The organism is Rhodococcus sp. ACPA1 (assembly GCF_002300195.1).
GTDB lineage: Bacteria > Actinomycetota > Actinomycetes > Mycobacteriales > Mycobacteriaceae > Rhodococcus_F > Rhodococcus_F opacus.
The window spans coordinates 1-57,671 of record NZ_NSDX01000011.1; the positions used below are offsets into that span (position 1 = coordinate 1).

General features: G+C 67.7%; 53 protein-coding genes (1 of these 53 running past the window's edge). 20 read left to right on the forward strand and 33 right to left on the reverse strand.

The features are described 5' to 3' along the window. Positions 1–415 precede the first annotated feature (415 nt). Positions 416–1,693 carry a tyrosine--tRNA ligase gene (gene tyrS / locus CJ177_RS36350; protein ID WP_095870225.1) on the reverse strand — a complete coding sequence of 426 codons (1,278 nt, stop codon included), beginning with the start codon at positions 1,691–1,693 and terminating at the stop codon, positions 416–418. Positions 1,694–1,701: 8 nt separating this feature from the next. Then, entirely contained in the window at positions 1,702–2,373 is a 672-nt protein-coding gene (locus tag CJ177_RS36355) for a DNA-3-methyladenine glycosylase (RefSeq protein ID WP_095870105.1), read from the reverse strand. 39 nt (positions 2,374–2,412) lie between these two features. Between CJ177_RS36355 and CJ177_RS36360 the strand changes: the two genes are divergently transcribed. From CJ177_RS36360 to CJ177_RS36370, 3 genes are read left to right on the forward strand one after another with little or no spacing between them, the layout of a single operon-like run. After that, the gene (locus CJ177_RS36360) at positions 2,413–3,144 is read left to right on the forward strand and encodes an ABC transporter ATP-binding protein (protein ID WP_025432838.1); all 732 of its coding nucleotides are present in this window, start codon (positions 2,413–2,415) and stop codon (positions 3,142–3,144) included. After that, positions 3,144–3,899 carry an ABC transporter permease gene (locus CJ177_RS36365; RefSeq protein ID WP_025432839.1) on the forward strand — a complete coding sequence of 252 codons (756 nt, stop codon included), beginning with the start codon at positions 3,144–3,146 and terminating at the stop codon, positions 3,897–3,899. Before CJ177_RS36360 ends, CJ177_RS36365 begins: the two co-directional genes overlap by 1 nt. Continuing rightward, positions 3,896–4,522: a TetR/AcrR family transcriptional regulator gene (locus CJ177_RS36370; RefSeq protein WP_005247352.1), complete on the forward strand. Its 627-nt coding sequence runs from the start codon at positions 3,896–3,898 to the stop codon at positions 4,520–4,522. The genes CJ177_RS36365 and CJ177_RS36370 overlap by 4 nt, the downstream gene beginning before the upstream one ends. Before the next feature lie 25 nt (positions 4,523–4,547). Here CJ177_RS36370 and CJ177_RS36375 read toward each other — a convergent pair whose 3' ends face one another. The 17 genes from CJ177_RS36375 to infC all read right to left on the reverse strand — a co-directional run bounded on the left by CJ177_RS36375 (position 4,548) and on the right by infC (position 22,913). After that, on the reverse strand, positions 4,548–4,760 hold the full coding sequence (locus CJ177_RS36375; protein WP_005247353.1) for a Trm112 family protein: 213 nt from the start codon (positions 4,758–4,760) through the stop codon (positions 4,548–4,550). A 38-nt stretch (positions 4,761–4,798) separates the two neighbouring features. Further along, positions 4,799–7,789, reverse strand: a complete 2,991-nt coding sequence (locus tag CJ177_RS36380) for an acyl-CoA synthetase (protein ID WP_095870106.1) — start codon at positions 7,787–7,789, stop codon at positions 4,799–4,801. 106 nt (positions 7,790–7,895) lie between these two features. Beyond that, positions 7,896–9,314, reverse strand: coding sequence for an argininosuccinate lyase (gene argH / locus CJ177_RS36385; RefSeq protein WP_005247355.1), 1,419 nt, complete (start codon positions 9,312–9,314; stop codon positions 7,896–7,898). 2 nt (positions 9,315–9,316) lie between these two features. Then, on the reverse strand, positions 9,317–10,516 hold the full coding sequence (locus tag CJ177_RS36390; RefSeq protein ID WP_005247359.1) for an argininosuccinate synthase: 1,200 nt from the start codon (positions 10,514–10,516) through the stop codon (positions 9,317–9,319). A gap of 47 nt (positions 10,517–10,563) precedes the next feature. Further along, on the reverse strand, positions 10,564–11,100 hold the full coding sequence (locus tag CJ177_RS36395) for an arginine repressor (RefSeq protein ID WP_005247363.1): 537 nt from the start codon (positions 11,098–11,100) through the stop codon (positions 10,564–10,566). Continuing rightward, entirely contained in the window at positions 11,097–12,044 is a 948-nt protein-coding gene (gene argF / locus CJ177_RS36400; RefSeq protein WP_095870107.1) for an ornithine carbamoyltransferase, read from the reverse strand. The genes CJ177_RS36395 and argF overlap by 4 nt, the downstream gene beginning before the upstream one ends. Then, complete coding sequence (locus CJ177_RS36405; protein WP_061044238.1) at positions 12,041–13,240, reverse strand: acetylornithine transaminase; 1,200 nt, start codon at positions 13,238–13,240, stop codon at positions 12,041–12,043. The genes argF and CJ177_RS36405 overlap by 4 nt, the downstream gene beginning before the upstream one ends. Then, a complete protein-coding gene (argB, locus tag CJ177_RS36410; protein ID WP_005247368.1) occupies positions 13,237–14,163 on the reverse strand; it encodes an acetylglutamate kinase in 927 nt (308 codons plus the stop codon). Before argB ends, CJ177_RS36405 begins: the two co-directional genes overlap by 4 nt. Further along, positions 14,160–15,404: a bifunctional glutamate N-acetyltransferase/amino-acid acetyltransferase ArgJ gene (gene argJ, locus CJ177_RS36415; protein ID WP_061044237.1), complete on the reverse strand. Its 1,245-nt coding sequence runs from the start codon at positions 15,402–15,404 to the stop codon at positions 14,160–14,162. The genes argB and argJ overlap by 4 nt, the downstream gene beginning before the upstream one ends. Next, positions 15,401–16,456 (reverse strand): N-acetyl-gamma-glutamyl-phosphate reductase, encoded by a 1,056-nt coding sequence (gene argC, locus CJ177_RS36420; RefSeq protein ID WP_005247372.1) that lies wholly within the window; start codon positions 16,454–16,456, stop codon positions 15,401–15,403. The genes argJ and argC overlap by 4 nt, the downstream gene beginning before the upstream one ends. 68 nt (positions 16,457–16,524) lie before the next feature. Then, positions 16,525–16,923 (reverse strand): hypothetical protein, encoded by a 399-nt coding sequence (locus tag CJ177_RS36425; protein WP_005247374.1) that lies wholly within the window; start codon positions 16,921–16,923, stop codon positions 16,525–16,527. A gap of 44 nt (positions 16,924–16,967) precedes the next feature. Then, the gene (gene pheT, locus CJ177_RS36430; protein WP_095870108.1) at positions 16,968–19,454 is read right to left on the reverse strand and encodes a phenylalanine--tRNA ligase subunit beta; all 2,487 of its coding nucleotides are present in this window, start codon (positions 19,452–19,454) and stop codon (positions 16,968–16,970) included. A 67-nt stretch (positions 19,455–19,521) separates the two neighbouring features. After that, positions 19,522–20,607 carry a phenylalanine--tRNA ligase subunit alpha gene (pheS, locus tag CJ177_RS36435; RefSeq protein WP_005247377.1) on the reverse strand — a complete coding sequence of 362 codons (1,086 nt, stop codon included), beginning with the start codon at positions 20,605–20,607 and terminating at the stop codon, positions 19,522–19,524. Positions 20,608–20,700: 93 nt separating this feature from the next. After that, a complete protein-coding gene (locus CJ177_RS36440) occupies positions 20,701–21,510 on the reverse strand; it encodes an RNA methyltransferase (RefSeq protein WP_061697204.1) in 810 nt (269 codons plus the stop codon). A gap of 41 nt (positions 21,511–21,551) precedes the next feature. Then, positions 21,552–21,941, reverse strand: coding sequence for a 50S ribosomal protein L20 (gene rplT / locus CJ177_RS36445; RefSeq protein ID WP_005247385.1), 390 nt, complete (start codon positions 21,939–21,941; stop codon positions 21,552–21,554). Positions 21,942–22,004: 63 nt separating this feature from the next. Next, positions 22,005–22,199, reverse strand: coding sequence for a 50S ribosomal protein L35 (gene rpmI / locus CJ177_RS36450; RefSeq protein ID WP_005247390.1), 195 nt, complete (start codon positions 22,197–22,199; stop codon positions 22,005–22,007). Positions 22,200–22,256: 57 nt separating this feature from the next. After that, complete coding sequence (infC, locus tag CJ177_RS36455) at positions 22,257–22,913, reverse strand: translation initiation factor IF-3 (RefSeq protein WP_080606194.1); 657 nt, start codon at positions 22,911–22,913, stop codon at positions 22,257–22,259. Positions 22,914–23,290: 377 nt separating this feature from the next. Here infC and CJ177_RS36460 point away from each other — a divergent pair, with 377 nt between their 5' ends. Beyond that, complete coding sequence (locus CJ177_RS36460; RefSeq protein ID WP_005247396.1) at positions 23,291–23,674, forward strand: DUF1844 domain-containing protein; 384 nt, start codon at positions 23,291–23,293, stop codon at positions 23,672–23,674. Position 23,675: 1 nt separating this feature from the next. Next, positions 23,676–24,089 carry a DUF1801 domain-containing protein gene (locus tag CJ177_RS36465; protein WP_061044234.1) on the forward strand — a complete coding sequence of 138 codons (414 nt, stop codon included), beginning with the start codon at positions 23,676–23,678 and terminating at the stop codon, positions 24,087–24,089. 7 nt (positions 24,090–24,096) lie between these two features. Here CJ177_RS36465 and CJ177_RS36470 read toward each other — a convergent pair whose 3' ends face one another. Then, the gene (locus tag CJ177_RS36470) at positions 24,097–24,798 is read right to left on the reverse strand and encodes a YafY family protein (RefSeq protein WP_095870109.1); all 702 of its coding nucleotides are present in this window, start codon (positions 24,796–24,798) and stop codon (positions 24,097–24,099) included. 119 nt (positions 24,799–24,917) lie between these two features. Here CJ177_RS36470 and CJ177_RS36475 point away from each other — a divergent pair, with 119 nt between their 5' ends. Continuing rightward, entirely contained in the window at positions 24,918–25,664 is a 747-nt protein-coding gene (locus CJ177_RS36475) for an alpha/beta fold hydrolase (protein ID WP_095870110.1), read from the forward strand. A 6-nt stretch (positions 25,665–25,670) separates the two neighbouring features. Here the strand turns inward: CJ177_RS36475 and uvrA are convergent, their stop codons facing one another. Further along, a complete protein-coding gene (uvrA, locus tag CJ177_RS36480) occupies positions 25,671–28,667 on the reverse strand; it encodes an excinuclease ABC subunit UvrA (RefSeq protein WP_179443384.1) in 2,997 nt (998 codons plus the stop codon). Between the two features lie 151 nt (positions 28,668–28,818). Here uvrA and CJ177_RS36485 point away from each other — a divergent pair, with 151 nt between their 5' ends. From CJ177_RS36485 to CJ177_RS36500, 4 genes are all read left to right on the forward strand, one after another. Continuing rightward, the gene (locus tag CJ177_RS36485) at positions 28,819–29,508 is read left to right on the forward strand and encodes an MBL fold metallo-hydrolase (RefSeq protein WP_061697209.1); all 690 of its coding nucleotides are present in this window, start codon (positions 28,819–28,821) and stop codon (positions 29,506–29,508) included. A 168-nt stretch (positions 29,509–29,676) separates the two neighbouring features. Next, complete coding sequence (locus CJ177_RS36490) at positions 29,677–30,639, forward strand: DoxX family protein (protein ID WP_005247408.1); 963 nt, start codon at positions 29,677–29,679, stop codon at positions 30,637–30,639. 160 nt (positions 30,640–30,799) lie between these two features. Next, positions 30,800–33,082 carry an ATP-binding domain-containing protein gene (locus CJ177_RS36495; RefSeq protein WP_005247410.1) on the forward strand — a complete coding sequence of 761 codons (2,283 nt, stop codon included), beginning with the start codon at positions 30,800–30,802 and terminating at the stop codon, positions 33,080–33,082. Beyond that, a complete protein-coding gene (locus tag CJ177_RS36500; protein ID WP_005247412.1) occupies positions 33,079–33,465 on the forward strand; it encodes a DUF732 domain-containing protein in 387 nt (128 codons plus the stop codon). Before CJ177_RS36495 ends, CJ177_RS36500 begins: the two co-directional genes overlap by 4 nt. A gap of 13 nt (positions 33,466–33,478) precedes the next feature. Here the strand turns inward: CJ177_RS36500 and CJ177_RS36505 are convergent, their stop codons facing one another. The 3 genes from CJ177_RS36505 to uvrB form a co-directional block, all read right to left on the reverse strand. Then, positions 33,479–33,931 carry a universal stress protein gene (locus tag CJ177_RS36505; RefSeq protein WP_005247414.1) on the reverse strand — a complete coding sequence of 151 codons (453 nt, stop codon included), beginning with the start codon at positions 33,929–33,931 and terminating at the stop codon, positions 33,479–33,481. 188 nt (positions 33,932–34,119) lie between these two features. Then, on the reverse strand, positions 34,120–34,992 hold the full coding sequence (locus CJ177_RS36510) for a hypothetical protein (RefSeq protein ID WP_061044229.1): 873 nt from the start codon (positions 34,990–34,992) through the stop codon (positions 34,120–34,122). A gap of 30 nt (positions 34,993–35,022) precedes the next feature. After that, a complete protein-coding gene (gene uvrB / locus CJ177_RS36515) occupies positions 35,023–37,185 on the reverse strand; it encodes an excinuclease ABC subunit UvrB (protein WP_005260403.1) in 2,163 nt (720 codons plus the stop codon). Between the two features lie 77 nt (positions 37,186–37,262). Here uvrB and CJ177_RS36520 point away from each other — a divergent pair, with 77 nt between their 5' ends. After that, on the forward strand, positions 37,263–37,781 hold the full coding sequence (locus tag CJ177_RS36520) for a DUF402 domain-containing protein (RefSeq protein ID WP_095870111.1): 519 nt from the start codon (positions 37,263–37,265) through the stop codon (positions 37,779–37,781). A gap of 1 nt (position 37,782) precedes the next feature. Here the strand turns inward: CJ177_RS36520 and coaE are convergent, their stop codons facing one another. Further along, a complete protein-coding gene (gene coaE, locus CJ177_RS36525; RefSeq protein WP_095870112.1) occupies positions 37,783–38,997 on the reverse strand; it encodes a dephospho-CoA kinase in 1,215 nt (404 codons plus the stop codon). 170 nt (positions 38,998–39,167) lie between these two features. Here coaE and CJ177_RS36535 point away from each other — a divergent pair, with 170 nt between their 5' ends. Next, complete coding sequence (locus CJ177_RS36535) at positions 39,168–39,386, forward strand: hypothetical protein (protein WP_005247422.1); 219 nt, start codon at positions 39,168–39,170, stop codon at positions 39,384–39,386. A gap of 147 nt (positions 39,387–39,533) precedes the next feature. Here CJ177_RS36535 and rpsA read toward each other — a convergent pair whose 3' ends face one another. Beyond that, positions 39,534–41,018: a 30S ribosomal protein S1 gene (gene rpsA, locus CJ177_RS36540; protein WP_025432847.1), complete on the reverse strand. Its 1,485-nt coding sequence runs from the start codon at positions 41,016–41,018 to the stop codon at positions 39,534–39,536. Positions 41,019–41,267: 249 nt separating this feature from the next. On the opposite strand from rpsA, the gene CJ177_RS36545 reads away from it, so the two are divergent. Beyond that, positions 41,268–42,161: a class I SAM-dependent methyltransferase gene (locus tag CJ177_RS36545; protein WP_005247427.1), complete on the forward strand. Its 894-nt coding sequence runs from the start codon at positions 41,268–41,270 to the stop codon at positions 42,159–42,161. Between the two features lie 39 nt (positions 42,162–42,200). Here the strand turns inward: CJ177_RS36545 and CJ177_RS36550 are convergent, their stop codons facing one another. From CJ177_RS36550 to CJ177_RS36565, 4 genes are all read right to left on the reverse strand, one after another. Then, positions 42,201–42,962 carry an amino acid ABC transporter ATP-binding protein gene (locus CJ177_RS36550; RefSeq protein WP_005247428.1) on the reverse strand — a complete coding sequence of 254 codons (762 nt, stop codon included), beginning with the start codon at positions 42,960–42,962 and terminating at the stop codon, positions 42,201–42,203. Next, on the reverse strand, positions 42,959–43,942 hold the full coding sequence (locus tag CJ177_RS36555; RefSeq protein ID WP_005247430.1) for an amino acid ABC transporter permease: 984 nt from the start codon (positions 43,940–43,942) through the stop codon (positions 42,959–42,961). Before CJ177_RS36555 ends, CJ177_RS36550 begins: the two co-directional genes overlap by 4 nt. A 20-nt stretch (positions 43,943–43,962) precedes the next feature. After that, positions 43,963–44,892 carry an ABC transporter substrate-binding protein gene (locus CJ177_RS36560; protein WP_005247432.1) on the reverse strand — a complete coding sequence of 310 codons (930 nt, stop codon included), beginning with the start codon at positions 44,890–44,892 and terminating at the stop codon, positions 43,963–43,965. A 148-nt stretch (positions 44,893–45,040) separates the two neighbouring features. Beyond that, positions 45,041–46,138: an isocitrate/isopropylmalate dehydrogenase family protein gene (locus CJ177_RS36565; RefSeq protein WP_061044228.1), complete on the reverse strand. Its 1,098-nt coding sequence runs from the start codon at positions 46,136–46,138 to the stop codon at positions 45,041–45,043. A gap of 19 nt (positions 46,139–46,157) precedes the next feature. Here CJ177_RS36565 and CJ177_RS36570 point away from each other — a divergent pair, with 19 nt between their 5' ends. Further along, positions 46,158–46,679 (forward strand): 2'-5' RNA ligase family protein, encoded by a 522-nt coding sequence (locus CJ177_RS36570; protein ID WP_005571116.1) that lies wholly within the window; start codon positions 46,158–46,160, stop codon positions 46,677–46,679. Here the strand turns inward: CJ177_RS36570 and CJ177_RS36575 are convergent, their stop codons facing one another. Further along, positions 46,680–47,585: a DMT family transporter gene (locus CJ177_RS36575; protein ID WP_095870113.1), complete on the reverse strand. Its 906-nt coding sequence runs from the start codon at positions 47,583–47,585 to the stop codon at positions 46,680–46,682. A gap of 194 nt (positions 47,586–47,779) precedes the next feature. Between CJ177_RS36575 and CJ177_RS36580 the strand changes: the two genes are divergently transcribed. After that, entirely contained in the window at positions 47,780–48,778 is a 999-nt protein-coding gene (locus tag CJ177_RS36580) for a helix-turn-helix domain-containing protein (protein ID WP_025432850.1), read from the forward strand. A 73-nt stretch (positions 48,779–48,851) separates the two neighbouring features. Next, entirely contained in the window at positions 48,852–49,220 is a 369-nt protein-coding gene (gene trxA / locus CJ177_RS36585) for a thioredoxin (protein WP_005247443.1), read from the forward strand. Between the two features lie 19 nt (positions 49,221–49,239). Here trxA and polA read toward each other — a convergent pair whose 3' ends face one another. After that, positions 49,240–51,984, reverse strand: coding sequence for a DNA polymerase I (gene polA / locus CJ177_RS36590; protein ID WP_095870114.1), 2,745 nt, complete (start codon positions 51,982–51,984; stop codon positions 49,240–49,242). A 226-nt stretch (positions 51,985–52,210) separates the two neighbouring features. Here polA and CJ177_RS36595 point away from each other — a divergent pair, with 226 nt between their 5' ends. From CJ177_RS36595 to CJ177_RS36610, 4 genes are read left to right on the forward strand one after another with little or no spacing between them, the layout of a single operon-like run. Next, a complete protein-coding gene (locus CJ177_RS36595; RefSeq protein ID WP_025432851.1) occupies positions 52,211–53,581 on the forward strand; it encodes a branched-chain amino acid ABC transporter permease in 1,371 nt (456 codons plus the stop codon). Between the two features lie 4 nt (positions 53,582–53,585). Continuing rightward, positions 53,586–54,575 (forward strand): branched-chain amino acid ABC transporter permease, encoded by a 990-nt coding sequence (locus CJ177_RS36600; RefSeq protein WP_005247450.1) that lies wholly within the window; start codon positions 53,586–53,588, stop codon positions 54,573–54,575. Further along, complete coding sequence (locus tag CJ177_RS36605) at positions 54,568–55,587, forward strand: ABC transporter ATP-binding protein (RefSeq protein WP_025432852.1); 1,020 nt, start codon at positions 54,568–54,570, stop codon at positions 55,585–55,587. The genes CJ177_RS36600 and CJ177_RS36605 overlap by 8 nt, the downstream gene beginning before the upstream one ends. Next, on the forward strand, positions 55,584–56,378 hold the full coding sequence (locus CJ177_RS36610; RefSeq protein ID WP_005247455.1) for an ABC transporter ATP-binding protein: 795 nt from the start codon (positions 55,584–55,586) through the stop codon (positions 56,376–56,378). Before CJ177_RS36605 ends, CJ177_RS36610 begins: the two co-directional genes overlap by 4 nt. A 69-nt stretch (positions 56,379–56,447) precedes the next feature. Here the strand turns inward: CJ177_RS36610 and CJ177_RS36615 are convergent, their stop codons facing one another. Beyond that, positions 56,448–57,671, reverse strand: partial view of an ABC transporter substrate-binding protein gene (locus CJ177_RS36615; protein ID WP_005247457.1) — the 3' portion only. The gene runs 99 nt beyond the window's last position; 1,224 of the gene's 1,323 nt are visible here — the last part of the coding sequence; its start codon lies beyond the right edge, outside the window; its stop codon occupies positions 56,448–56,450.

The window sequence follows — 57,671 nt, forward strand, 5'->3', positions numbered from 1 at the left end:
CGGAGTACCAAAAACATTTGGCACTGACATTCATCGACACACTGTTGAGTTCTCAAAGAACACGCACACACCATCACCACTGGCACACTCGCCAGCCGCTCCGGGGCAACCGTTCCAACTTATCTCCTGCCGCTTCCCGGCGCAAACCGGGGCGATCAGGACATCTCGAAAGCATCGAACCAAGTTCGGTATTCTCGGGAAGTTCAGGCGCCTGCGTCCAACCTCGTGTCCCCGGCCTCTCGGTCGGGGTTGGTGTCCGTGTCGCTCTGACCTGGAATAAGTTACGCGACGGGAAACGGAGCGTCAAATCCCCAGGTCACAGGCATCCGGCATGTAAAATCCGCTGGTGTCCCGCGCTGCGCGCGGGCCACCGGACCGGATTTCGCCGAATTACGCCGGTGTGACCCGCCGCACGCTAGTTCGACAGCACCTTGATGCCGGCGAAGTTGCGCTTTCCACGGCGAATTACGAGCCACGTTCCGTGCAGCAGATCGGTCGGTGCGGGGGCCCAGTCCTCACTCGAGATCTTCTGGTTGTTCACCGACGCGCCGCCTTCCTTCACGGTGCGGCGTGCCGCACCCTTGCTCTCGCACAATCCGCTGAGAACCAGGAGGTCGACGATGCCGGCGGGCTCCCCCGGCGCAAGTTCCGCGACGGACGCCTCCCGGAGGGCGGCACCGAGCGTCGGCTCGTCCAGGTCCTGCAGTTCTGCGCGGCCGAACAGTGCCTGGCTCGCGAGCTCCACGGCGCGAGTGTCGGCTTCGCCGTGCACGAGAGTCGTCATCTCGGCGGCGAGCCGGCGCTGCGCCTCGCGTGCATGCGGCCGCTCGGCCGTCGCCGTCTCCAGTTCCGCCAACTCCTCGGCCGTGAGGAAGGTGAACCACCGCAGGTACTTGATCACGTCGGCGTCGCCGGTGTTCACGAAGTACTGGTACCACGCGTAGGGGCTCGTCATCTCCGGGTCGAGCCACAGGCTTCCGCCTCCGGTCGACTTCCCGAACTTCTTGCCGTCCGCCGACGTGACGAGCGGGACGGTCAGACCGTGCACCGACTCGGCGTCGATGCGACGGTTCAGTTCGACGCCGGCGATGATGTTGCCCCACTGGTCGGATCCGCCGACCTGCAGCGAGCAGCCGTGACTGCGCCGCAGGTGCAGGTAGTCGTTGGCCTGGAGGAGCATGTAGCTGAACTCGGTGTAGGACATGCCGTCGGATTCGAGGCGCCGCTTGACGGTGTCTCTCGCGAGCATCACGTTGACGGAGAAGTGCTTGCCCACGTCGCGCAGGAAGTCGATGGCCGACAGCTTGCCGGTCCAGTTCATGTTGTTCTCGATGATCGCGCCGCTCGGCGAGTCGTCGAAGTCGACGAAGCGTTCGAGCTGACCCCGGATCCGATCGGCCCATTCGGCCACGGTGTCGGCGGAGTTCATCGTCCGCTCACCGACGTCGCGGGGATCGCCGATCAGACCGGTCGCTCCACCGGCCAGCACGATGGGGCGGTTACCCGCACGCTGGAATCGCTTCAGCGCGAGCAGGGGCACGAGATGGCCGGCGTGCAAACTCGGTCCGGTTGGATCGAAACCGGCATAGAGCGTGACCGGTCCGGCGTCGAGATCACGACGCAGCGCGTCCAGATCGGTTGATTGGGCAATGAGCCCGCGCCAGGTCAGTTCATCGATGATGTTCTCAGTCACGGGTTCGATCATCCCATCTGCTCGTCGGCGGGCATCGCACGCGGGCTTCTCCGGTACGCGGATACCGCCGGCGACTCCGGAATCCAGAAGCGCCACGGCCGGTCGGCGGCCGTGCTGACACCGACACGGGGGCCACTCACCCAGCCGTCCGACTCCGCGACCTCCAGTCGAACCGGCGAATCCTGCTCGAACAACGCCGCACCGTTCTCGGCGAGGGTTACGCCGGTCGCGGACCCCAGGTTGCCGGGACCGCGCGCCCAATCCGCAGGTCGCGTGACGCGGGGCCGGCGCGCCTGAACCGTCGCGCAACCGTCGAGCACTTCGCCTGCCCGGAGAAGCACCCCGCCCGCGCTTCCGACCGGCCCGTACGACACGTTCATGCAGAAGTGCATCCCGTAACTGCGGTAGACGTACAGGTGCCCGGCCGGGCCGAACATCACCTCGTTGCGCGGCGTCCTCCCTCGGTAGGAGTGCGATGCCGGATCGGGCCACGGGCCGTCCTTCTCCCCGCCGTACGCCTCCACTTCGACGATGCGGATGCGGACGTCTCCGACGATCAGCATGGATCCGAGAACGATTCGCGCGGCATCGACGGGTTCCGCCCGGTCAAGTCGATCGATGGTCACGTCCCGATTCTCCACAACCGTTGACGACGCCACCCCGACGGTCGCATAATTCATCAAGCAATGAATTCACCCAGTGATGAATTGAGGCCCGCCATGACCGGCAGCCCGGCGATCGACATCCGAGATCTGCACGTGCGAAGAGGCAAGAACGAAGTGCTGCACGGCATCGACGTCCAGGTGCCGAGCGGATCCATCACCGGCCTCCTCGGACCCTCCGGCTGCGGAAAGACCACGCTGATGCGGTGCGTGGTCGGCACGCAGATCGTGGAATCGGGGACGGTCACGGTGCTGGGTTCCCCCGCAGGCTCGGTCTCGCTGCGAAGCCGCGTCGGATATGTCACCCAGTCACCCAGCGTGTATTCCGACCTCACGGTCAAGAAAAACGTGGCCTACTTCGCCGCGCTCTACGGTCAGCCGTCGAACGCGGTCACCGAAGCCGTCGACGCGGTGGGCCTGACCCGCTTCGCAACCCAGAAGGCGGCAGATCTGTCGGGAGGACAGCTGGGACGGGTCAGCCTCGCCTGCGCACTGGTGGCACGCCCCGAAATCCTCGTCCTCGACGAGCCGACGGTCGGCCTGGACCCACTCCTGCGCGTCGAACTGTGGGAACGGTTCGACGCTCTCGCCGACGCCGGTACCACCCTGCTCGTGTCGAGCCACGTCATGGACGAGGCCGAGCACTGCGCTTCGCTCCTCCTCATGCGCGACGGCTACGTTCTCGCGCAGGTCTCCCCCGGCGAACTCCGGGAGCAGACCGGTGAGGCGAGCCTCGAAGACGCCTTCCTGAACCTCATTCGCGCATCACATGTCGGGAGCGAGAACTGATGAACGTCACGATCTTCGCGGCCACTGCGGGCCGGATCCTCGCGCAACTGCGGACGGATCACCGCACCGTCGCCATGATTCTGGTGGTACCCAGTCTGCTGATGGTGTTGCTGTACTTCCTGTATCAGAACGTTCCGGCGCCACCCGGTCAGCTGTCGCTGTTCGAGCGCGTCGCGATCACGATGCTCGGCATCCTGCCGTTTGTCGTGATGTTCCTCGTCACGTCAATCGCGATGCAGCGCGAACGGACGTCGGGAACACTCGAACGCCTGCTCACGACCCCGATGGGCAAACTCGACCTGCTCGGCGGCTACGCGGCGGCGTTCTCCACGGCCGCAGCGGCGCAGGCGGCGCTGGCCTGCGTCGTCTCGTTCGGATTCCTCGGCCTCACCACCGAGGGCAGCGTGACGTGGGTGCTGCTGATCGCCGTGCTGAACGCGATACTCGGCGTCGCCCTCGGCCTACTGTGCAGCGCCTTTGCGCGCACCGAGTTCCAGGCGGTGCAGTTCATGCCGGTGGTCGTGGTGCCCCAGCTGTTCCTGTGCGGTCTGCTCGTTCCGCGAGATCAGCTCCCCACGTGGCTCGAGTGGATCAGCAACGTCCTCCCGCTGAGCTACGCGGTCGAGGCGCTGCAGCAGGTCGCCACCCATCCCGGGGCGACGGGGCTCATGTGGCGCGACCTGGCGGTGGTCGCCGCCTTCGCGCTCCTCGCACTGTCGCTGGGCGCCGCGACCCTGAGGCGTCGCACACCATGACCGGCCCCGCGACACGCGCGGACGCCACCCCGGGTCTGCGCACGGGTCGACGCCCGGGCAACCCGGACACACGGTCACGAATCCTGGCGAGTGCACGGAAACTGTTTGCACAGAACGGCTTCGACAAGACCAGCGTGCGCTCCGTGGCCACCGGAGCCGGCGTCGACTCCGCCCTGATCCACCACTACTTCGGAACCAAACGAGAACTGTTCCTCGCCTCGGTGGACATTCCCGTGGATCCGACGCAGGTGATCGCTCCGGTGCTCGACATTCCGACGGGCGAGGTCGGTAGTCACCTCGCCCGGGCCGTCTTCTCCGTCTGGGAGTCGCCGCACAAGCCCGCCGTGGTCGCGGCGTTCCGGTCCGCGATGGCGGGAAACGAACCCAATCTCATTCGCACGTTCCTGCTGGAGGTCGTGCTCCGAGACCTCGGACCGCGCGTCGACGAGCCGCCGGGAACCGGGATGCTGCGCATGCAGCTGGTGGCATCCCAGATGGCCGGGGTTCTGGTGACGCGGTACATCCTCGAATTCGAGCCACTCGCGTCGCTGCCCGTCGACGATCTCGTCGCGATCGTCGGACCGACGTTGCAGCGCTACCTCACCGGTGCTCTGCCGGTGTGATCGGGCTCGCCTGAGTCCGGTGTGATCAGGCCTCGCCGGCAGCCCGGGCGAGCAGCGTCTCGTGCTCGTCCGCGCCGACGTCCCGGGCCTCGTCGATGAGGAGGACGGGAATCCCGTTCTCGATGGGGTAGGCCCGCCGCAGGCGAGGGTTGTAGAGCAGCTCGTCGCCGACCAACAGCAGAGGACCCTTGTCCTGTGGGCACGCGAGAATGCCGAGCAACGTCGGATCAATAACCACGGAAGTCCTCTCCAACCGTTCGGGTGAGCAGTGTCAGGTTACCGCGCACCGGCAGACACCCCGGCGGAGCCGTTCTGAAACTCCGCGGCCACTGCCTTGGTCAGTCGCTTGTACTGCTGCGATTCCGGATCGGTATACCACACACGGGTTCCCGGCTTGGGCAGTCCGGCCGCGCTCAGCGCCTCGGCATTCGGACGGTACGAGGACCCCAGCGGGATGTCCTCCACCACCTGGATGATGTCTGGTCGCAGCGCGGGAGGAAGCACCTCGAAGGCGTCGGAGATTTCCGCCAGCCTCGGCGCCCGCCCTTCGCGGAGGGTGAACGCGGCCACGGCCAGTGTCCGGCCGCCGACCTCCACCCCGTAGGCAACGGCGAGGTCGACGCGATCGACGGACACGAGCGCATCGACGATCGGCTGGGTGAACACGGCTCCCCGCGGAGTCGCGATGACGGTCTTCCTGTGGTCGACCAGCCAGTAGTCCCCGTCGGCGTCGCGACGGAAGAGGTTCTCCGTCGGAATCCAGGCGTCGCCCGCGGCAAAGATTCCCCGCATCGCGCCGCCGGACATCTCGGCGTGCACGCCCGCCCTGCCGAGAAGCAGACCGACCTCGTCGTCCTGGCATTCCCGGATGAACCCCTGCTCGTCCTCGAGCAGCCGGCCGGCGATCGGGTCGTAGGCCGCGAGCCGGACCTCCGCGCTCCCCGGGAGGGGGCGCCCCTTTGCCCCGACCTTCGCGCCTGCGACATTCGCGAGAACCACGTCGCCCTCGGTGGAGGCGTAGAACTCGAGGACCTTCGCCGGTGCGAACCGCTCCGTGGTGCGACGCCACAACCCCTGCGGCATTCCGGATCCGATGAAGAGCCGGACGGGGTGACTGCCGTCGAGCGCGAGGTTCTCGGCGTCGAGGATCTCACGCATCATCGTCCACGTGTAGCTCACCACGGTCACCCCGTAGCGGTGGACTTCCTCGGCGAACCGCTCGGGATCGACTCCGCGTGAGAGCGCGATCCGGGAGCCACCCGCCACGGCACCACCGATCGCGGCCAGCAGACTCGACGAATGATGCAGGGGTGCAAGGCAATACACGGTATCGCCGCGGTCCAGATCGGCGGCCGAGGCCGTTCCGAACGCCGACAGCGCCCACCGGTAGTTGGTGATCTGCTTCGTCTCCCAGTGGCCGTTGGACTCACTGCAGATGATGAATGCCAGTTCACGAGCGAGACCGGGATCAGGCCGGTACCAGCCAGGCAGTGTCACGGCGGCGGGGTCGATCTTCTCGAGGTCCACGACGTTCGCCGACGGATCCACGTCGAGTTCGCGCTGGTCGCCACCGCCCAGAACCAGGACCTGCATCCCGGTCGCGATCGCCGCGTCGAGATTCTCCGGGTCGGTGACGATGCGTTCGACACCGTCGATGCGGATCGCGGTGTGGACCTCCCGACCCGGGGGCAGCAAGACAGCCACCGCACCGAGACGGGACAGCGCCGCGATGGCGGCGAGCGCACTCGGGCGCGTCTGCATCACGACGCCGACGTGGGCGGCGGGACGGACACCGGCCTGGATCAGGCCGCGCACCACGTTGTCGATCCGCTGATTGACCGCCGCGTAGGTGTGGACGCGATTGTCGAAGAGGAAGCACTCGCCGCCCGGCGCCTTCCGACCCTGCTCGGCCAGCAACCGGCTGAGCGAGATCTGGGTGTGGGGCTGGATCTGACCGAGCCGGGCCAGCCGCGGCAGCGCCCGCGTGGCCTCGCCGGACAGCTCCACCGTTCCTCGCAGCGCCCCCGAAGCGAAATCACTGATCCCTTTGCCGACACCAACGCCGACCTCGGCGACCGATGCCACGGTGTGAATGATGCGGTCGCTGATGGAGACTCCGGATTCGCTGCCGAAATGTTCGTCGTAGCGCATGAGCTCGATAGTGGTGGGCCGCGGCCCGAGACCCTCGTTCCACAGCACCCACTTCCCGGTCGTGGGCCACGTGTGGGTCGCCGCAGCCGAACCGACGACGAGACCGAAATGTCCTGCCCGCAAAGTTGATTCGTACACATTCGCGCGTGGGGCGGCCCGGCGGATACCGCGGACGGCCAACGGCTGACCGATGTCGTCGACCTCCCCGACGAACGCGAGGATGGGGCAGGTCAACTCCGCGAGCGACACCACCTGGTCCTTGATCACGAACCCGCCGGTCATCATGCGGTTGTGCACGATGAACTGCTTGAGCAACTCCGCAACAGCCGGACCGGACCACGCCACCCAGCCCTCGGTCGCGAGGAAGCGCCGCTGCTGCTCCCGCGGCAACAACGCTTCCCGGTCGTGCAACTGACGCAGGAACTCGAGCCTCGACTTCAGCGTCTTGACGGGATCGAGAAGCTGAAAACCGGTGCGCGCCATCCACCCCGACACCGCGAGCCGGTTGAAGACGTGGTCGGCGAGGAAGCCGGCAGCGTCGGTGGCGAACCCCGCCGGAATACCGAACGGCAACCCGGCGAGCGTGTCGACCGGACTGCCGAACGTCACCAGGCCGGCGATGTTGCGACTGCGGCGGTAGGCGGCGGCCTGGTAGGCGAACATGCCGCCCTGCGAGTAACCGGACAGGTAGACGTCACGCCCCGTGTGCGCCCGCACCTGGTCGATGATCTCACTGATCGCGACGATGTGGTCGGCAAGATTCCGATCCCACCCGCCCTCTTCGGAATCCGGCGATCCGAAGTCGACCACCCACGGGTCGATCCCCATCGAGTGCAGGATGCCGACTGCGCCCTGATCGCGGGTCACGTCGTAGACGTCGGCCGACATCATCATCGGCGGGACCAGGACGATCGGGGGCCCGGCGTCGGCAGGGTCGGTGTCGGGGAAATACCTGCGGAGCCGATACATCGGTGCGCGTTCGACCACCTCGAACGGCGACGTGGTGAGGTCCGTCTCGAGTCCACCGAGGCGAACTACCTCCAACCCGTTCTGCGCCGTCGCCACCACGCGACGGATCGGGCCCATCACCGTTTCGGTATTCAGTCCCACGAACACTCTCCCAGACTCTCGAACCGTGACGCACGTCTCACTGCCGCCCGCCCTCACCCTACTGCGCTCGACGCGTCACACAGCCCCTAATCCGGGGCGTCCGACACGGGCGTCATCGACACCACTCACGCAGTGACTCGGACAGCTGACGGACCCCGCCCAACTGTTCGGCCACACGGATACCGGCCGTACCGCCGCGAGCGTTACGCGAGGCGATCGAGCCCTCGACGGTGAGCACCTCCCGCACGTCCGGAGTGAGCGCCGGGTCGACCCCGGCGAGTTCGTCGTCGGTGAGATCCTCGAGTCCGACGCCCCGCGCCTCGGCAACGCGGACGCACGCCCCCGCCGCCTCGTGCGCGACCCGGAACGGGACGCCCTGACGAACGAGCCACTCGGCGATGTCGGTGGCCAGGGTGAATCCCGCCGGTGCCAGTTCCGCCATTCGGTCCGTGTGGAATTCGAGAGTGGAGACCAGTCCGGTGATCGCCGGGAGAAGCAACTCGAGCTGCGCCACCGAATCGAAGACCGGCTCCTTGTCCTCCTGCAGATCCCGGTTGTACGCGAGAGGCTGCGCCTTCAGAGTGGCCAGCAGACCGGTCAGGTTGCCGATCAGCCGCCCGGACTTGCCGCGGGTGAGCTCGGACACGTCCGGGTTCTTCTTCTGCGGCATGATCGACGAGCCGGTCGACCAGGCGTCCGCGAGCGTGATGTAGCCGAATTCCGGAGTGCTCCAGAGGATGACCTCCTCGGCCATCCGCGACAGGTCGACGCCGATCATCGCGAGCACGAACGCCGCCTCGGCCGCGAAGTCCCGCGACGACGTGGCGTCGATCGAGTTCTCGGCCGACGAATCGAAGGCGAGCTCCGCGGCGATCGCCTCGGGATCGAGTCCGAGTGACGAGCCGGCCAGCGCTCCGGAACCGTACGGCGACACGGCCGCCCGCACGTCGAAGTCCCGCAGCCGCTGAACGTCGCGGAGCAACGGGTGCGTGTGTGCCAGCAGGTGGTGCGCGAGCAGCACCGGCTGCGCGGCCTGCAGGTGGGTCTTGCCCGGCATCACCGCGGAGGGGTGCGCCGCGGCCTGCGTCGCGAGTGCATCGACGACGTCGAGGACACCCGCGGCCACGCGGCGGACGGCGTCCCGCAGCCACATCCGGAACAGCGTCGCCACCTGATCGTTGCGCGAACGCCCGGCGCGCAGCCGTCCCCCGACCTCGGGACCGACCCGATCGATCAGGCCGCGCTCGAGCGCCCCGTGCACGTCCTCGTCGGATTCGCTCGGGACGAACTCGCCGCTCGCGACGTCGGCCGCGAGCCTGCCGAGACCGTCGAGCATCGCCGCCAGGTCGTCGTCACCCAGCAGGCCGGCCTTGTGCAGCACCCGGGCATGGGCCTGGGACGCGCGCACGTCGTACGGAGCCAGCACCCAGTCGAAGTGGGTGGACTTGCTCAGCGCCGCCATGGCGGCGGCCGGTCCGGACTCGAACCGGCCGCCCCAGAGGGCTCCTTCGTTGGTGCCGTGAGCACTCATACCTAGAGGCCCAGATCGCGCTTCGCCGCGACCTTCGAGGACAGTCCGTGGATCTGCACGAAGCCCTTGGCGTAGGACTGGTCGAACGTGTCGCCCTCGTCGTAAGTGGCCAGGTTGAAGTCGTACAGGGACTGGTTGCTGCGGCGGCCGTTGACGATGATCGCACCGCCGTGCAGCACCAGCCGGATGTCGCCGGAGACGCGTTCCTGCGTCTTCTCGATGAACGTGTCGAGCGCGACCTTGAGCGGGGAGAACCAGAGGCCGTCGTAGACCAGCTCGCTCCAGCGCTGCTCCGTCTGACGCTTGTAACGGCCGAGCTCGCGTTCCTGCGTGACGTGCTCGAGTTCCTGGTGAGCGTTGATGAGGACCATGGCTCCGGGAGCCTCGTAGATCTCACGGCTCTTGATGCCGACGAGACGGTCCTCGACGACGTCGAGGCGCCCGACGCCCTGAGCGCCGGCGCGGCGGTTGAGCTCCTGGATCGCTTCGAGGACGCTGACCGGCTTGCCGTCGATCGCGACGGGGCGGCCGGCCTCGAAGCTGATGATCAGCTCGTCCGGGGCCTGCCAGTTGACGGTCGGATCCTGCGTGTAGTCGTAGACGTCCTTGGTCGGCGCGTTCCACAGGTCCTCGAGGAACCCGGTCTCGACGGCGCGGCCCCACACGTTCTGGTCGATCGAGAACGGCGACTTCTTGGAGACGTTGATCGGGATCTCGTTCTCCTCGGCGAACGCGATCGCCTTCTCACGGGTCCACGCGTAGTCGCGGACCGGTGCGATCACGTCGAGGTCGGGAGCGAGCGATCCGAAGCCGACCTCGAACCGGACCTGGTCGTTGCCCTTGCCGGTGCAGCCGTGCGCGACCGTGGTGCCGCCGTGGGCACGCGCCGCCTCGACGAGGTGCTTGACGATCAGCGGGCGGCTGATGGCCGACACGAGCGGGTAGCGGTCCATGTAGAGGGCGTTGGCCTGGATGGTCGGCAGGCAGTATTCGTCGGCGAACTCGTCGCGCGCATCCACCACGACCGACTCGACCGCACCGCAGTCGAGTGCACGCTGACGCACGACCTCCATGTCCTCGCCGCCCTGGCCGAGATCGATGGCGACAGCAACAACTTCCTTGCCCGTCTCCTTGCCGATCCAGCTGATGGCGACTGAGGTGTCCAGCCCGCCCGAGTAGGCGAGTACGACGCGATCGGCCATGGTCCTTGTGCTCCTTAGGTTGAAGATCTGTAGAGATGATTCAGTTGTCAGGCGAGGGATTCGATCTTGGCCGCGAGTTCCGCCCCGCTCAGCGGCTCGCGTGCCACTACGAGAATGGTGTCATCCCCCGCGATGGTTCCCACGACGTCAGGTAATGATGCCCGATCGAGTGCACTCGCCAGATAGTGCGCTGCCCCCGGGGGAGTTCGCAGCACCGCCATGTTGCCACTGGCATCGGTCGACACCAGTAACTCCCCCAGCAACCGCGACAGCCGGTCGGTTCCGCCGGAGACGCCGCGGACGGGATTTCCGTCCTCGGGCACCACGTAGACCCCGGCGCCGCCGTCTGCGGCGCGAAGCTTCACGGCACCCAGTTCTTCGAGGTCTCGCGACAGCGTGGCCTGGGTGGCGTCGATGCCCTCGGCCGCGAGCAGCGCCGCAAGTTCGGTCTGGCTGCGGACGGGGTTGTTCGACAGGATCGCGACGATGCGCGCCTGCCGTCCCGCCCGTGTCGGTGCCGTCGCCGCGTTGGCGGCGCGCTGCGGCTGAGCCGCACCTGCACTCTGCGGAGGTGCCGCACTCACGGACGGTCTCCGGTTCGCTGTGCGAGCAGCCACACCAGCAGTGCCTTCTGCGCGTGCAGCCGGTTCTCCGCCTCGTCCCACACGACGCTCTGCGGTCCGTCGAGAACCGCGTCGGTGATCTCCTCCCCGCGGTGGGCGGGCAGGCAGTGCAGGACCACCGCGTCGGCGTCGGCCTTCGCGAGCAGCGCCTCGTTGATCTGGAAGGGGCGGAACGGACCGACCCGGTCGAGCCCGTCGTTCTCCTGGCCCATCGACGTCCACGTATCGGTGACGAGTGCGTCCGCGCCGACGACCGCCGCCTGCGGGTCACCGCTGAGGGTGATGGTCGCGCCGGTCTCGGCGGCCCGCGCGCGGGCCGCTTCGACCACCCACGGGAGGGGTGCGAATCCCTCGGGGCTGGCGATGGTCACGTCGACGCCCGCGGTCACACCGCCCAGCATCAGCGAGTGCGCCATGTTGTTGGCGCCGTCGCCGAGGTAGGTGAGCTTCAACCCCTTCAGCGAACCCTTGCGCTCCACGAGGGTCTGCAGGTCGGCGAGGACCTGGCACGGGTGGAACTCGTCGGAGAGCGCGTTGACGATCGGGACGTCGGCACCCGACGCCATCGCCTCGAGCCGCTTCTGCCCGAACGTGCGCCACACCACGGCGTCGACGTACCGCGACAGGACGCGGCCCGTGTCCTGCAGCGTCTCCTCGCGGCCGAGCTGGGTGCTGCGCCCGTCGACGACGATCGCGTGACCGCCGAGCTGGGCGATGCCCATCTCGAACGAGAACCGGGTACGCGTCGAATTCTTCTCGAAGATCACGCCGACCCCACGGGGACCTTCGAGCGGGCGCTCGGCGAACGGGGCCTTCTTCAGCCTGGCGGCGAGCTCGAGGACCTCGGCCTGCTGTGCAGGGGTGAGGTCGTCGTCCCGGAGAAAGTGTTTCACCACGGTCGTCACTGCTTTCCCGGCTGAGCGGCCGATTGCGCGTTGTCGAGAATCGCGGGCAGCGCCGCGACGAAACCTTCGGCCTGGTCGTCCGTGAGGACCAGGGGCGGAGCCAGCCGGACGACGCCCGGTTGCGCGGCGTTGATCAGGTATCCGGCCTCGCGCGCGGAGTTCTCCACCGCGGGGGCCACGTCCTGGGTCAGGACGATGCCGAGCAGCAGCCCGGCGCCGCGGACGTGGTCTATCAACGGATGTCCGAGACCTTCGATGCCGGCCGACAGCGACTTGCCGAGCGTGTCGGCGCGGGAGATGAGGTCGTCCTCGGCGATCGTCCGCAGCACGGCGAGGGCCGCCGACGCGCAGACGGGGTTCCCGCCGAACGTCGTGCCGTGCTTGCCCGGCCCGAACAGGTCCGCGGCCGCACCGGTCGCGATGCACGCGCCGATCGGCATCCCGCCACCGAGACCCTTCGCAAGGGTCATGACGTCGGGCACTATCCCGACCGCCTGATGTGCGTAGAACCAGCCCGTGCGCCCGATCCCGGTCTGCACTTCGTCGAGCACGAGCAGGGCGCCGCGATCGGCGGTGATCTGCCGTGCGCCCACGAGGTACCCCTCCGGCGGAACGACGACGCCGCCCTCGCCCATCATCGGCTCCAGGAACACGGCCGCGGTGTCGGCGTCGACGGCGCGATCGAGAGCGTCGAGATCGCCGTACGGCACGTGCTCGACACCCGGGGGCATCGGCTCGAACGGCGCGCGCTTGGCGGCCTGGCCGGTGAGCGCGAGAGCACCCATCGTGCGGCCGTGGAAAGAGTTCTCCGCGGCGATGATCTTCGATCGTCCCGTGGCCCGCGCGAGCTTGAACGCCGCCTCGTTGGCCTCCGTGCCGGAATTACACAGGAAGACACGTCCGGGAGCGCCCAGGTGGGAGAGCAGCTTCTCGGCCAGTTCGATCGCCGGCTCGCTGGCATACAGGTTCGACACGTGCCCGAGGGTCGACAACTGCGTCGTGACGGCCTCGATGATCGCCGGGTGTGCGTGTCCGAGGATGTTGACGGCGATGCCGGCGAGGAAGTCGACGTACTCCTTGCCGTCGGCGTCGGTCAGCACCGCTCCCTGACCGCGCGTGAGCGCCACTCTGGGGACGCCGTACGTGTTCATCAGAGCGCCGGACCAGCGCTGCTGGAGTTCCGGGGTTCCGGTCATGAGGCAACTCCCTCGGTAGGTGACGTCGGGCCGGGCGTGACCATCGTGCCGATGCCCTCGCCGGTGAACAGTTCGAGCAGAACGGAATGCGCGACACGGCCGTCGATGACGTGCGCGGTGGGCACACCGCCGCGGACCGCGCGCAGGCAGGCCTCCATCTTGGGCACCATGCCGGCGTCGAGGCTGGGCAGCAACTGCGCGAGTGCGTCGACGTCGATCTCGGTGGCCAGCGAATCGCGGTCCGGCCAGTTCGTGTACAGCCCTTCGACATCCGTGAGGACCACAAGTTTCTCGGCGCCGATGGCCTCGGCGAGCGCGGCGGCGGCGGTGTCCGCGTTGATGTTGTGCACCACACCGTCCGAGTCGGGGGCGATCGTGGACACCACCGGAATTCGGCCCGCGCGGATCAGATCGAGGACCGCCTCCGGGTTCACGGTCGTGACGTCGCCGACGAGACCGATGTCGGTCGGCCTGCCCTCGACCATCACGGTGCGCTTGGTGGCGGTGAACAGGTGCGCGTCCTCGCCGGAGATGCCGACGGCGTACGGTCCGTGCGCGTTGATCAGTCCGACGAGTTCGCGGCCGACCTGGCCGAACAGCACCATCCGGACGACGTCCATGACCTCGGGGGTGGTGACGCGGAAACCGCCCTTGAATTCACCTGTCATGCCGAGCTTTCCGAGCATGGCATTGATCTGGGGGCCGCCGCCGTGCACGACGACCGGCTGAATTCCGACCGTCCGCAGGAACGCCATGTCGGCCGCGAATGCCGTCTTCAATGCGTCGTCGACCATGGCGTTGCCGCCGTATTTCACGACGACGACCTTGTCGCGGAACTGCTGCAGCCACGGCAGCGCCTCCGCCAGGACGTGCGCCTTCTGGTGATCGGTGATGCCGCTGAGTGCCTCGCTGGTCGCTGTCATGACGAATACGCCGAGTTCTCTTCGACATACGCGTGCGAGAGGTCGGTGGTCCGGATGGTCACCGCGTGTTCGCCGAGACCGAGGTCGATGTCGAGGGAGATGTCGATGTCGCTCAGGTCCACGTCCCGCGCACCCGGTGCGCCGACGCCGTCGACGCAGACGGGGGCGCCGTTGAACGACACCGAGATCTTGTCGGGGTCCAGTTCGATCGGCGCGATGCCGATTGCGGCGAGCACCCGGCCCCAGTTGGGGTCGGATCCGAACAGTGCCGTCTTGACGAGGCTGTCCCGCGCCACCGTCCGGGCGCCGATCAGGGCGTCGTCCTCGCTGACCGCGCCGCTCACCGTGACCCGCACCCGCTTGGTGACGCCCTCCGCGTCGGCCATCATCTGATCGGCCAGATCATCGCAGACGGCCGTCACGGCCGCGTTCAGTTCTTCCTGGGTCGGTGTCACGTTGCTCGCACCGGACGCGAGCAGCAGCACCGTGTCGTTGGTCGACGTGGCGCCGTCGACGTCCAGCCGGTCGAACGTCACCCGGGTCGCCGCCCGCAGCGCGGCGTCGAGTTGCGCGGCAGTCGCGACGGCGTCGGTCGTCACCACGCACAGCATCGTCGCCAGCGCGGGGGCCAGCATGCCTGCGCCCTTCGCCATTCCGCCCACGTTCCACTTGTCCGCATGGTGCAGGGCGGCCTGCTTCGGCACCGTGTCGGTGGTCATGATCGCGTACGCGGCGTCGGTGCCACCCGAGATTCCCCCGGCGAGTTCGTGCACGGCCTCCGTGACACCGGCAAGGACCTTGTCCATGGGCAGGCGGTCGCCGATCAGACCGGTGGAACACACCGCGACCTCGACGGCGCCGGTCTCGGTTCCCCAGTTGCTCAGCGCGGACGCCACTTCCTCGGCCGTCTTGTGCGCATCCTGGAACCCGCCTGCACCCGTGCACGCGTTGGCCCCACCGGAATTGAGCACGACGGCGCGCAGCCTGCCCGTGGTGAGCACCTGCTGCGACCACAGCACGGGGGCGGCCTTCACCTTGTTCGCGGTGAAGACGCCCGCCGCTGCAAGCTCGGGTCCCTCGTTGACGACGAGAGCCAGGTCGGCGTTGCCGCTCGCCTTGATACCCGCCTTGATCCCGGCCGCGCGGAAGCCCGCGGGCCCCGACACTCCCTGGGTTCGGACCAGGGTGCCGCCGGCGACCTCCCGGGTCGGGTGCGGATCGATCGTGCTGTCACTGCTCACGGGGCAACTCCCACTGTCGAGAGACCGGCGGTCTCGGGTAGTCCAAGCGCAAGATTCATCGATTGCACCGCTCCCCCGGCGGTGCCCTTCGCAAGGTTGTCGATCACCGCGACCACGACGATCTGACCGGCGTCGGCGTCGACCGTCACCGCGATCTGGACCGCGTTCGATCCGACGACGGCACCGGTCTGTGGCAGCACGCCCCGGGGCAGCACGTGCACGAACGGCTCGTCCGCGTAAGCCTTTTCGTAGATCGCGCGCACCTCGTCCTCGGACGCGGTGGTGGCCGCGGTGCACGTGGCGAGGATGCCGCGCGGCATCGGCGCCAGCACGGGGGTGAACGACACGGTGACGCGCTCACCGGCGAGTTCGGAGAGGTTCTGGATGATCTCCGGGGTGTGGCGGTGCACGCCTCCCACACCGTAGGCACGGACCGAACCCATCACCTCGGAGCCGAGCAGATCGGCCTTGGGTGCGCGTCCCGCGCCGGAGGCACCGGTGACGGCGACGATCGTGACCCGGGGTTCGACGACACCCGCCGCGACCGCCGGAGCCATCGCCAGGCTCGACACCGTCGGGAAACACCCGGGGACGGCGATGCGGGTGGCGCCGACGAGTTTCTCGCGGGCACCTGGGAGTTCCGGAAGTCCGTACGGCCAGCTGCCTGCGTGCGGGCTCTTGTAGTACCGCTCCCAGTCCTCGGCGTTCGTCAGCCGGAAGTCGGCGCCGCAGTCGATGATGACCGTGGACTCGGGCAGCGCCTTCGCGTACTGCGCCGAATTGCCGTGCGGCAGACCGAGAAACACCACGTCGTGCCCGGCGAGCGTCTCGACGGTGGTGTCCTCGAGCACTCGGTCGGCGAGGGGAAGCAGGTGCGGATGGTGCGAGCCCAGAGTCGATCCGGCGTTGCCGCCGGCTGTGAGCGCGCCGATGACGAGCGAACCGTCCGCATACGACGGGTGCCCCAGCAGCAGACGCAGCACTTCGCCACCGGCGTATCCGCTCGCGCCGGCGACGGCAATCCTGATCGGTTTTCCCGCGTGCTCAGTCATACGATTGATTATGCATCATCATGCAAGCTAATACACACCGCGGTCTCTCCACGGGCCGCAATCCGTGGTCACTGCTTGCCGAGCGACCGCCGAATCTCGTCGAGCTTGGCCTTGCCCGCCTTCTCCCGCTTCTCCCACGCCTCGTCCAGCGACTGCCCCGACGGGCTGTCGTGCGCGAGTTCGGAGGAGCCCATCGCCGTCCCGAACCGTCCCTCGATCCGCTCACGCACGCGGTCGAACGTCGGGACCCCACCCGGCGTGTAGTCCGGCTCGGGCACACCCGGTGCGATGTGGGGCACGACCTCCGCGGTCACCGGATCCTCGCCCGGAATCGCCGCACCCACGTCCACCGCCGCGAGGAGCGCGCCGAGGCCCGGACGACCCGCGGCCACCGCACGCACCACCTCGAGGAACTCGGCGTCGGTCAACTGACTCGCCGCCGCCACGACGTCGCGCACTTCGGTCATCGCACCGCTCCTCACCGTCCCGGGCCCTCCACCCAGGCTACGGGTCAGCTGCGCAGTTCGGCACCCACGGCAGCGGACGCCGCAGCCACCGCGGCGTCGCGGGCGGCGCTCGCCTCGTCCTCGGTCAGAGTGCGGTCGACGCCGCGGAATCGCAGCGCGAACGCCAGCGACTTCCGGCCCTCCCCGACCTGCTCACCTTCGAACACGTCGAACAGCCGGATGTCCTCGAGGAGCTCTCCTCCGCCCGACCGCAGGGCCGCCTGGACCTCGGCGGCGGGGACCGCGGTGTCGACCACCACCGCCACGTCCTGAAGGACCGCGGGGAAGGGCGAGACCTTCGGCGCAGGCAGGTTCTCCACCAGCGGCAGGGCGTCCAGATCGATCTCCACGGCACTCGTCCGCGGGGGAAGTCCGGCGCGCTCGAGCACGGCGGGATGCAACTCGCCCGCGTGTCCGACGACGACACCGTTCACGAGCAGCTCGGCGCCGCGGCCCGGGTGCCACGGCAGGTACTGCGTCGCGCGGAACTCCAGTTCGACACCGGCGGCGGCGGCGACCGTCCGGGCGGCGGCGAACGCGTCGGTGGCGTCGGCCGCTCGGCCCTCGCCCCACGGACCACTCGGCTCACGCTGCCCCGTGAGCACCGCCGCCACGTGCACCGGCTGGTCCGGCAACGACTGCAGCAGTGCCGTGATCTGTTCGTCGGTCGGGCGCCGGTCCACCGGCAGCGCCTCGACCGGCTTGGTGTCGGCGCCGGGCAGCACGACCTGCGCGATGCCGAACAGCGACAGGTCGCGCTGACCGCGGGAGACGTTGCGGGCGAGGACCTCGAGAAGTCCGGGCAGCAACGTGGTGGCCAGTTCCGGCCGATCGGATTCGAGCGGGTTGAGCACCGTGCTGGTGTTCCTGCGCGGATCCTCGGGATCCAGCCCCCATGTGTCGAAGATCGCCGTGGGCAGGAAGACCGGAGGCAGGATCTCGACGTATCCCGAGAACGCCAGGGCCCTGCCGACCGCGCGCTTGCGACGCTGCGCCGGAGTCAACCCACGACCCGCGGGGGCTGCGGGCAGCACCGACGGAATCTTCTCGAGCCCCTCGAGGCGCAGCACCTCCTCCACCAGGTCGGCGGGCTGCACCAGATCGGGCCGCCAGGACGGCGGGCCGGCGACGAGCTGACCGTGTCCGCTGTCGCTGACCCCGACCTCGACGTTGCAGCCGATCTGCGTGAGCCGGCGCGCAGCGGTGCCGTTGGGGTAGTCGACACCCGCCACGCGGTCGGGGAGGTCGATGTCCATGTGGATGGGCTCGTGCGGGGTGACCTCACCGATGTCGGTGAGCGCCGGCTCGACCCGCCCGCCGGCGATGTCGACGAGCAGCGCGGCCGCCCGGTCCAGTGCCGCGACGGGGATCTCGGGGTCGACCACACGCTCGAAACGCTTGCCGGCCTCGCTCGACAGCTTGTGCCTGCGCGCGGTCTTGAACACCGCGAGCGGATCCCACGTGGCCGCCTCGAGCAGGATGTCGGTGGTTTCCGAGCCGACCTCGGTGGACGCGCCACCCATGATCCCGGCCAGCGACACGACGCCCGAATCGTCGGCGATCACGACGTCCTCGGGGTCGAGGGCGCGCTCGATCTCGTCGAGAGTGGTCAGCTTCTCCCCCGCCACCGCGCGGCGCACGACGAGTTCGCCGCTGATCTTCGCGGCATCGAACGCGTGCAGCGGCTGGCCCAGTTCGAGCAGAACGTAGTTGGTGACGTCGACGGCCGGCGAGATCGGGCGGACCCCCGACAGCAGCAACCGACGCTGCAGCCACCACGGGCTGACCGCCTTCGGATCGATCCCCGTCACCCGGCGGGCCGCGAAACGCGTCGCCTTCGACTCCGGCTCGACGCGGATCGGCCACGCCTCCCCCTCCGCCGGGTACCGCGCCACCGACGCCGGGTCGGCGAAGTCGAGGTCGAACCCGCACGCCAGTTCACGGGTGAGCCCACGGACGGAGAAGCAGTAGCCGCGGTCCGGGGTGATGTTGAGTTCGATGACCGTGTCGTGCAGGCCCATCAACTCGTTGGCGTCCGCGCCGGGGAGTGCGGTGCCCGGCTCGAGCACGAGGATGCCCGAGTGGTCCTTGCCGATGCCGAGTTCGGCCACCGAGCAGATCATCCCGTCGGAAACCTGCCCGTACGTCTTGCGGGACGCGATGGCGAAACCACCGGGAAGGACTGCGCCGGGGAGTGCGACCACCACGAGGTCGCCTACGGCGAAGTTCCGGGCGCCGCACACGATGCCCTGCGGTTCGGCCGCCCCCACATCCACCTTGCAGAAGCGGATCGGCTTCTTGAACTCGGTGAGCTCGGTGATCTCGAGAACCTTGCCGACCACGAGGGGGCCGTCGACGGGCTCGAGCCGGTCGACTTCCTCGACCTCGAGCCCGACCCGGACGAAACCTGCGTCGAGTTCCTCGGCGGTGACGTCCCAGTCCGGGGTGGCACGCTGCAGGATCTCGGTCAGCCAGGATTGCGCTACTCGCACGTCTGCTCAGCTCTCTCGTTCGTGAAAATGTCGTGACTGTGGTGGGCGGGATCCGGGTGACGCGGGGTCAGCCCTGGACACCGAAGGGCAGCGTGAATCGCACGTCGCCCTCGACGATGTCGCGCATGTCCGGGATCCCGTTCCGGAACTGGAGTGTGCGCTCGAGCCCCATGCCGAACGCGAACCCGGTGTACACATCGGGGTCGATTCCGCAGGCGCGCAGCACATTCGGGTTGACCATTCCGCAGCCGCCCCACTCGACCCAGCCTGCGCCGCCCTTCTTGTTCGGGAACCAGACGTCCACCTCGGCGGACGGTTCCGTGAACGGGAAGTAGTTCGGGCGCATCCGGGTGCGGGTCTCGGGACCGAACAGTGCGCGGGCGAACGCGTCGAGCGTCCCGCGCAGGTGGGCCATGGTGAGGCCCTTGTCGACGGCGAGTCCCTCCACCTGGGAGAAGACCGGGGTGTGGGTCGCGTCGAGTTCGTCGGTGCGGAACGTCCGCCCCGGGCACACCACGTAGATCGGCACCTCGCGCGAGAGCATGGTGCGCACCTGCACCGGCGACGTGTGCGTGCGGAGCACCTGGCGCGAGCCCTCCGGTGCGATGTGGAACGTGTCCTGCATCGTCCGCGCGGGGTGATCGGGCAGGAAGTTGAGGGCATCGAAGTTGAAGTGCTCGGTCTCCACCTCCGGGCCCTCGGCGACCTCCCAGCCCATCGCGACGAACACGTCCTCGACCTGCTCGGAGATGATGCTGATCGGGTGGCGGGCGCCCACCGGCTGACGCTGCGACGGCAGCGTCACGTCGATGGCCTCGGCCACGAGGACGGCCGCGTCGCGCTCGGCGAGCAGGACGGCGCGGCGCTCGTCGAACGCCGCACTGATCCGGGTGCGGGCGACGTTCACGCGCTTGCCTGCGTCGGCCTTCTCCTTGCCCGGGAGGGTTCCGAGTCCGCGGCGGGCGAGGGCGATCGGCGACTTGTCACCCATGTGCTCGACCTTGGCCTTCGCCAGGTCGTCGAGATCCGTCGCCGACGCGAACGCCTTCTCGGCGCTCTCCGCTGCCGCAGTCAGAGCGTCTTCGGTGAGCGCACTCGCATCGACCGCGCCGCCTTCGACCCCCGTGGAGGCAGCGCCCTCTTTTTTAGCCACGACCGGTGCCACTCCTTAAGTTCTTCAGTCAACACTCTCGACGAAACCGAAACAGCTCGCCGTCAAATCCTATGCGATCCGATTTTCGCCGTTTCAGCTGTCGGTTCGCTTGCGGTTCTGGACCCGCGCGCTCGAATACAGGCAGATCGACGCCGCCGTCGCCAGGTTGAGGCTCTCGGCCCGACCGTGGATCGGAATCCGCACCCGATGATCAGCTCGCGCCGAGGTGGCTGCGTCGAGGCCGTGGGCCTCGTTGCCGAACAGCCACGCCGTGGGGCGGGCCAGCAGTTCGTCGGCGTCGTCCAGATCGACTTCGCCGTCAGCCGCCGTGGCGAGCAATTGAATTCCCGCCGCGCTGATGCTGTCGAGGACCGCAGCGGTGTCCCGTTCACGCACGACGGGAAGGTGGAAGAGGCTTCCGGCGGACGCCCGGACACATTTGCCGTTGTGCGGGTCGACGCTGTCGCCCGCCAGAATCGCTGCGTCCGCGCCCACCGCGTCCGCGACCCGGATGACCGTGCCCGCATTACCGGGCTCCGCGACAGCCACCGGAACCGCGAGCAGACGAGTTCCGGGGCCTATCGCCTCCGCCAGCGGAACGTCGAGGAGATCGCACACCGCGACGAGACCCGGCGGGGTCACCGTGTCGCTGAGAGCTCGGACCGCCCGGTCCGTCACCAGTGACGTACGGACGCCCGCAGTGTGTGCCCGTTCGATCAGCCTCGAGTACCGCTGCTCCGCGTCCTCGGTGTAGAAGAGGTCGTGCACGGGGCGGGTGTCGAGTGCCTCGCCGACGGAGTTCTCGCCCTCCACCAGGAACCGCCCGACCTTGCGGCGTTCCACGGTGCGCAGCAGCTTGACAGCAGAAACGACCCGTGGGGTGCGCTCGGTGAGCGGGTCCACGGGTCGTTTCCGAGGCTCTGAAGGCCGGGGTGCTGCGAGACTCAGGCTGCTTCTCCGGCCGGAGCGTTCACGTCGGCCGGGAGCGCCGCCTTGGCGAGGGCCACGAGGCCGGCGAATGCCGCCGCGTCGGAAACGGCCAGCTCGGCGAGGTTCTTGCGGTCGACCTCGATCTCGGCCAGACGCAGACCCTGGATCAGGCGGTTGTACGTGATGTCGTTCGCCCGTGCAGCAGCGTTGATACGCGTGATCCACAGCTTGCGGAAGTCGCCCTTGCGCGCGCGGCGGTCACGGTAGGCGTAGGTCAGCGAGTGGAGCTGCTGTTCCTTCGCCTTGCGGTACAGGCGCGAGCGCTGTCCGCGGTAGCCGCTGGAGGCTTCGAGAATCGAACGACGCTTCTTCTGGGCGTTTACCGCCCTCTTTACGCGTGCCACTGAAAAATCCTGTCAATCTTGGGGCGGTGAGCTGCCCCGGGTGGTCAGTAAAAGGGTGTCGACTCAGATGTCGAGCAGGCGCTTGATGCGAGGAGTGTCAGCCTTGCTGACGACAGCCACGCCATCGAGGCGACGGGTCACCTTCGTGGCCTTGTGCTCGAGCAGGTGGCGGCGACCGGCCTTCTGGCGCAGGATCTTTCCGCTGCCGGACACCTTGAATCGCTTCGCGGTGCCGCTGTGGGTCTTCGACTTGGGCATGGAGTCCTCAGTTCTCTGTATCCGGACCGTGATCCGGGTCGTGCTGGTGTAGTCGGACTAGCTGGTCGGCGCTTCGCCGGGCGCACTGTCGCCCGCCTGCTCCGCAGGTGCCGCCGGAGCCTGCGCCGGCGCGGCCGGCGCGGGAGTTGCCCGCTGCGCCGGCGGCGCAGCGGCGCTTTCCTGCGCCTTCACACGGGTCTTCGCGCCCTTGTGCGGAGCGAGCACCATCGTCATGTTTCGACCGTCCTGCTTGGCGGACGTCTCCACGAACCCGAGATCCGCCACGTCTGCACCGAGACGCTGCAGCAGCCGGAATCCGAGCTCCGGACGCGACTGCTCACGTCCGCGGAACATGATCGTGACCTTGACCTTGGATCCGGCTTCGAGGAAGCGCACGACGTTGCGCTTCTTCGTCTCGTAGTCGTGATCGTCGATCTTGGGGCGGAGCTTCTGCTCCTTGATGACCGTGAGCTGCTGGTTCTTGCGCGACTCACGCGCCTTCTGCGCGGCCTCGTACTTGAACTTGCCGTAGTCCATGATCTTGCAGACCGGCGGGCGAGCGTCGGGGGCCACCTCGACCAGGTCGAGATCGGCCTCGAGGGCCAAGCGGAGTGCATCTTCAACACGCACGATGCCAACCTGTTCACCTCCGGGTCCGACGAGGCGGACCTCGGGAACTCGGATGCGATCGTTGATGCGGGTCTCAGTGCTGATGGGGCCTCCTAGGTTGAACGGTCTTGTCTCGAGACCGCCAGCAGCCCGTACGCCCGGATTCCCAACAAAAAAGCCCCGCTGCGGTGAATGACTCTCACCATGCGGGGCCCGATGTCGACCGATCAGACGAACTCACGGCTCACGCCGATCCCTCATCTCCTCACACTCGAGGAACTCGAACCGAGTAGCCTCGGACCGAGCGACCGGACCACTGAACTGCAGTTTTACCTGCCGCGCAGAGGTGGGAGTCGGACTCCACTTGCTGCCCCCGACAAATCCGAAGGCGGTCGTTGCGTCAAGAGTAACATTTGCGCACGTCGTGAGCTAATCGATACCGGGACGTTGCGCCGGCGGACGCTGGTGGAATCCTCTAAGGCATGACGGACAACATCGATGACACCCCGAACGACGGCACCCTGACCGGCGGTGACCAGAATACCGACGTCCGGGAACTGGCCGACGTTCCCTCGGTCGAGGTCATCAGCCGCGCCGCGGTCATGCTCATGAGTTCGGCAGCCGAGAAGCTCGGCCTGTCCGACGCCGACCCCGACTCCAGCCCCCACCGCGACCTCGACGAAGCCCGCCGGGTCATCACCGCCCTCGCCGGCCTGGTGACCGCGTCCATCGAGTACCTCGGACCGCACGCGGGACCGATCCGGGAAGGCCTCCAGGCGCTGCAGCGCGCGTTCCGCGAAGCGTCCTCGCATCCGGACGAGCCGGGCAAGGGTCCGGGCGAGAAGTACACCGGCCCCGTGTACTGACATGGCGAGCCGCAACAAGACCACGCAGACGCCCGCCGGCGTCGACGAGTTCCTCGCCACGATCGCCGATCCGGTCAAGCGCGCCGACAGCGCACGACTGGTGGAACTGCTCACCGCCGCGAGCGGGGAGCCCGCCGCGATGTGGGGCACGAGCATCGTCGGGTTCGGCTCCCGCCACTACAGGTACGCCAGCGGGCACGAGGGCGATACCGCACTGATCGGCTTCTCGCCCCGGGCCGCGGCACTCACCCTGTACCTCTCGCTCGACTTCACCGAACACGAGGCCGAACTCGCCGCCCTCGGCAAGCACACACTCGGCAAAGGGTGCCTCTACGTCAAGAGGCTCGCCGACGTCGACGAGTCGGTTCTCGTCTCGTTGCTGAACCGATCCGTGGCCGCCGCCCGCGCGCTCTGATCGGATCTCACCGTTCGAACACGCTGCGCGCGTCGGCCGGCGGTTCGCCGAAGAGGCTCGGATCGCGCGGGACGAACGACCGGCCGGTGAGGGTGGCGTCGGACACCCGATCCAGCCGGAACCAGCGCACACCCGCCCGGCTCCGGCACCACGCGACGAGGAACCACGATCCCCTCGTGTGAGCGAGAAGGTGCGGTTCGACGACGCGTTCGGTGCGCTCACCGTCCCGGTCCACATACCGGAGCGACACCATCAGTTCGCGCTGCACTCCGTCTTCGACGACGCGGCGGATGCGTGGTTCCGCGCCCGCCGTGTCGGCGTCTCGCCGGATCCACACCTTCGCGCCGAGCCGCTCCACCCGCTCCCTCGACTCGGCGTCCATCACGTCCAGCAGTTTGGCCAGCGCGGCCCGGCCGTCGGTCGCGAACGGCGCATCGCGAAACGCAGTGAGGGCCAACGCCACCGAAACCGCTTGAGCGGGAGTGAAATTCACCGGCGGCAACGTGCCGTTGCCGATGATCCCGTATCCCCCACCCGGCCCGGCGGTGGCCCGGATCGGGGCGCCCGAGGACTGCAGCACGGCGATGTCCCGCTTGATCGTCCGGGTGGTCACCTCGAACTGCGCCGCCAACTGCTCCGCGGTCCGGCCCCGGTTCCCCGCGCGGCGCAGTTCTTCCGTCAGGGCGTGGAGGCGGGCTGGACGGTCCATGAGGGCAGTCTGCCGAACGACCGCGGCAAAGTCCCGATTCTCGCCGACCGATTCCGTTACGCGACTGTGACACATACGGTGACACGCAGATGTCACCGATACGGGTTCACTCTTGTCTCATGACCCAGACAAGCGAAGCACACGACAGCACAGGCATTCACATCATCCTGGCTCCCGGATTCTGGCTCGGCGCATGGGCTTGGGAGGCAGTGGCTTCCGACCTGGTCCGGCGAGGTCACCACGTCACCGCGGTGACCTTGCCCGGACTCGACTCAGCGGACAGCGACCGTGCAGGCATCGGACTGGACGATCACATCTCCGCAATCGCGGACGCCGTCGCGGCCACACCGTCGTCGGAGCGGGTGGTGCTCGTGGCGCACAGCGGTGCGGGTCCGGTGGCCTACGCGGCGAGCGATCGGGCGCCCGACCGACTGGCCCGCATCGTCTACGTCGACTCGGGGCCGCTGCAGAACGGCACCGCACTCCGGGAGGATCTCGATGCTTCGGTCACCGAGATCCCGCTTCCGTCGTGGTCCGAACTCGAGGCCGAAGGCAGCAGCCTCGACGGGCTGGACGACGCAACGCTCGAGATATTTCGCAGCCGCGCAGTGCCCGAACCCGCCGGCCCGGCGAGGGACAGGCTCGAACTCGTCGACAGCAGCCGTCTGGACGTGCCGACCACGGTGATCTGCACCAGCTTCCCGTCGGAGGTCATCCAGCAGATGGCCGGCGCGGGTCATCCGATGGCCGCCGAACTCGCGCAGATCGCGAAGGTCGACTACGTCGATCTGCCGACCGGCCACTGGCCGATGTGGTCGCGGCCCGCAGACCTCGCGACCGCGATCGACGCGGCCGCGAGCGACTGACCGAGCTCAGCTGACTGCTGCGGCCTTCTTCGGCGCCCGCTTGCGCGGTGTCGCCGTGGCGGCCGCGGCAGTCTTCTTCGTCGAAGCGGGCTTCCGCGTCGACGTCGACTTGGCCGCCTTCGACTTCGCCGCAGCGGGAGGCGCCGGCACCTCGAGGACGTTTTCCAGGAACCGACCCGTGTAACTCTCCGGAACCTGCGCCACCTCCTCCGGGGTGCCCTGCGCGACGACGGTGCCGCCGCCGGACCCGCCCTCGGGCCCCATGTCGACCACCCAGTCGGAGGTCTTGATCACGTCGAGGTTGTGCTCGATCACGATCACCGTGTTGCCCTTGTCGACCAACCCGTTGACGACCCCGAGCAACTTGCGGATGTCCTCGAAGTGCAGACCCGTCGTGGGCTCGTCGAGGATGTACACCGTGCGGCCCGTCGACCGTTTCTGCAGCTCGGCGGCGAGCTTCACGCGCTGCGCCTCACCACCGGACAGCGTCGGTGCGGGCTGACCGAGCCGCACGTACCCGAGACCGACCTCGACCAGGGTCTTGAGGTAGCGGTGGATCGAGGTGATGGGCTCGAAGAACTCCGCGGCCTCCTCGATCGGCATGTCCAGCACCTCGGCGATGGTCTTGCCCTTGTAGTGGACCTCGAGAGTCTCGCGGTTGTACCGGGCGCCGTGGCAGACCTCGCACGGCACGTACACGTCGGGAAGGAAGTTCATCTCGATCTTCAACGTGCCGTCGCCGGAGCAGGCCTCGCACCGGCCGCCCTTGACGTTGAACGAGAACCGGCCCGGCTGGTAGCCGCGCACCTTCGACTCGGTGGTGGCGGCGAACAGGGTGCGGATCTTGTCGAACACCCCGGTATAGGTGGCCGCGTTGGACCGCGGGGTGCGGCCGATCGGCGACTGGTCGACCTGCACGAGCTTGTCCAGCTGGTCGAGCCCGTTGATGCGGGTGTGCCTGCCCGGTACCTGGCGGGCGCCGTTGAGCTTGTTCGCCATCACCGTCGCGAGGATGTCGTTGACGAGCGTCGACTTACCGGACCCGGACACACCGGTGACCGACGTGAGCACGCCCAGCGGGAAGCTGACATCGATGCCCCCGAGGTTGTGTTCGCGCGCACCGATGACCGTGACCTGCCGCTTGCGATCGACCGGTCGGCGGATGGCCGGAATCTCGATGTGACTGCGGCCCGACAGGTAGGCCCCGGTGAGGGATTCCTCGCAGTCCAGCAGTTCCTCGTACGGCCCGCTGTGGACGACCTTGCCTCCGTGTTCGCCGGCGAGCGGCCCGATGTCGACGACCCAGTCGGACGTGCGGATGGTGTCTTCGTCGTGTTCGACCACGATGAGCGTGTTCCCGAGGTCGCGCAGGCGCGTCAGGGTCTCGATGAGACGCCGGTTGTCGCGCTGATGCAGACCGATCGACGGCTCGTCGAGGACGTACAGGACGCCGACCAGGCCCGAGCCGATCTGGGTGGCGAGGCGGATACGCTGCGCCTCACCGCCGGACAGCGTCCCGGCGGCGCGAGCGAGCGACAGGTATTCGAGGCCGACGTCGAGAAGGAAGCCGAGACGCGCCTGAACTTCCTTGAGCACCTGACCGGCGATGGCCTCCTCGCGACTGCCCAGCGTGAGGCTGTTCAGGAAGTCGGCGCAATCGGAGATCGACAGTTCACAGACCTCGGCGATCGACTTCATGCCGAACTTCTCGTTCGCGATCGTGACCGACAGGATCTCGGGGCGCAGACGCGCACCGCCACATGCGGGACAGGGGGTGTCTCGCATGTAGCCGTCGTAGCGTTCCTTCATCTGGTCCGACTCGGTCTGCTCGAGGCGGCGGTGCAGGAAGGGCATGACGCCCTCGAACTCGGCGTAGTAGGAACGGGTACGCCCGTACCGGTTCTTGTACCGGACGTGGACCTGCTCCTCGCTGCCCTCGAGGATCGCCCGACGTGCCTTCGCGGGCAGCTTGTTCCACGGCGTCTTCATATCGAAGCCGAGAATGTCGCCGAGCCCGGACAGCAGGCGGCCGAAGTATTCGGAACTCTGCCCCATCGACCACGGCGCGATGGCGCCGTCCTCGAGGGACAGCTCGGGGTCGGGGACCACGAGGTCGGGGTCGACCTCCTTGCGGATTCCGAGACCCGTGCACTCGGGGCAGGCGCCGTAGGGGGAGTTGAACGAGAACGACCGGGGTTCGAGGTCGTCGATGGAGAGAGCGTGGCCGTTCGGGCATGCCAGCTTCTCCGAGAATCGGCGTTCCCGGTCTGCGGCGTTCTCTTCGCGGTCGACGAAGTCGAGGACGACGATGCCCTCCGCCAACCGCAGCGCGGTCTCGACGGAGTCGGTGAGCCGCTGCTTGGAGCCGGCCTTGACGGTGAGGCGGTCGACGACGACCTCGATGTCGTGCTTCTCCTGCTTCTTGAGCTTCGGCGGATCGGAGAGCGGATGCACCACGCCGTCGACCCGCACACGCGAGTAGCCCTGCATGTTGAGCTGGTCGAACAGGTCGACGAATTCGCCCTTGCGGGTACGCACGACGGGAGCGAGCACCTGGAAGCGGGTGCCTTCCTCCATGTCGAGGACCTGGTCGACGATCTGCTGCGGCGTCTGCCGCGCGATCTGCTCGCCACACACCGGGCAGTGGGCGGTGCCCGCCCGGGCGTACAGCAGACGGAGGTAGTCGTAGACCTCCGTGATGGTGCCGACCGTCGACCGCGGGTTGCGGTTGGTCGACTTCTGGTCGATGGACACCGCCGGCGACAGACCTTCGATGAAGTCGACGTCGGGCTTGTCCATCTGACCGAGGAACTGGCGCGCGTACGCCGACAGCGACTCGACATAGCGTCGCTGGCCCTCGGCGAAGATCGTGTCGAACGCCAGACTCGACTTGCCCGAGCCCGACAGCCCGGTGAACACGATCAGGCTGTCGCGGGGCAGATCGAGATCGACCCCTCGCAGATTGTGCTCACGGGCACCCCGCACGATAAGGCGATCCGCCACTCCAAGTCCCTTCATTGTTCGACAACCGAGGACGCGCACGAACGCTGAGCCCTCTGGCCGTGCCATGGTAAGCCGGGGCACCGACACGTTCTGTGGGACGGATGGCCGCCCTGCCACTCACCTGCCTGTATTCGACGGTAGCCTCCCCATCATGACCGAGCAGCCCATGGTGATAGAAGACTCGTACACCGGCCACGTCTCCCCCGGTGCGGCGCCGCAGCGCCGCACGGTTCCGGGAGCCACGATCACGAAGATGTCCGTCGGCCCCATGAACAACAACGTGTACCTGGTCGTCTGTTCCACAACCGGAAAATCCGTCCTCATCGACGCCGCCAACGAGGCGGACCGCGTCAACCAGTTGATCGGCGAACACGCGCCGTCCCTCGAGCTGATCGTCACCACGCACCAGCACGGCGACCACTGGCTGGCGCTCGAGGACGTCGCGGCCGCCACCCGCGTGGACACCGCCGCGCATCCACTCGACGCCGACGCACTGCCCGTCCGGCCCGACCGCCTCCTGGAAGACGGTGACACGGTCACCGTCGGCGACGTCACCCTCGACGTGATCCATCTCGCCGGCCACACCCCCGGCTCCGTCGCGCTCGCGCTCACCGAGGCCGGCGGCGGACGCACCCACCTCTTCACCGGTGACTCCCTCTTCCCCGGCGGCGTGGGCAAGACCGCCGACGCCGGCAAGTTCGCATCACTGCTCTCCGACGTCGAAACCAAGCTCTTCGACCGCTACGGCGACGACACGGTCGTCTACCCCGGCCACGGTGACGACACCACCCTCGGCACCGAGCGCCCCCACCTCGGGGAGTGGCGCGAGCGCGGCTGGTGACCGCAACCGATCGCCGATTGCGCACCGGACGGTCCGCGATTGGCGATCGGCCTCCCTGGGTACTGGTGAATGGGCAGCCTGTCGGTTCGGCAACATGCTCGTACGCCGACGACTGCCCTGAACTCTCGTTAGTGTGAGACGGGAGAACTCGAGATTGGGAGGCCAGGAATGCTTGTCCGTCGTATCGCTCGCCCACTGCTGTCCGCAGTCTTCATCAGCGGAGGGATCGATGCACTTCGAAATCCGGCGCAGAGAGCACAGGCCGCTGCACCACTGATCGACAAGTCCACAGAGACGCTTCCCGAGTCCGTCACGCAGAAGATCCCGTCCGACCCGGAGACGTTGGTCAAGATCAACGCCGCCGTGCAGATCGGCGGCGGAATTCTTCTCGCCACCGGGAAGGCACCGCGACTCGCATCGCTCGCGCTGGCCGGCAGCCTCGTGCCCACGACCGTTGTGGGGCACGACTTCTGGAACGAAACCGACCCGGCGAAGAAGGCGGCACAGCGCACTCAGTTCCTCAAGAACGTCAGCCTGCTCGGCGGACTGTTGATCGCCGCCGTCGACACCGAGGGCAAACCGTCCCTCGGCTGGCGTGGCCGCCGCGCCGCCCGGCACGCACAGGAGACCGTGGTCGCGGCCCTGCCGCTCGGATCGGGTCACGACCATCACGGTCCCGAGATCGCGGAGGCGTTGGCTGTGGCGTCGGAGCGTGCCCGCATCTTGACCGAAGAGGCCGCAGAGCGCGGATCCGAACTCCTCGAGGTCGCGAAAGACCGTGGCGCCGAACTCGCGAAGGTCGCGGCGGATCGCGGCCCCGAGTGGGCGGACGTCGCGAAGGAACACGGCTCCGAGTGGGCCGAGGTCGCCAAGGAACACGGCTCCGAGTGGGCCGAGGTCGCCAAGGAGCGCGGCGCGGAACTCGTCGAACTGGCGAAGGAACGCGGAGCGGAACTCGTCGACGTCGCGAAGGAGCGGGGCCCGGAATTGGCCGAGGTCGCCCGCGAGAAGGGCGGCGAATGGGCCGGCACCGCCGCGGAACGCGGCGAGGTCCTGGGCAAGCGGGCCCGCAAGCAAGCGGAAGCCGCGCTCGAGAAGGCCCGAGCGAAGCGGGACGAACTGTCTCACTGACCCCGAGCCGCGGCGCCGACCTGCGCCGGATAATCGATCTGATCGGCCCCGGAGATCGCCCCTGACCTGCAATGTCAGCGGGCGGCCTCCGGGGCCGACTAGACTGTCCAGGCACTTTTGCAGCCGATCCGGCTGCAGCCGAACCAGTCAAGGAGACCTCTTGCCCGACGAGGACACGTCACGCGACGAGCGCGAGCTCGAGCAGCAGTACGTGACGATGCTCTACACCCGACTGGACGGCCTTCGCCAGTACGCGGCGAACCGGCTGAGCCGTGTACTGCTCGAAACCGGTGGGACCCCGCAGGCCCGCAGCGAGCGGGAGTCGTTCAACCAGCTCTACACCGAAGACCTCGCCAAGTACGACGCCGCGGAGAACGGACTGTGCTTCGGGCGCATCGATCTCGACGGCGAGCATCGCTACATCGGCCGACTCGGCATCCTCGACGAGGAGAACGACTACGAGACGATGCTCCTCGATTGGCGTGCGCCCCTTGCCCGCCCGTTCTACCTCGCCACCCCCGCAGCCCCCGACGGCGTCTCCCGTCGACGGCACATCCGGACGCGGAGCCGCCGGGTGACGGCCGTCAACGACGAGTATCTGGATCTGGCGGCGGCGGAGGCCGCGGGCACGATCACCGGCTCGGACGGCGTCGCGGGTGAAAGTGCACTGCTCGCCGCGCTCAACGCGGCCCGCACCGGTCAGATGAACGACATCGTCGAGACCATCCAGGGTGAGCAGGACACCATCATCCGGTCGGAGCACAAGAGTGTGCTGGTGGTCCAGGGAGGACCGGGCACCGGCAAGACCGCGGTCGCTCTGCACCGCGCCGCCTACCTGCTCTACACCTACCGGCAGCAGCTCGCGAAGGCCGGCGTCCTCATCATCGGCCCCAACGCCACGTTCCTCGACTACATCGGCCAGGTGCTGCCGTCGCTCGGCGAGACCGGTGTGCTGCTCTCGACCATCGGCGACCTCTACCCCGGTGTCCGCGCCACCGTCGAGGACAGCCTCGACGCCGGCGAGATCAAGGGCTCGCTCGACATGCTGGACGTGCTCAAGAAGGCGGTCCGGGATCGGCAGGAAGTGCCGTCGCGTCCCGTCGAGCTGACCTTCGACACCTACCGGATCACCCTCGACCGCAAGGTCGTCACCCGCGCTCGTGGCCGGGCGAGGTCGTCGCGGCGCCCGCACAACCTGGCCCGGCCCATCTTCGTCTCGTCGGTCATCGAAGCGCTCGCCCAGCAACTCGCGGACACACTGGGCGCCAACGTCGTCGACGGCGGGAACCTGCTGAGCCGGGACGACATCGCCGACATGCGCGACGAGATGCGTGAAGACCCGGACATCATGACGGCGATCAGCGCGCTGTGGCCGGAATTGTCGCCGCAGCAGGTCCTCGCCGAGCTGTATGCGTCGCCGAAGCGACTGGCCGACGCCGCCCCGAATCTGACCGAAACGCAACGTGAGTCGTTGCGACGCCCCGTCATGCGCGGCTTCAGCGCCGCCGACGCGCCACTCCTCGACGAATTGGCGGAACTGCTCGGCGTCGACGACGCCGCCGAACGGGAGCGCGCCCGCCGCCAGTGGCGAGCGCAGATCGCGGATGCCCAGGGCGCTCTGGACATCCTGACCGGTTCGGCGCCGCAGGATCTCGAGGACGAGCTGGACCCGGAAATTCTGATGGCGTACGACCTGATCGACGCCAGTCAGCTGGCCGAACGCCACGACGTGGGACAGCACCAGACCACCGCGGAGCGCGCTGCGGGCGACCGAACCTGGACCTACGGCCACGTGATCGTCGACGAGGCGCAGGAGCTCTCGGAGATGGCCTGGCGAATGCTGATGCGGCGCATACCGAATCGCTGGATGACGCTCGTCGGCGACACGGCGCAAACCGGCGACCCGGCGGGAACGTCGTCGTGGCAACGGATCCTCGAACCGTACGTGGCCACCCGGTGGAAGCTCACGGAACTGACCGTCAACTACCGCACTCCGGCGGAGATCATGACGTCGGCACGGCGAGTTCTCGCCGAGATCGACGCCGAGCAGACCGTGCCGCGGTCGGTGCGCGAATCCGGTTTCGCACCATGGGCACTGCAGGTGTCCGAATCCGAGCTCGTAGACACCGTGCGCACCTGCGTGTCCCGGGAATCGGGACCGGGCACGACTGTCGTGATCGGGGGCCACGACCTCGTCGCCGCACTGGCCGATCTGAAGTCGGACACCGTCAGCGTCCTGACGGTGCGGGACGTCAAGGGGTTGGAGTTCGACTCAGTGCTCATCGCCGAGCCACAGGACATTCTCGACGAGTCGCCGCGGGGAATGAACGACCTCTACGTCGCCCTGACCCGCGCGACGCAACGACTCGGTGTGGTGCACACGAAGACGTTGCCCGCGGTGCTGTCCGAACTCGGTCCGGCCGAGGTCGGGATCCTGTCGTGACACCGGGCGGTCGCGGTCGGCTGATCGGGTGTGGGCTCGCCCTCACCACGATCGTGCTGACCGCGTGTTCGGAGGCCACCGCTTCCGACCCGCCGTCGACGGCCCCGCCTGCGCCCACTACGTCCGCATCACACCTGGACGCCCGTGGCCTGCGCTACAAGGAGTCACTGATCGAGGCCGGCATACCGGCGCTGCCCGACGACACGGTGATGGCGCTGGCCAACGGGATCTGCGGTCAACGGTCCGGCGGCACCGACGAGGCCACGATCCTCGCGCATCTGACCCCGATGGCGCAGTTCGCCTCGGCGACATCGGATATCGGCCTGACCGCCGAACAGGTGGCGCAGGTCTATCTCGATGCCGCCGAGGCGAACTACTGCTGATCAGTCCCTGGTCTCAGCGCACCGTGTGGACGATGAGGACGTCGGACGTCGACTTGCGTGCGGCATCCGACGGAACGGAGCCGAGGAGACGCCCGGTGAGCGTGTTGAGTCCGCGGTTGCCGATCACCAGAAGACCGGCCTCGACCTCGTCGACCAGGTTCAGCAGCGACTCGACGGGGGCACCGACGACAGCGCGCTCCACGACCTCCTTGGCGCCGGCGGCGTGGGCGCGCTCCTTCGCGGTGCGGAGGATCTCGTACGTCGGGGCGGAACCGGTGATCTGGTAGGCCTCGTCGCCGAGCGCGTCGGCGGCCTGCCCGACGTCCTTCGGATCGGCCGGGTAGTACGCGCAGGCGATGATCAGCTTGGCACCGGCGTCTCCCGCGATGGCAGCAGCCTTCTCGACGGCCAGAAACGACGACTCGGAGCCATCGGTTCCGACGACAACGGTCCGGTAGGCGCTCATTCATTCCTCCATGTCTGCGGTGGTCAATTGGCCGGGGTCCGGACATACGTCATGCCTGGACCCAGCAGCCACTGCGCTGACCCTAGCCGTATCGCTGCCCGCATAGGTGCATTTGCAACACATGCCACAAGGGATATCCCCAGTGCATGACGGATCACATTCCGGATGCGTGCGGGCTGTGATCGGCGTCAGCGCGACGTGCCGACCTTGGGACCGAAAACGCCGGCGGGGAACACCCCCGCCGCGACGATCGCGTCACGCCACGGGGTCGCGAGTGCGACGAGCCGGGCCGCCCCGTCCTCCCCCAGCGCGGCCCACGGGGCGAGCGCGAGATCGTCGGTGAGGTCCTCCACCAATTCCCGCAGTTCCTTACCGTCGGCGGTGAGTTCGCCCCGGGCGTCCAGGATCTCCCGGTCACGGAGACTCTCGCATGCCGAGTCCCACTGGTCCTGGGTCCAGGCACGGCGCGTGATCGCGAACTTCTTCTGGAAGCCGAACCCGGTCGCGGTGTGTGTGATCAGCGATTCGAGTCCGCTCAGTCCCGCTGTCTGCAGGGCGGCGACGTGACCGTCGCCGCGGTACTCCCGCAGCAATGTGAGGGCATGCCAGAAAGCGAGGTGCGGTGCGTCCGGCCACGCCACCTCCGCGTACCCCGCATACAGCGGCCTGCCCTCGACACCCGGGATCCCCCGGGCCGCGATCGACGCGAGTTCGGCGGCCTCGGCCATCTCCGGTGAACTCGTCACCGATTCGCCGAGAAGTCGCACATACGCCTCCCCGACCGCCCGGTACCGCGCCTCGACGACTGCCGCGGGCGTGGCCAGACCCCAGGCACGCGGAATGACCGACTCGATCACTGCCGGACTGAAGTTGAAGAAGGTCGCAGTGACGACGCCCGCACCGACCGCGCCCATCGGCGCGGAGCGGCCCGCGAAGTAGCCCATCCGACCCGGCTCGAGGCCCGCCTCGACCAGACGATCCTCGACCTCGGGAACGAAATAGCTGAGGGAATGAAGCAGCTCCAAGGACCGGGCGGTACGACCTGCGTTGTGTGCATCCATACTTCAGACCGTACTGCCTCGGCGCCGTCGCTATTTCAGGCCCGCGGCGTCCATTCCGCGCAGTTCCTTCTTCAGGTCGGCGATCTCGTCGCGCAGTCGTCCGGCGAGTTCGAACTGCAGATCACGGGCGGCGTTCATCATCTGATCAGTCAATTCCTTGACCAGGTCCGCCAACTCCGCCCTGGGCATCGACTTCGTGTCACGACCCTCGTACACCCCGGCGCTGACCGAGCGCCCGGCCTCGCCCTGCGCACGGCGCCCGCGGGTGGCGTTGCGTCCGGAACCGCCGACGTCGACTCCGCTGGCCGTGTCCTCGGCTTCCTCGTAGACCTGGTCGAGGATGTCCGCGATCTTCTTCCGCAGCGGCTGCGGATCGACGCCCATCTTCTCGTTGTAGGCGATCTGCTTCTCACGCCGCCGCTCGGTCTCCTCGATCGCGTGCTGCATCGAGTCGGTGATCTTGTCGGCGTACATGTGGACCTGGCCGGAGACGTTACGAGCCGCACGGCCGATCGTCTGGATGAGGCTGGTCGAGCTCCGGAGGAACCCCTCCTTGTCGGCGTCGAGGATGGCGACCAACGACACCTCGGGAAGGTCGAGGCCCTCACGCAGCAGGTTGATACCCACCAGAACGTCGTACTCCCCCAGCCGGAGCTGCCGGAGCAGCTCGACCCGTCGCAGCGTGTCGATGTCCGAGTGCAGGTACCGCACCCGGATACCGAGCTCGAGGAGGTAGTCGGTGAGATCTTCCGCCATCTTCTTCGTCAACGTGGTGACGAGGACGCGCTCGTCCCGGTCCGCGCGTTCGCGGATCTCGTGCACGAGGTCGTCGATCTGCCCCTTGGTCGGTTTGACGACCACCTGGGGGTCGACGAGACCGGTGGGGCGGATGACCTGCTCGACGAACTCCCCGCCGGCCTGCCCCAGCTCGTACTTGCCGGGTGTGGCCGACAGATACACCGTCTGCCCGATGCGCTGGGTGAACTCCTCCCACGTCAGCGGACGGTTGTCGGTGGCGGACGGCAACCGGAACCCGAACTCGACGAGGTTCCGCTTGCGCGACATGTCGCCCTCGTACATCGCGCCGATCTGCGGGACCGTCACGTGGGACTCGTCGATGACGAGGAGGAAGTCTTCCGGGAAGTAGTCGATGAGCGTGGCGGGCGCAGTGCCCGGTCCACGACCGTCGATGTGACGCGAGTAGTTCTCGATGCCGGAGCAGAACCCGACCTGCTTGATCATCTCGAGGTCGTACTGGGTGCGCATCCGGAGACGCTGCGCCTCGAGCAGCTTGCCCTTGTTCTCGAGGTCGGCGAGCCGTTCCTCGAGTTCGGCTTCGATGTCCTTGACGGCGCGTTCCATCCGCTCGGGACCCGCGACGTAGTGCGTGGCCGGGAAAATGCGCACCGAGTCGACCTTCCGCACCACGTCCCCGGTGAGGGGATGCAGGTAGTACAGCGCCTCGATCTCGTCGCCGAAGAACTCGATCCGGACCGCCAGCTCCTCGTACGAGGGAATGATCTCGACGGTGTCGCCGCGCACCCGGAAGGATCCGCGGGTGAACGCCAGATCGTTGCGGGTGTACTGCACGTCGACCAGCAGCCGCAGCAGAGCGTCGCGCGGAACCTCCACACCGACCTCGAGCTGCACCGACCGGTCGAGGTACGACTGCGGGGTGCCGAGGCCGTAGATGCACGACACGGACGCCACCACGACCACGTCCCGCCGCGAGAGCAGGCTCGACGTCGCCGAGTGGCGCAGTCGCTCGACGTCGTCGTTGATCGACGAGTCCTTCTCGATGTAGGTGTCGGTCTGCGCGATGTACGCCTCGGGCTGGTAGTAGTCGTAATACGAGACGAAGTACTCCACCGAGTTGTTGGGCAGCATGTCGCGCAGCTCGTTGGCCAACTGCGCGGCGAGCGTCTTGTTCGGCGCCATCACCAGGGTGGGCCGCTGCACCTTCTCGATCAGCCACGCCGTGGTCGCGGACTTGCCCGTACCGGTGGCGCCGAGCAGGACCACGTCCTTCTCACCGGCGTTGATACGGCGTTCCAGATCGGCGATCGCGGTGGGCTGGTCGCCGGCCGGCTTGTGGTCGCTGACCACCTCGAACCGCGCTTCCGACCGCTCGATATCCCCGATGGGACGGAACTCGGAATGTGCCACCACGGGGTGCTCGGATGCAAACGCCATGCAACCAGGGTAGGCGCAGGTACCGACAAACTCCCCGACGATCTCGGTCAGCTGAAAAACCCGGTAGGTTCCCCACCATGGCAGGCGCGAGTCACGACATCCACCCACCGAAGGTCGAATACTTCGACCTTCGCGATCACACCAACACCGACCCCAAGGGTTTCGTCCGCCACGTCGATCACTACCGGGTCGAACCGTGGGGGCTGTACATGGCGCGCACCTCCGACCACCGCCAGTTCCACTACCTGGAGTCGTGGCTGCTCCCCGACCTGGGTCTGCGCGCGTCGATCTTCCACTACCACCCCTACCACCAGCGCGATCAGGACCACTATGTCGACATCGGCACCTTCACCCGGGGTGACGACGTGTGGAAGTCGGAGGACCACTACCTGGATCTGGTGGTGCGCACCGGCCGCGACACCGAACTCCTCGACGTCGACGAGCTGGTCGAGGCGCACAGCACCGGCCTGCTCGACACCGCGACGGTCGAGCAGGCGATCCTCACCGCCACCACGGCGATCGACGGCATCGCCGCGCACGGCCACGACCTCGGCCGCTGGCTGGCCTCGATCGGCATGCCGATCGACTGGCGGTGACCTACGCGGTCCAGCCGGTCCGCTCGGCCCATTCCCACGCCCGGTGATAGGCGCGATCGAACCACGGGGACTTCGCGTCCGCATAGGCGGTGATCGCGTCCCGGTAGTCCGTGTGCCCGGCCGCCTTCTCCGCCGCACCTTCCTTGACCGCGAGGTACTCCGTGCGGGCGTCGGTGTCGGCGCGGAGCCAGTCGCGGAACACGAGCGCGAACTGCTGTCCGGGCCACCCGTCGACCCGAACGTGGATGTTGACGGGCCGGCCCGGATCCGCGCCGCCGTGGATTCGCTTGCCCCACAGCGCCGGGTCGGTCTCTCCGCCCTGGTACGCGGGCTTCGGGTCGTCGGCGGTGATGTGCTCGATGCGAGGGAACCCGGCGTCGGCGAGAGATTCTGCCAGGTCGTCGGCCGTCTCGAGGTTCGCGACGGTCACCTGGACGTCGATGACGTCCTTGGCGGGCAATCCTTCGACGGCCGTCGACCCGATGTGGTCGATCCGGACGGCGCGATCGCCGCACACCAGTCTCAATCGAGCGATCAACCGGTCCGCCTGCGCCGGCCACTGCGGATTCGGCGGGGCGAGTTCGGGCAGGACACGGACGACGGACCGTGTGCGGATGTTGGACTCGAAGGGCATGAGACGCTCCGACCACAGTGCCCGGATCTCCGGTTCGAGCGCGCCCGGGGCGCCGCTGTTGTCGAGCCAGACGTCGGCCGCCGCCCGCCGTTGATCGTCGTCCGCCTGGGCTGCGATCCGCGCCCGCGCATCGGTCTCGGGCATCCCCCGCGATCCGACGAGCCGCTGCACCCGCTCCTCGGCATCGACGAACACGACGACGACCAGGTGGAACGCCGCGCCCATTCCGCCCTCGACCAGCAACGGAATGTCCTGAACGAGGATCGCGTCCTGTGGCGCCGATTCGATCGTCTCGGTGGTGCGCGCCCCGACGAGCGGGTGGACGATCGAATTCAGCGCCAGCCGTGATTCGTCCTCCGCAAAGGCACGCGCTGCCAGGGCGGGCCGGTCGAGTGCGCCGTCCTCCGTCAGGATCTCCTCACCGAACCGGTCGACGAGGGCGGCGAGGCCGGGTGTTCCGGGTTCGACGACCTCCCGCGCAATCAGATCGGCGTCGACGATGACGGCCCCGAGTTCGGCGAGGACCTTCGACACGGTGGACTTACCGGCTCCTATGCCTCCAGTGAGGCCGATTCTCAACACGCCTCCCAGTGTTGCACCCGCCGCGGAACGAGTACGCACGTCCCTCGCCGATCTCCACCCTCTTCCCTCTCTGCAGACTCACCTGTCCCAAATACCACAGATGTCCGACATGGTCGGTTATGTTCTAGCGAACGCACCCGACCTGCACCTTCTCGAAGAAGAGGAACGCCATGCGCGATCACCGCAACCAGTTCGGTCGGCACCGCCTCGGCATTGCGGGCGGGGTGCATTGCATCGAGATCCCCGAGGTGGCGTCCGCACTCGCGGAGCATCGCCGGACCTGGCTCACGGCACTCATCAGCCAGGGCAGGCACAGTTTCGCAACGATGCGCAAGCGTGCCGAGGTGCAGTCGTCGTCCGGCTACTGGATTCCCGCCACCGCGAACTGAGTACCCGCCTCACCCGACACTCACTGTGGCCCAACCTCCGGAGAGGTTGGGCCACAGTCATGTTGGGATGTCCGGCAACGACGAGACCCCGCCCCTGCAGTGCTGGAGCGGGGTCTTCGGCTTTGCCTGACGAGTCAGGCGGACGTGCTAGGCGTTGCCCGACAGCTTCTCGCGCAGAGCGGCGAGCTGTGCGTCGCTGGCCAGCGATCCGCCGGCAGACTCGGACGACGAGGTGCTGGCGGACGAAGCGGCGTCGGCGTCGCCGGCACCCGACTCGGAGGAGTAGCCGGCAGCAGCGGTGGCAGCCTCGGCGGCCTCGTCTGCAGCGGTCTTCTCCATCTGAGCGGTGTGCATCTTGTGGCGACGCTCAGCCTCGGCGTAGCGGTTCTCCCACTCTTCACGCTGCTTGTCGAAGCCCTCGAGCCATTCGTTGGTCTCGGGATCGAAGCCCTCGGGGAAGATGTAGTTGCCCTGCTCGTCGTAGCTGTCCGCCATGCCGTACTTGGACGGATCGAACTCGGCGTTGTAGTCCTCGTTGGCCTGCTTCAGCGACAGCGAGATGCGACGACGCTCGAGGTCGATGTCGATGACCTTGACGAGTGCATCGTCGTTGACTCCGACAACCTGGTCCGGGACCTCCACGTGGCGCTCGGCCAGCTCGGAGATGTGGACGAGGCCTTCGATTCCCTCTTCGACGCGCACGAAGGCACCGAACGGAACCAGCTTCGTGACCTTGCCGGGCACGATCTGGCCGATGGCGTGCGTGCGGGCGAACTGACGCCACGGGTCTTCCTGCGTCGCCTTGAGCGACAGGGAGACGCGCTCGCGGTCCAGGTCGACGTCGAGAACCTCGACGGTGACCTCGGTGCCGACCTCGACAACCTCGGACGGGTGGTCGATGTGCTTCCAGGACAGCTCGGACACGTGCACCAGGCCGTCGACGCCGCCCAGGTCCACGAAGGCACCGAAGTTGACGATGGAGGACACGACGCCCTTGCGGACCTGGCCCTTCTGCAGCTGGTGCAGGAACTCGCTGCGAACCTCGGACTGCGTCTGCTCGAGCCATGCACGGCGCGAGAGGACGACGTTGTTCCGGTTCTTGTCGAGCTCGATGATCTTGGCCTCGATCTCCTTGCCGACGTACGGCTGCAGATCGCGGACACGGCGCATCTCGACGAGCGAAGCGGGGAGGAAGCCACGCAGGCCGATGTCGAGGATCAGGCCGCCCTTGACGACCTCGATGACGGTGCCCTTGACGGCCTCGTCCTTCTCCTTGAGCTCCTCGATGGTGCCCCAGGCACGCTCGTACTGAGCGCGCTTCTTCGACAGGATCAGTCGGCCTTCCTTGTCCTCCTTGGTGAGGACGAGAGCTTCGACCTCATCGCCCACGGAGACGACCTCGTTGGGGTCGACGTCGTGCTTGATGGAGAGCTCACGGGAAGGGATGACGCCTTCGGTCTTGTAACCGATGTCGAGCAGGACCTCGTCGCGATCGACCTTGACGATGGTGCCTTCGACGATGTCGCCATCGTTGAAGTACTTGATCGTTGCGTCGATGGCGGCGAGGAAGTCCTCGGCGGAGCCGATGTCGTTGACGGCTACCTGCGGCGAGGTCACGGTGGTGGAGGGCATGTGTTGAGTTGCTCCGGACGGGTTGTGGTCGGTTGATGGTGTTCTGTCGGACAAGCAACCTGAACCGACGAAACATTCCGCCGAATCAGATCACCGCAAGCGCAGTGAACGACACCCGACTGGAACCGAACAAACTCGAACTGAACCGAATCCGATGCCGCACACATAGACACTCGCGTGCAATAGGCTACGCGCCCGTGGGCAAGCTGGGCAAACCCGGGCACGTTCCCACGCTCTACTCTGTTGCCCATGCCCGATCCTCGCCCGTCCGATTCTCCCCTCTCGCCCGAAGACGACCGTCACGGCACCGCCAACAGCGTCCTCGGAACATCGGGGGTGAGCCGCGTCCGCGTCGATTCCGAGTCCAGCGAACGCGCGAGCCGTGCCTGGTGGGACGCCGATGCGGACGACTACCACCGCACCCACGGCGAGTTCCTCGGCGTGGACTCGTCCGAGGGTGAGTTCGTCTGGTGTCCGGAGGGACTCCACGAGGGCGACTACCACCTTCTCGGTGACGTGGCGGGCAAGGACGTCCTCGAGGTGGGCTGCGGTTCCGCTCCCTGCGCGCGGTGGCTCGCCGGCCGGGGCGCCCGGGCAGTCGGGCTCGACCTGTCCATGTCGATGCTGACCCGCGGGGTCGAGGCCATGCGGGCGGGCGGCGCGACCGTGCCGCTCGTTCATGCGGGAGCCGAGCACCTCCCCTTCGCCGACGCGAGCTTCGACATCGCATGTTCGGCTTTTGGAGCAGTTCCGTTCGTGGCGGACTCCCAGCAGGTGATGAGCGAGGTGGCGCGCATTCTTCGCCCGGGTGGGCTGTGGGTCTTCGCCGTCAACCATCCGATCCGCTGGATCTTCCCGGACGATCCGGGCCCACGCGGGCTCACTGCGTCGCTCCCCTACTTCGACCGCACGCCGTACGTGGAGGTCGACGGCGACGGCGTCCCCACCTACGTCGAGCACCACCGGACCATCGGCGACCGGGTGCGCGAGATCGTGGCGGCAGGATTGGAGGTGCGCGACATCATCGAGCCGGAGTGGCCCGAGTGGCTCGACCGGGAATGGGGGCAGTGGAGCCCGCTGCGGGGACAGATCTTCCCCGGCACCGCCATCTTCAGCTGCCGCAAACCCGTGAGTACTTCTTAACCGCCCGCGGTTGAGAAGTACTCACGGGGCCGGAGGCCACTACAGCAGCTTCGACAAGAACAGCTTGGTGCGGTCGTGCTGCGGATTGGCGAGCAGCTCGCGGGGGTTGCCCGATTCCACGACGACGCCGGCGTCCATGAACACGAGCTGGTCGGCCACCTCGCGCGCGAAGCCCATCTCGTGCGTGACGACGACCATCGTCATGCCGCCGGCCGCGAGATCCTTCATCACGGTGAGCACCTCCCCGACCAGCTCCGGGTCGAGGGCGGACGTCGGCTCGTCGAACAGCATCAGCTTGGGATCCATCGCCAGCGCGCGGGCGATCGCGACGCGCTGCTGCTGACCACCCGACAGCTGCGCCGGGTACGCGTCCGCCTTCTCACTCAGGCCCACCTGCTCGAGGAGATCACGTCCTCGCTCGAGCGCCTTCTTCTTGCTCAGCCTCTTCACCTGGATGGGCGCCTCGATGATGTTCTCGAGTGCCGTCCGGTGCGGGAAGAGGTTGAAGTGCTGGAAGACCATCCCGATGTCGCGGCGCTGCTTCGCGGCCGCCCTGGGATGGAGTTCGTAGAGCTTGCCGCCCCGCTCGGAATACCCGACGATCTCACCGTCGACGTACAGCCGCCCGGCGTTGACCTGCTCGAGGTGGTTGATGCACCGCAGGAACGTCGACTTCCCCGAGCCCGACGGCCCGACCAGGCACAGGACCTGGCCGGCGTCGATCTCCAGCGACACACCCTTGAGTACCTTCAGCGCCCCGAAGTTCTTGCAGACCCGGTCCGCCTTGACCATCGGCGTCATCGTCGTTCCCCTCCGGGTGTGTCGGGCAAGGTCTCCGGCCCGGGTTCGATCACGAGCGGCTTGCCCTGCGCGTCGGCGAGCGCCTGCAGTTGCCGCGGGGTGAGCTTGCGGGACGCACCCTTCGAGTAGTACCGCTCCAGGTAGAACTGGCCGATCATGAGCAGGCTGGTGATGGCGAGGTACCAGGTGGCGGCCACCATCAGCAGCGGGATGGGCTGGAAGTTCGCGCCCGAGATGTCTCTGGCACGTCCGTACAACTCCAGGCTGTACGGCACCGCGGTGACCAGCGACGTCGTCTTCAGCATGCTGATCAGCTCGTTGCCGGTCGGCGGGATGATCACTCGCATGGCCTGCGGCAGGACCGTGCGGCGCATGGTCTGCGACCACGTCATACCGAGCGCCACCGACGCCTCGGTCTGCCCTTCGGCGACCGAGTTCACGCCGGCACGGACGATCTCGGCCATGTACGCGGCCTCGTTGAGTCCCAGCCCGATCACCGCGAACAGGAACGCCGCGTTGATTCCCTGCAGATCGATGTGCACGAACTGGTGGACGAACGGGATTCCCAGATCCAGCTGCTTGTAGATGGACGGGAACAGTCCCCAGAACACCAACTGCACGTAGACCGGAGTCCCGCGGAAGATCCACAGGTAACCCCACGACGCCGCCTTCAGCACCGGGTTCGGAGACAGCCGCATGACGGCGAGGACCACACCCAGAATGATGGCGATCGCCATCGACAGGATCGTCAGCTGGATGGTGTTCCACGCCGCGGCCGAGATCCGTGCATCGAACAGATAGCGGGCGTAGATGTCCCAGCGGTACGCCTCGTTGGTGCGTGCACCGTTGACGAACAGCGCCAGCAGCAGGCCGACCACGATCGCGGCGATCCAGCGGCCGGGCCGCCGCAGCGGAATCGCCTTGATCGGCTCCGGTTCCTGCCCCGGCTCGGTGCCGGACCGGTCCGGGGCCTTCTCCACGTCAGACACTCGTCAACCGCTCAGCTCGTGGCGCCGTTGATCTGCGAAGTCGTGATGACGCCCGCCTCGACGCCCCAGTTCTCCGCGATCGTCCGGTAGGTGCCGTCGTCGATGAGGTGCTGCAGTGCCTGCTGGAGGGTCTGCGCGAGCGGCGACCCCTTCGCGACGGGCCAGCCGTACGGCGCGGCGTCGAAGACCTCGCCCGCAGCCTCGATCTTGCCTTCGCTCTGCTTGATCGCGTACGCGGTGACGGGCGAATCGGCGGACATCGCGTCGACCTTGCCGAGTGCGACGGCGCTGGCGGCGTCGTCCTGGCTGTCGAACTTCACGATCTCGATGGGCGGCTTCCCGGCCGCGACGCACGCCGCGCTCTTGGCGGGCACCTCCTCGAGATCCTCGATGGTGGTGGTCTGCACGCCGACCCGCAGGCCGCACGCGTTGGTGGGGTCGACGGACTTACCGGCGGGCTGCGCCCACTGCACTCCGGCGCTGAAGTAGGTGGTGAAGTCGACCGACTGCTCGCGCTCCTTGGTGTCGGTGAACGACGACATACCCATGTCGTAGCTGCCGGCCTGGATCGACGGGATGATCTTGTCGAAGTCCGCCTCGGTGTACTCCGGTGTCACGCCGAGCACCTTGCCCACCGCATCGACGAGGTCGACGTCGAAGCCGACGATCTTGCCGCTCGGATCCTTGAACTCGTTGGGCGAGTACGGAATATTGACACCGACGATGATCTTGCCGGACGAGGCGATCTCTTCCGGCAGCGTCGCCGCGATGGCATCCACCTTGTCGACTTCCACGGCGACGGTCTCTTCGCCGGACGGCGTACCACCGCCCTCGGTGTTGCTGGCGCAGCCGGCGAGCAGCAGAGCGCTGCCACCCGCCAGTGCACAGATGGTGCGGGCCACTCGGCCTCGCGCGAAGACGGATCGACCAGACACTGGCATGTCCTCCAAGGAAATCGTGGTACACCGAGCGAGCTACGGCGACGGAGAACTCTCGAACTCCGAATAGTCGAACGGTAGGTTACGGCACCCACATCTGCGGACGTCGTTACCGAACATTAACGGCCTGCCGCGGCCTGTGGCGGCGGTTTCAGCGACGGAGTGTGCGGGCGAGGACCGTCTCCGTGAATTCACTGGTCGACGCGAGTCCACCCAGGTCAGCCGTGGCGACGCCGGATGCGATCGTCGCGCGGACGGCGTCGCGGATCCGGTGGGCCGCGCCGGCCAGATGCCGGTCCGCGCGGCGGTCCCCGAGCCACTCCAGCATCATCGCGGCCGACAGCATCAGCGCCGTCGGGTTGGCGCGGTTGCGCCCGGCGATGTCAGGTGCCGCGCCGTGCGCCGCCTGCGCCATCACCTGGGTCTCGGAACTGTTGATCGACGGCGCCGTACCGAGCGAGCCGGACAGCTCCCCGGTCAGATCCGACAGGATGTCGCCGAACATGTTCTCCGTGACCACGACATCGAAATCGGCTCCCCGGCGCACGAGATGCGCGGTCATCGCGTCCACGTGCTCGTCGTCGATCCGCACGTCCGGGTAGTCGCGCTCCCCCACCTCCCGGCAGACGTCGCGGAACAGCCCGGTCGTCATCGACAGCACGTTGGCCTTGTGCACGATCGTGACGTGCCGGCCGCGTGTGCGCGCCAGCGCGAATGCGGTGTGCGCGATGCGCTCACACGCCTTCCTCGTCACGACGCCGACCGCCAGCGCCACGTCCGGAGTGGGCATGAACTCGCCGCTGCCGGCGAACATGTTCCGATCCGCGTACAACCCTTCGGTGTTCTCCCGGACGATCACCAGGTCCATGTCCGGGACCGTCGAGGCGACGCCCTCGAGCGAGCGCGCGGGGCGAATGTTCGCGAAGAGGTCGAATCTCTTGCGCACCACCCCGCCGGGGGTCAGCCGGCCGCGGAACGGTTCCGGGTAGGCGGCGCTGTCGTGCGGGCCCAGGATCCAGGCGTCGAGTTCGTCCAGCGCGGAGAGCGTGAACTCGGGGATCGGCGTGCCGTGCGACTCGATGGCGCCGAGGCCGAGGGGCAGTTCCACCCAGTCGACGTCGCCGCCTCCTGCCGCGGTCACCGCGGCCGAGACCACCCGCTGGGTGGCCGGGACGATCTCGTGACCGATGCCGTCGCCGAGGAGCACCCCGATCCGGGTATCGGAAATGTTTGCCGTAGCACCGCTCATGAGGCCATCATTGCCTACCATGGTCCAGTCGGTGGAACTGCTGTTCGACGAAGCGACCGACGTTGCCGTGCGCGCGGAGTGGCAACGCCTGTGGGATGCCGGGATGCCCAGCCGCACTCGCGTTCGCGCCGAATCGAATCGGCCCCACATCACCCTGTTCGTGGCACGCCACATCCCACCCGAGATCGACGAACTGCTGGGCCGCCGGATCGCGACGCCCTCGTTCCACATCCGGCTGGGCGGGCTCGTGATGTTCGGCGGCAGGCACGTCACGCTGTCCCGGTTGGTGGTGCCGTCGAAGGCGCTGCTGTCCCTGCACCGCAGCGTGTTCGATCTCGCGGCGCACGCTACGGAGATCACGCCGCACATCCGCCCGGGCGAGTGGACGCCGCACGTGACTCTCGCGCGGCGACTGCCGGCCGATCAGATCGCGGAGGCCGCGCGGCTCCTCGACGGCGGCGACATCATCGGCCGGGCGTCGGTGGTGCGCCGGTGGGACGGGGACGCCAAACGCGAGTGGGTCGTCACGGCACCACCGTGATCACGGTGCGTCCACGGCGACCGCGTCGGCTGCCTTGCGCGAAGACCGTTGGGTGACGACGATTCCCGCGATCACCGCGAGCGCCCCGACAGGCTGGTTCCAGGAGATGTTCTCGTCGAGTGCGACCGCACCGAGCACGACGCCGACCACCGGTGTCAGGTAGGTGACGGTGGAGGCCGCGGTGGGCCCCCAGCCGCGCACCACGTTCGTGTTCCACACGAACGCCAGCCCGGTGCCGAACGCCCCGAGCCCGATCATCGACGCGACGATCGCGGGAGTCAGGTGCATCGGCGTGCTCGCGACCCACGGGGCGGCGAGGACCATGGCGGCAGCGGCGATCGACACCTGCATGAACGCGATGGTGGGCGTGCCGACGCCCCGCGGAAGGATGAACCGCCTCAGGTAGACCAGTGCCACACCGTACGACGCGGTGGCGCCGAGGCACGCGAGCTGGGCGGAGACGCTGCCGATGATCCCCGCCTGCCACGGCGCCAGCACCACGACCACCCCCGTGAATCCGAGCAGGAGGCCGAACAGCTTTGCGTCCGTGAGTTTCTCCCCCGGCAGGAACGCCAGGGCCACCGACATCGTCATGAGCGGCGTGGTCGCGTTGTAGATGCTGGCCAAGCCCGAACTGATGCTCTGCTCGGCCCAGCTGAACAGCAACCACGGCACCACACACTGGGCGACCGCCAGTACCGACAGGTGCGCCCACGTCGCCGCTTCGCGCGGCAACCGTGTCCGGGTGAGTCCGAGGACGGCACCGAGCGTCACCGCCCCGAACACGAGTCGCCACAGCACGACCTGCGTGAAGGACAGGTCGTCGAGGCCGACCTTGATGAAGAGGAAACTCGCGCCCCAGGCGAGCGCCGTGCCCGCGTACTGGACCGCCAGATTCCCTCTCAAAACCGGAAGTCCCCGTGCTGGGTGACTTCGTTGTGCGTGTCGGGCGTGCGGCCGGCGAGCGCCAGCGCGTCGAGCGCCAGGAACACGAGGAGTACCACGACCAGGATTGTCATGTCTTCAGCCTCGTAGCATCGACCTCCGAGAAAAAGTGGCAGAAACGACATTGTTGACCGTATTTCTGCCATACTGGGACGGTGCTGAAGAAAGTCGTCGTACCGCTCATGCCGCTCACCGAAGCGTTCGAGCTCGGAGTCGCCTGCGAGGTGTTCGGGTTCGACCGATCCGACGACGGACTTCCCACCTACGACTTCTCCCTCGTCGCCGGCTCACCGGAACCCATCCGCACCCGCTTCGGATACGGCATCGACGTCCCGTACGACCTCGACCGGCTCGACGACGCCGACCTCGTCGTCGTTCCCGCGGGCGGAACCTACGCCGAGGCGGACGGCACATTCGTCTGCGCGAAGGACCCCGACCCGTGCATGGACCCCCTCCTCGACAAACTGCGGGCCGCGGTGGACCGGGGCGCCAAGGTCGCCAGCCTCTGCAGCGGCGCCTTCGTGCTCGGCGCGGCCGGACTGCTGGACGGACGCAAGTGCACCACCCATTGGCGGCACGCCCAGCGGCTCGCCGACCTCCACCCGGCGGCGACGGTGGACCCGAACGTCCTGTACGTCGACGACGATCCCGTCCTGACCAGCGCGGGCACCGCCGCGGGCATCGACCTGTGCCTGCACATCGTGCGCAAGGAACAGGGCAGCCGGGTGGCCAACGGGATCGCGCGGCGCATGGTGGTCCCACCGCACCGGGACGGCGGTCAGGCGCAGTACGTGGCGATGCCGCTGCCGTCGACGACGATCGACACTCTCGGGCCGCTGCTCGACTGGATGACCGAGCACCTCGCCCTCGACCTGTCGGTGACCGCGGTGGCGGCCAAGGCCAACATGTCTCCCCGCACGTTCGCGCGAAGGTTCCAGGCCGAGACCGGGACCACCCCGGCCCGATGGCTCAGCGATCAGCGGGTGCTGGCCGCGCAGCACCTGCTGGAGAACTCCGACCTCTCGGTCGACGTGATCGCCGAACGGGTCGGCTTCGGCGGCGGCGCCGTCCTGCGGCAGCATTTCCTCCGGCTGCGCCACACCACCCCGCAGGCCTACCGCCGCACGTTCCGGGACACGGAGCGCACCGGCTGACGACGCCGCAGGGAAGAATCGACGGCGACGCGGCGTTGCACACGCAAAGCAGTCACCGAACGAAAGGACCCTCGTGGCCACCAAGACTCTGACTCAGCAGAACTTCGACGAGACCGTGACCGGCAACGATGTCGTTCTGGTCGACTTCTGGGCATCGTGGTGCGGACCGTGCCGCTCCTTCGCCCCCACCTTCGAGGCCTCGTCGGAGCAGCACCCCGACGTCGTACACGCCAAGGTCGACACCGAAGCGGAACAGGGCATCGCCGCCGCCGCGAACATCCGGTCGATCCCGACCATCATGGCGTTCCGCGAGGGTGTGCTGGTGTTCAGCCAGCCCGGCGCGCTGCCGCCCGCGGCGCTCGAGGATCTGGTCACGCAGGTCAAGGCCCTCGACATGGACGAGGTGCGCAAGCAGATCGCCGAGCAGGCGCCGGCCGAATAGGGCGGAGGACCGCCGCCGCCTAGTGTGCGGCGGCGTCCCAACTGCGACCGGTGCCGACGGACACGTCGAGCGGCACCGACAGCTCGATGGCCGAGGACATCTTGTCGCGGACCAGCTGTTCGACCTGTTCCCGTTCCGAATCGACGACCTCGAGCACGAGTTCGTCGTGGACCTGCAGCAGCATCCGCGACTTCAGGCCCGCCTCGCGCAGCGACCGCTGCACGTTGATCATCGCGACCTTGATGATGTCGGCGGCCGTGCCCTGGATGGGGGCGTTGAGCGCGGCCCGCTCGGCGACCTCCCGACGCTGGCGGTTGTCGCTGGTGAGGTCGGGCAGGTAGCGGCGACGCCCGTACAGTGTCGACGTGTAGCCGTCCTTGCGGGCCTGTTCCACGACCTCGTGCAGGTAGTCGCGTACCCCGCCGAACCGCGCGAAGTACGCCTCCATCTGCGATTTGGCCTCTTCGGTCGAGATCTTGAGCTGGGCGGCCAGACCGAACGCGCTCAGCCCGTACGCCAGCCCGTAGGACATCGCCTTCACGCGGCGGCGCAGCTCCGGGGTGACCTCCTCGATCGGCACGCCGAACGCACGCGCGCCGACGAAGCTGTGCAGGTCTTCGCCGGTGTTGAACGCCTCGATCAGCCCCTCGTCACCGGACACGTGGGCCATGATCCGCATCTCGATCTGGCTGTAGTCGGCCGTGAGCAGCGAGTCGTAGCCCTCGCCGACGACGAAACCGTCCCGGATCTGCCGGCCCGCGTCGGTGCGGACCGGGATGTTCTGGAGGTTGGGCTCGGTCGACGACAGCCGGCCGGTGGCCGCGACGGTCTGGTTGAACGTCGTGTGGATACGGCCGTCCTCGGCGACCGTCTTCAGCAGCCCGTCGACGGTCACCTTCAGCCGCGTCGCGTCGCGGTGCGCGAGCAGGTGCTCGAGGAACGGGTGCGACGTCTTCTCGAACAGGTTCTGCAACGCCTCGGCGTCCGTGGTGTAACCGGTCTTCGTCTTCTTCGTCTTGGGCATCTCCAGCTCGTCGAACAGCACGACCTGCAGCTGTTTGGGCGACCCGAGGTTGATCTGCTTGCCGATGACCCCGTAGGCCGCCTCCGCCGCCGCGGAGACCTCGCCCGCGAACCGGCTCTGCAGGTCGTGCAGGTGGTCACCGTCGACGGCGATACCGGACGCCTCGATGTCGGCCAGCACCTCGAGCAGCGGCAACTCCATCTCGGACAGCAGCGCCGTCGATTCGATGTTCGCGAGTTCGGTGTCGAGCGCGGCCGCGAGGTCGAGGACGGCGCGGGCGCTGAGAATTTCGGTCTCGGCGGCTTCCGCGTCGACCTGGTCGGCGTCGTCGAGCAGCGACAGCTGCTCCTGGCCGGTCTCCTCCACCCGCAGCTCCCTGCGCAGGTACCGCAGCGACAGGTCGTCGAGGTTGAACGTCCGCTGCCCGGGCCGCACCAGGTAGGCCGCCAGCGCGGTGTCGCTGGTGAGACCACCGAGCACCCAGCCGCGTCCGCGCAGCGCGTGCATCGCCCACTTTGCCTCGTGCAGGGCCTTCGGCTGATCCGCGTCGGCGAGCCAGTTGCCGAGCGCCTTCTCGTCCTCCGGGGTAGCGGAAGCGGTGGCGACGTAGGCGCCCTCGCCGTCGGCGGCGGCGATGGCGATCGCCGTCACGTCACCGCCGTACGGGGTGCGGGTGCCGACCACCGACACGCCGGATCGCTCGCCCGTCGACGCGTGCGCCGACAGCCAGTCCGCGACGGCCCCGGGATCGAGCGCGCTCCCGCGCACCTCGAACCCCTCCTCGGCCTCCGCTTCGACCGGGGCCAACGTGGCGAACAGCCGGTCGCGCAGCACCTTGAACTCGAGGTCGTCGAACAGCGCGTGAATCTTCTCCCGATCCCACTGCGCTAGCATCAGCTGGTCCGGGGTGTACGGCAGCGGGACGTCGCGCACCATTTCGGTCAGTTCGCGGTTGAGCAGGACGTTCGGCAGGTTCTCCCGCAGTGCGTCACCGACCTTGCCGCGAACCTTGTCGACGTTGTCGACCAGGCCGACGAGATCGCCGTACTCCTTGATCCACTTGGTGGCGGTCTTCTCCCCGACACCCGGGATGCCCGGCAGGTTGTCGCTCGGGTCGCCGCGCAGTGCCGCGAAGTCGGGGTACTGCGCAGGTGTGAGCCCGTACTTCTCCTCGACGGCCGCGGGCGTGAACCGGGTGAGGTCCGAGACGCCCTTCTTCGGGTAGAGCACCGTGACCCCGTCGGTGACCAGCTGGAGCGAGTCCCGGTCGCCGGTCACCACGAGGACGCGGTACCCGAGCGCCTCGGCCTGGGTGGTGAGCGTGGCGATGATGTCGTCGGCCTCGAAGCCTTCCTCGGCCATCACCGGGATGCCGAGGGCCCCGAGTACGTCCTTGGTGATCTCGACCTGCCCCTTGAACTCGTCCGGAGCCTTGCTGCGATTCGCCTTGTACTCGGGGAACTTCTCCGCCCGGAACGTCTGCCTGGACACGTCGAACGCCGCCGCCACGTGGCTCGGCTGTTCGTCGCGCAGCAGGTTGATCAACATCGACGTGAACCCGTAGACGGCGTTGGTGACCTGACCGCTGTGCGTCTTGAAGTTCTCGGCGGGCAGGGCGTAGAACGCGCGGAAGGCCAGCGAGTGGCCGTCGAGCAGCATCAGGGTGGGGCGATCGTCGGACGACGCGGCGGCGCCGGACGCGGGGGACGTGGTGGACCGGGGGGTGGTTGCAGGGCTCACGGTTGCCCAGTCTAGGGAGCGGATCCGACACCGATCAGCCGGATGGTTCGATACCCAACCGAAACGTGCCGGAAATCCGAGAACCCCATTTCGCGCGACCGGAGCCGTTAGAGTCCGGAAATTGCGGCACGGGCGGTAGTCGAGTCCGTCGCAGCACGTTCCTGACCGATCTACACGTCCCCGGAGGACCTGCGTGGCCCCAACCGTGAGGAAGCGACTCCCAGCAGTGAGGACGCGACCGAAATCCGCGAGGAAACGCACGAGGCGAGGGTCGGTCACCCGGCAACTCGGCCGTGCGTTCGTCCTCGTCCTGCTCGGCCTCGTCGCGGCGATCGCCTTCGGCGGTCCCGCGGCGGCGCAGGAACCCACCCCGCCGCCCCCACCACCCGCGACGAGCGGGCAACCGGCGCCCCCGGAGAACGCGGTGCGGGTCAGCGGCAATCTGAACAACGCGGGCGAACGGCTCGCGGACGTCGAGGTACGCGCTCTCGATTCGTCGGGCAACGAGGTGGCGAAGGCGACGTCGGAGGCGAACGGCCGCTGGGAACTCCAGGTCGCGCCCGGCACGTACACGTTCGAGATCGTGGCGGACTCGCTTCCCGACGACGTCAGCGTGCAGGCCACGGTGCAGCGGGAAGTGGTGGCCGGTCGCACCAACACGGTGATCTTCTCGTTCGGCGAGGCTCGCACCGGTTCCGCGGTCCCGTTCTACGAGAAGCTGATTCGCCAGACCATCGACGGACTCCGGTTCGGTCTCGTCATCGCCATCGCCGGTGTCGGGCTGAGCCTGATCTACGGCACCACCGGCCTGACGAACTTCGCGCACGGTGAACTCGTCACCCTCGGCGCGGTCGCGGCATGGGTCATCAACGTGACGTTCGGCGTGCAGCTGATCCCGGCCACGATCCTCGCGGTCTTCGTGGGAATCCTGATCGGACTGCTGAACAATGCCGGGATCTGGAAACCGCTGCGACGACGCAAGACCGGCCTGATAGCGCAGCTGGTGGTGTCGATCGGACTCGCGATTTCCCTGCGCTACCTGATCCTGATCTTCTTCTCCGATCGCGCGGAACCGTTCGTCGACTACCAGGCACAGGTGGAAAGGCACTGGGGTCCGATCGCGATCACCGACGCCAACCTCGTGAGCATCGGCATCAGTCTCGTCGTTCTCCTCGGAGTGGCCCTGCTGCTGCAGAAGACGCGCATCGGCAAGGCCATGCGCGCGGTGTCCGACAACCGCGACCTGGCCGCGTCGTCCGGCATCGACGTCGAACGGGTGATCCGCTTCGTGTGGGGTCTCGGCGGCGGACTCGCCGCGCTCGGCGGCGTCCTGTTCGGCATCTCCGAACTCGGCGGCCGCGTGCAGTGGGAGATGGGCTTCAAGCTCCTGCTGCTGATGTTCGCCGGTATCACGCTCGGCGGACTCGGCACCGCATACGGCGCGCTGCTCGGCTGTGTGATCGTCGGTCTGCTCGTCCAGCTGTCGACGCTGGTGATCAACCCCGACCTCAAGTACATCGGAGGACTGCTCATCTTGATCGTCATCCTGGTCGTCCGGCCTCAGGGCATTCTCGGCAGCCGGCAAAGGATCGGGTGAGGGCATGGACATCGCAGGAGCACTCCAGGTCTCGCTCGCCCAGCTGATCGGCCCGTCCGCGATCTTCTACGCGCTGCTGGCGATCGGCCTCAACCTGCACTTCGGCTACGCCGGACTGCTGAACTTCGGTCAGATCGGGTTCGCCCTCCTCGGCGGCTACGGCGTCGGGATCATGACCGTCACCTACCAGCAGCCGCTGTGGGTCGGCATCCTCGTCGGTCTCGCCGCGGCCGGGTTGCTGGCCGTCGTCCTCGGTATCCCGACGCTGCGGTTGCGGGCCGACTACCTCGCCATCGTCACGATCGCCGCGTCCGAGATCCTGCGGCTGATCTTCCGGTCCACCGCCTCGGATTCGATCACCGGATCCACCAACGGCCTGTTCGGTTTCGCCGACCCGTTCACCACGCTCAGCCCGTTCGACTCGGGTAAGCAGTACAACTTCCTCGGCGTGAAGTTCTACGGTGACGACCTCTGGTCGATGGTCGTCGGATGGACTCTCGTCCTGGTGCTGTGCGGGTTCGTGTTCCTCCTGACGCACAGTCCGTGGGGCCGTGTCCTCAAGGCCGTCCGCGAGGACGAGGACGCCGCACGCGCACTCGGCAAGAACGTCTTCGTCTACAAGATGCAGGCGCTGGTCCTCGGCGGCATGATCGGCGGGCTCGGCGGCGTGTTCAACGCACTGCAGACCAAGTCGATCAACCCCGACTTCTACTCCACCGCGCAGACGTTCTTCGCGTTCGGCGCCCTCATCCTCGGCGGCGCGGCGACGGTCTTCGGACCGGTGGTCGGCGCGATGCTGTTCTGGTTCCTGCTGGCCATCCCGGACGCCCTGCTGCGGCAGGCCATCTCCGGGCCGGATCCGCTGCTGCCGCTGACGGAACAGCAGGTCGGGGCCATGCGGTTCGTTCTGCTCGGCATCATGATCGCGGTGCTGATGGTCTTCCGGCCGCAGGGCATACTGGGCAACAAGCGGGAGGTGCAGCTCAATGCCTGACCACAGACTGCCGGATCATCTGCAGACCGACACCGTGCTCACCGCCGAGGAACGGGCCTCGATCTTCACCGACGTCCCGCACTCCCCCGGCGCACCGAAACCCGACCCGATCCTCGTGGTCGACAATGTGTCCCGGACGTTCGGCGGGCTCAAGGCCGTCGACGTGGCGCATCTGGAGATTCAGCGCGGCTGCATCACCGGACTGATCGGTCCGAACGGCGCAGGTAAGACCACCCTGTTCAACCTGCTCACCGGTTTCGACCGGCCGGACAGCGGCACGTGGTCGATGGATGGCCAGTCGCTGGGCCGGATGTATCCGCACCAGGTGGCCCGCCGCGGCGTCGTCCGCACGTTCCAGCTCACCAAGGCGCTGTCGAAGCTGACGGTGCTCGACAACGTGCGGCTCGGCGCCACCGGGCAACGCGGCGAGCGGATCTTCAACACGCTTCTGCCGTGGACGTGGAAGGCGCAGGAACGGGCCGTCACCGAACGCGCCAACGAGCTGCTCGCGCGGTTCACACTCGACACCAAGTCCGACGATCTCGCCGGCTCGCTGTCCGGCGGTCAGCGCAAGCTGCTCGAGATGGCGCGGGCGCTGATGACCGAGCCGACCGTGGTGATGCTCGACGAGCCGATGGCAGGCGTGAACCCTGCGCTCACCCAGAGCCTGCTCGGTCACATCAAATCGCTTCGGGACGAGGGCATGACCGTCGTGTTCGTCGAACACGACATGGACGTCATCCGCGACATCAGTGACTGGGTGGTGGTGATGGCGCAGGGCAGCGTGATCGCCGAGTCCACACCGGGACACCTCTCGTCCAACAACGCGGTGGTCGACGCCTACCTGGGCAGCCACCACGATCAGGCACTCGAGTTCGACGACGAGGGAAATCCGGTGGGCGCGACGGCCGTTCTGGCCGAGGCACTCGAGAACGCCGAGGCCGAAACCCTCGAGACCGGCGGCGACCTCTCCGAACCCGACATCACCGAGCTGAGGCGTGAGAACCCATGACCGAACTGACCCCAGCGGAATTCGCGGCCACACCCGAGGAGCATGCCCGGCTCGCCGAGGGTGCCCTCGTCCGCGCGGACGGTGTGGTGGCCGGATATATCCCCGGCGTCAACATCCTCCGCGAATGCAACTTCTTCCTGCGCGAGGGCGAGATCGTCGGCATCATCGGTCCCAACGGCGCCGGGAAGTCCACGCTCCTGAAGTCGCTGTTCGGGCTGATACCGGTGCGTGAGGGATCGGTGACCCTGCGCGGTGAGGACATCACGTCCAAACCCGCCCACGTTCTCGTGCAGAAGGGCGTCGGCTACGTCCCGCAGACGCAGAACGTCTTTCCGTCGCTCACCATCGAGGAGAACCTCGAGATGGGGATGTATCTGCGGCCCAAGCTCTTCGCGGAGAGATTCGCGTTCGTCGGCGACCTCTTTCCGCTGCTCGTCGAGCGGAAGAAGGTGAAGGCAGGCGCCCTGTCCGGCGGTGAACGGCAGATGGTCGCGATGGGACGGGCGCTGATGATGGAACCGTCCGTGCTGCTGCTCGACGAGCCGTCCGCCGGACTGTCCCCGATGTTCCAGGACGAGGTGTTCATCCGCTGCAAGCGGATCAACGCCGCGGGCGTCTCGGTGATCATGGTCGAGCAGAACGCCCGCCGGTGCCTGCAGATCTGCGACCGCGGCTACGTCCTCGACCAGGGCCGCAACGCCTACACCGACTCGGGACCCAACCTGATGCACGACCCGAAGGTGATCGAGCTGTACCTGGGGACCCTCGCGGGAAGTCAGGAGAAGAAGTAGGTCCGGTGGTTCCGGACACGACTGTGGGCCAGGTTTCCCTGGCCCACAGTCCGTTTCAGGTGAGTGCGATCACCCGCCGACGACGATGTATCCGTCCGTCGTCAGCTTGTTGTCGGCACCGAACTTCAGCTTGCCGTACGAACCGATGGACGGCTCGCCTGCGGCGGCGAAGTCGAGCTTGCCGGTGATGCCGTTGTAGTCGACGTCCGTGCCGGCCTGCACGAGCGGCAGGCACTCCTGGTACGACGTGCACGGGGTTCCGCCTTCGGTGACGGCGTTGATGTTCGCGGCGATGTCGCGACCGGCCGTCGACTTCGCGGCTTCCGCGGCGAGCGCGGAAACGACTACGGCGTCGTAGGACTCACCGGCGTAGTTGAAGTCGATCAGCCCCGGGTTGATGCCCTTGAGACGATCCTGGAAGGCCGGGCCGACGTCCGTGAGCGGCGTGGTGCCCTGCATGCCGTCGAGCAGCGGTGCGGCCACCGACTCGCCGAGCGCGTTACCCATGTTGCCGTCCACGCCGTAGACCTTCATGCCGTCGGACGGGCCGATGCCGACCTCGTGCATGCGGGTGATGATCTTCGCGGACTCCTCGAATCCGACCACCGCGACGGCGTCGGGGGCGAAGTCCTTGACCTGGTCGATCTCGGAGTTGAACGACTGCGCGTTGGGGTCGTAGATGATCTTCTGGATCTGGTCCTCGGGGATGCCCGCGTCGACGAGGTTCTTCTGGATGTTGTCGGCGAGCCCGGTTCCGTACGGGTCGTTGAGGGCCAGGATGGACACGCGCTGGCCGCCGTCGTCCGAGATGAGTTGCGACACAGCCTGAGCCTGCAACACGTCGGTGGGGGCGGTGCGGAAGTACTGGCCCTTGTCCGGGTAACAGACGAACTGGTCGGACGTGTTGGCCGGGGAGAACATCACGACGCCGGCGCTGGACACCTTGTCGATGACCTTCAGCGACACCGAGGACGACGCCGCGCCGACGATCACCTGGGTGCCCGCGGCGAGTTCCCGGTCCACGGTGGTGTTCGCCGTGTCGGTGGTGGTGTCGCCCGAGTCGCCGGGGATCAGTTGAACGGGCTGGCCGAGAACTCCACCGGCCGCATTGACGTCGTTGACACCGAGTTGGGTGCCCGCCACCATCGGCGGTCCGAGGAAGGAGAGGCTTCCCGTATCGGGAAGCAGAGTGCCGATCTTCAGCGGCGCCGTGGACGGGGCACCCGCTGCCGCCGCCTCTTCGGGCGTGCAGTCGGTGGAAACAGTGGTGGCCGAGGCAGAGCTGTCACTCCC

Bases quoted from the DNA above. Each gene is read 5' to 3' on its own strand.
- CJ177_RS36355 (WP_095870105.1), bottom strand. From the start codon at position 2,373: ATGAATTATGCGACCGTCGGGGTGGCGTCGTCAACGGTTGTGGAGAAT.
- CJ177_RS36360 (WP_025432838.1), top strand. From the start codon at position 2,413: ATGACCGGCAGCCCGGCGATCGACATCCGAGATCTGCACGTGCGAAGA.
- CJ177_RS36365 (WP_025432839.1), top strand. From the start codon at position 3,144: ATGAACGTCACGATCTTCGCGGCCACTGCGGGCCGGATCCTCGCGCAA.
- CJ177_RS36370 (WP_005247352.1), top strand. From the start codon at position 3,896: ATGACCGGCCCCGCGACACGCGCGGACGCCACCCCGGGTCTGCGCACG.
- argH (WP_005247355.1), bottom strand. From the start codon at position 9,314: ATGAGTGCTCACGGCACCAACGAAGGAGCCCTCTGGGGCGGCCGGTTC.
- CJ177_RS36390 (WP_005247359.1), bottom strand. From the start codon at position 10,516: ATGGCCGATCGCGTCGTACTCGCCTACTCGGGCGGGCTGGACACCTCA.
- CJ177_RS36405 (WP_061044238.1), bottom strand. From the start codon at position 13,240: ATGACCGGAACCCCGGAACTCCAGCAGCGCTGGTCCGGCGCTCTGATG.
- argB (WP_005247368.1), bottom strand. From the start codon at position 14,163: ATGACAGCGACCAGCGAGGCACTCAGCGGCATCACCGATCACCAGAAG.
- argC (WP_005247372.1), bottom strand. From the start codon at position 16,456: ATGACTGAGCACGCGGGAAAACCGATCAGGATTGCCGTCGCCGGCGCG.
- CJ177_RS36425 (WP_005247374.1), bottom strand. From the start codon at position 16,923: ATGACCGAAGTGCGCGACGTCGTGGCGGCGGCGAGTCAGTTGACCGAC.
- rpmI (WP_005247390.1), bottom strand. From the start codon at position 22,199: ATGCCCAAGTCGAAGACCCACAGCGGCACCGCGAAGCGATTCAAGGTG.
- CJ177_RS36460 (WP_005247396.1), top strand. From the start codon at position 23,291: ATGACGGACAACATCGATGACACCCCGAACGACGGCACCCTGACCGGC.
- CJ177_RS36465 (WP_061044234.1), top strand. From the start codon at position 23,676: ATGGCGAGCCGCAACAAGACCACGCAGACGCCCGCCGGCGTCGACGAG.
- CJ177_RS36470 (WP_095870109.1), bottom strand. From the start codon at position 24,798: ATGGACCGTCCAGCCCGCCTCCACGCCCTGACGGAAGAACTGCGCCGC.
- CJ177_RS36475 (WP_095870110.1), top strand. From the start codon at position 24,918: ATGACCCAGACAAGCGAAGCACACGACAGCACAGGCATTCACATCATC.
- CJ177_RS36485 (WP_061697209.1), top strand. From the start codon at position 28,819: ATGACCGAGCAGCCCATGGTGATAGAAGACTCGTACACCGGCCACGTC.
- CJ177_RS36490 (WP_005247408.1), top strand. From the start codon at position 29,677: ATGCTTGTCCGTCGTATCGCTCGCCCACTGCTGTCCGCAGTCTTCATC.
- CJ177_RS36505 (WP_005247414.1), bottom strand. From the start codon at position 33,931: ATGAGCGCCTACCGGACCGTTGTCGTCGGAACCGATGGCTCCGAGTCG.
- CJ177_RS36510 (WP_061044229.1), bottom strand. From the start codon at position 34,992: ATGGATGCACACAACGCAGGTCGTACCGCCCGGTCCTTGGAGCTGCTT.
- uvrB (WP_005260403.1), bottom strand. From the start codon at position 37,185: ATGGCGTTTGCATCCGAGCACCCCGTGGTGGCACATTCCGAGTTCCGT.
- CJ177_RS36520 (WP_095870111.1), top strand. From the start codon at position 37,263: ATGGCAGGCGCGAGTCACGACATCCACCCACCGAAGGTCGAATACTTC.
- CJ177_RS36535 (WP_005247422.1), top strand. From the start codon at position 39,168: ATGCGCGATCACCGCAACCAGTTCGGTCGGCACCGCCTCGGCATTGCG.
- rpsA (WP_025432847.1), bottom strand. From the start codon at position 41,018: ATGCCCTCCACCACCGTGACCTCGCCGCAGGTAGCCGTCAACGACATC.
- CJ177_RS36545 (WP_005247427.1), top strand. From the start codon at position 41,268: ATGCCCGATCCTCGCCCGTCCGATTCTCCCCTCTCGCCCGAAGACGAC.
- CJ177_RS36550 (WP_005247428.1), bottom strand. From the start codon at position 42,962: ATGACGCCGATGGTCAAGGCGGACCGGGTCTGCAAGAACTTCGGGGCG.
- CJ177_RS36560 (WP_005247432.1), bottom strand. From the start codon at position 44,892: ATGCCAGTGTCTGGTCGATCCGTCTTCGCGCGAGGCCGAGTGGCCCGC.
- CJ177_RS36565 (WP_061044228.1), bottom strand. From the start codon at position 46,138: ATGAGCGGTGCTACGGCAAACATTTCCGATACCCGGATCGGGGTGCTC.
- CJ177_RS36570 (WP_005571116.1), top strand. From the start codon at position 46,158: ATGGTCCAGTCGGTGGAACTGCTGTTCGACGAAGCGACCGACGTTGCC.
- CJ177_RS36600 (WP_005247450.1), top strand. From the start codon at position 53,586: ATGGACATCGCAGGAGCACTCCAGGTCTCGCTCGCCCAGCTGATCGGC.
- CJ177_RS36605 (WP_025432852.1), top strand. From the start codon at position 54,568: ATGCCTGACCACAGACTGCCGGATCATCTGCAGACCGACACCGTGCTC.
- CJ177_RS36610 (WP_005247455.1), top strand. From the start codon at position 55,584: ATGACCGAACTGACCCCAGCGGAATTCGCGGCCACACCCGAGGAGCAT.